The sequence below is a fragment of the Mesorhizobium sp. CNPSo 4688 genome, assembly GCF_057784295.1.
In genome coordinates this window covers 391,598-433,190 of the sequence record NZ_JBWLUY010000008.1, presented here as the reverse complement: position 1 = coordinate 433,190, position 41,593 = coordinate 391,598, and the positions used below count along the sequence as shown (strand labels likewise).

Sequence of the window (41,593 nt, the reverse complement as noted above, 5' to 3'; positions counted from 1 at the left end):
GCCGATGCCGATCGTGCCATCGAGCGGCTCGTCTTTCAGCCGGCGTTCGAGGTTGATCAGCTTGCCTTCGGCGCGGCGGCGGCCGAGCGCGCCTTTCTCGACGGTGGCGACGCCGGCCGAGTCATAGCCGCGGTATTCCAGCCGTTTCAAAGCGCCGACAATGAGCGGCGCGACCTGGTGCTGGCCGACAATCCCAACGATGCCGCACATGGCCTGCTCCTATTGTCAGCGAACCCTGGCCGAGTTGCTGCAACAGATACATTACCTCTGCTTGATCACGACCTGATCGTTCAATCGAAGGAGCAGATTAAGGTTAATCTGACGCCGAACAACGGCGCACCTGTGAAGGGAATAGTGATCTGCTACGGCTATCGGCTCAGAATGTGGCGTATGATCACCCCTGGGTGGCGACCGCGAGCCTCTTGGCCCTATGGTGCGGAAAAGGACCGAGCATCTCTTCAGAGGCTGCGTTACCTGGTTGAGAGAAGGGCCTATGTGATTTAAGGGGCGCAGTCGTAGTCCGGTGCAAAGGCAGCAGATGAAACAAACTCTTACCGGTGACGGTCGCACAGTGGGCGCCGTTATGCTCATTCAAGGATTGCTAGCGCAAATGATCGCACGGCATCCCGAACGCGACCTCATTCTCTCGGAGGTGCAGCACCTCGTGAATGAGATGAGATCGCAAGCATCCGATCCTTTTTCGGAAGGAACGTCTGACCAGTTCGTGTTTCTTACCGAGGTTGCCGAGGGCATGGCAGACACACTGGCAACTATCACCGCAACTGCCCAAGCACTCGTGGTGTCGTCGGCACCTGAAACGGAAGACCAGGCAGACGAACGAAAGCCGCGAAAGAAATCGCCTCCGAAAAGAGACCGCCAGCCGGTGCCAACTGGCAGCCTTAAATAGCCTGAGAGGGTCCCGCGTTTGACAGGCCATCGATCTGAGGTCGTAGGCCGCTAGCAAGCAGCCCATCCCAATCGATGCGCCACCTCGGTGCATCCAATGTTTCTTCTTTCACACGCCAACCGGCCGCCTCTCGCATCGAGAAAAGGCTACCAAGCCTGGCCTGGCCAACCCGAAGACGGAGCGTTCGGCCGATGCAGATCCTCTCGGGTTTTGGCCTGAACGATCCTTCGTTTAAATGCTTCGCTGAAATCAGGAGCAGCGCAAACATCTTTGGTCAGCCGGGGTGCTTGTTGCCCTCCGGTGAGGCCCGGTGCGCTTACTGTCTCCCCCGACATGAGAGCGCCGGGCCGCTGCAGATCACCGCAGCCTGTCAAAGATCGGGCATGTTCTGGTTGTACGTGGCCGAGAAATTCCAGTGCGCCACGCACTTCGCTGCTTGGTCGAGTCCAAGCGATAGCGATGATTTGGACACCCCAGCTTCGTACCAGCTGTCGACCGACGCGCGGCTTCCGAACCGAAAATCGCAGCTTAGGTCAAGCCCAGTCGATGCCAGCCTTTCCAAAACAGGAAGGAGTACTCACGAACTGGCTTGCCTGCGCCCTTCCTTGGCTGCCCTGTACTCGCCTTCCCAAGGTAAGCTTTCAAAGTCCGGCCTATACCCACGTTCGCGATAGTGAGCCGCGTCGACGTAGCTGGCTTTCTTATCTTCCATCACACATGCGCATGGAGGATTTCCCGGACACCTGTAAAGGCCTGTCGCTGTCATGGATGTTGCTTCCTTGTACTAATTGGCCTCGGTGCCCAAAAATTATCCTAACCTGTCCAGATAGAGCAGTGTTTGTGCCCGGCTACCACTAATGCGCTGACAGCAACCCAACGCCAGAGACCGAGAATTTGGAACTCCCGCCTGAACTATCGACATTCCGGTGAGCCATTTCATCGTTCGAAGACATGAAGAAGCAAAGCGCCGTGCGGAGCGACAATTGACAGGGACGGTCCGGCGGACCGCCTGATAGCCTGGTTTTGTATTGGCGGCCTGATCGCCCAGTCTTGCCGGGCCGCGCATCCGGTTCGTGTTGCACCGGCGTCAGGTCCGACGGATGGCTGGCCGCGGACGCTCTGCCGAGCATATCGCCATTCTCAGCCAACTTCGCGGTCGCGACTTTCGAGCGCCTCAAGCATGGTCGTGAACAGGCTACCCACCTCCTCTGAAATCTCTTCGGGCGGAATTCCCGCCTCTCTTGCATCTGTGGTTGCTCGTTCAGCAAGGCCTCGCGCCAAATTTGGATCAGATGACGAATGGTGCGGAAGATTGTCGTCCATCCATCTCTGCAGAAAGTTCAAGCCCCGCACGCTCACTGCGAAACCGTTCTTGGTCCTAGGCTTTGTGGTCTCAATATCGGCAATCGAACCTCCTCAGGTCACTTCAGCTGCGCGTGAGTACTCGCCTTCACGGCGGACTACCCAGGTTGCATTTGTCGGCAGACACAATCAAGACGGTTAAGTTTTCCACTACTATAATTTGTTTGCCCCAGTTTTGTTCCTACCCAATTTCAACCGCCGCCCCTATGGTCCGCTCATGGAACGACGACACACCATCCGAAGGGGCGCGGACAAATTGTGGGAAGTCTACGACGTAGACGACCAGAACGTTGTCCATATAGACGGCGTTCCCTTGGCCCATTTGCAAGACGACGAAGCCTTGGATGCCTTGGAGTTGCTGGAAGGCGGGTTCCTGGTTCCCAGTGACTTACCCATGACTGGCTGAAGCCGTTTTCGCCGATCGCTAGTAGCTACCGCCAAACGCAAAAGCTCACCTGCCGTAGCGATTGCCGAAGACAGCGAAGCACCGCTGTCCTGAATTCCGTCGCTCACGTAATTCGTTCGCATGTTTCGCTCGCATTTCGCCCGGATGCATAAATTGGTCAGCCGGCGCCCCAATGCCCGCCGGTTAGGCCCAGCGGCCGGCCGCTGCCCAGTCCCTACGCGAGCCGCTGGGCCATCCCTACAAATGCAGGACAGTCGTGGCTCCCTCGAAGAAGATAGCGCAGGGTACATGTTGGAGTAAGTGAAGCTCTCCACATTGTGATGGTTTCAAGATCGCCCGCACTGCGGACTCGGATTAAACAGCGGCGGCAATCCGGCACGACCCAAGTTTTGTTGTAATCAACCAAGACGTCTCTGACACATGTGCGATCTTTAAATGCACCAGCACACAGGGACGTACAGGCGGGGAGATCGTGCAATGGTCGGTGTTAGGGATACGCTAAAATCTGAGGCTGAACGGATCTCGATCGACAAGCACACAAGGGCTGACGAACTGCGTCGCGAGCTAACCCTGCATGACGAAGCCAGGGCAAAACTGAGAGCCGATCTCGACAACAACACCGCTGCAGGTTCGCGCGTATACACCTACAAGGCTATTGTTGAGGGGGTGGCTCAATGTCCGCGCTGTTGGATGCTCCATGGAAGACAAGAGCCCATGTTGGATCAAGGCAGCATCGAGGAAGGCAGTTCGCTCAAGTGCCGAGCGTGTGGGTTGCAGGTGTCCTCGGGATCGTGAAATCTCCGACCGGCGCCGGCAGACAGCAATCGGTTCCCAGGCGCATGGCCATGGTTTGCGAGATCGTCATTCATTTGGCCGATGCGTCGGCACGCTGGAGGACGGAAGCTGAAAATTGCTGCCGCCAGTTAACGCTGCGCCATCGATGGCTGCAGCAATCTCGGATCAAGGATTAATGCCGATTGTTGCGCGTAGACTCTTATCCGATCGTGGCAAGGACGGCCTTTCCGTTTACTTTGGTGGGTGTTCTCTTGCTCGCGCTGTTGCCTGAGCGGCTCCTCGAGATTCTCGACATGGCCTTCGCGTCCAATCATGACAAGCTCAACCATGCTGCCGCCTTCGCGGTTTTGGCGGCCCTTGGCAGCCTCGGCTGGCCCGAGCAAAAAACAAAGCTGGTTGTTTTTCTGCTTCTTATAGGTGCCGCGATCGAGATCCTTCAGGGCACGCAATTGATAGCGCGCGACAGGGATGTATTCGACTGGCTTGCCGACGGCGCGGGCATGATCTGCGGCCTGGTCGTCGCGGGCTTGATAACGAGGCTGGCTGGCGCACTGCGATAAGTGTGTGGTGGATGCCGGGTTCGCTCAGGGGTAGCAAAGCGCGGGCCACACGTCGCCAACAATTCTCAAAACTTGGCGTTTGAGACGTGTCCCGAATTGCCCACACGATGGGCGATAGACGGTGTTGCTTGCGCTAGAGCATTTCACCGTTTCACGGAAACGGCGAACCGCTCTATCTTTTTGTTTTTACGCAATTTCCGGACGCAAAACCGCACACACTTTTCCCGGAATTGCTCTAGCGAAGGCTTGAGGTGTCGGCTGCACTGGCCATCGACCGTGTTGACGACAATCTCGTCCAGCTCGATCGGCTGGTTGGACCGCATCGATTACGCCTGGCGTCTGATTACTAGCCGCAACGGACGGCGCCCGGCCAGCCCAGCGAACACACCCCATATGCGCCGCGAGTATTTCTCAGCATCATCAGAATGATCGATGAAAAGATTTAGACGGGCGGCGATAAGTGACCTTAATCTCAGCGTGAGCCAGCCATGTCACCAGCCAATTTCGGATCTGAAAGGGTAATTGAGGATCCAGAGTCGGGTTTTCAACCAGCGGCCTCCGATACATGGTCGAACGTGCCAGAATATGCGCTCGATCAGGGCGGTCCCGTTCTGCGTCCTTATCGTCGGATGGGCGCGGACTTTGCCGATACTGCCGTCTTCGATCATCTGCGAAGCATCGCCGGGCAGTATCCCGAAAAGCTCGCAGTCAGCGACGGAACCAATCGCTTTACCTACTCGGAACTTCTGTCGGCCGTTGAGGCCCTGTCCAGCCAAATCGCCACCGTTGTTCCCGACGGACAGGCAGTCGGGATCCTTCAAGCAAACTCGGCCTTCTACCCGTTGGCAATGCTGGCAAGTATGGCTGCCGGGCGACCTTCGGTACCACTGAACACCAGGGATCCCGACTCCAGAATCAATGCAATCGTGGCTGCGGCGCGGCTATCGGCTGTAATAGGCGATGGCGACATACGCCCGACGGGTCTGCCGCAAGCTGTCCGTTGGATCGATGTCGTGCCCCGCGCTATGCCGAAAATCGATCGGATACCCCAGTCCTTTTCCGTCTCCGTCGATTCGCCGGCAATCGTGCTCTATACCTCGGGCAGCACCGGGCGCCCCAAAGGCATTGTCAACAGTCAGCGCAGTCTTCTGTGGCGTGTTCAGCAATATGTCGACGCATGCCACATCGACTCAACTGACGTCTTCTTGCCCCTGACGGGGCCAGCCACGATCGCTGGATGCCGGGAGGTGCTCGCTGCGCTTCTCACAGGTGCCACTCTTCATCTTGTCGAGGTCGAAGCGATAGGCTTGCGCGCCCTTCTGGGCCGGATCCAGTCCGAAGGCGTGACGGTCACTTATCTGGTGCCGGCGCTGCTGCGCGCACTCCTGGCAAATAGGTCAGAGGATGCCTTCCGCACACTGAGGGTCGCTCGAATTGGAGGCGAGAAGGTTTCGTGGGCTGATATTGCGCTGCTGCGCCAAGCGGTCTCGAGCGACTGCCTCGTCCAGATCGGTTACTCATCAACCGAGACCACTGGCTCACAATGGTTTTTGCCGAACGACTGGCCAGAGCAAGGCGCGTCGGTGCCGGTGGGCTGGCTTCTTCCAGGAATTACATTTGCGATTGTCGATGAGGAGGGACGGCGCGTCCCGCCGGGCACGACCGGAGAGCTCGTGATAAGAAGCCCATATGTGTTGCTTGGCCATTGGGAAAACGGCGCAGTCGTGCCTGTGGCCTCGGATCCAAACAATCCCACCCTCCGCATCTTTGAAACCGGTGACCTCGTCCAGTTGGACAAGCATGGCCTGCTCCAGGTCGTCGGCCGCAAGGGACGCCAGATAAAGATCAATGGCCGACGCGTCGAACCGGCAGAGCTGGAACAGGTATTGCGCAGCGTGCCCTCTGTTCAGGACGCCGTGACTATTGTGACAGCGGCTACCGAACTCGTCGCCTTCGCAGTACCTCGTGGCCCGGCCAGTTCCAACTTTTCCGACGACCTTCGCCAGCTTGTCAGAATGACTCTGCCCCCACCTCTATGTCCCTTGAGGTTGCATGCGCTGACCGAAATTCCACGCATGCCGAACGGAAAGGTCGACATAGCGAGGCTTGCCGCGTTGGACAGTGCAAGCATCAGGACAGACCCCACTCCGCAGGTCTCGAATGCCGGACGCGAGCAGAATGTCCATCAGGTGGTGCAGCGGGCCTGGACCAAAATTCTCAATACCCGCGTCGCCGCCGGGCGTTGGGATGATGCAGGCGGCGATTCGCTGAAGCTGTTGCACTGCGTCATGGAAATCGAGGGTGTCATTGGACAGGAACTCGACCTCGAAGCCTTCACCGTCGGGATGACCTTCGACGAGATGGTAAAGGCGGTTGCTACGGCAAAGGCGGGCAACCAGCAAGCCAATGCGCGCAAGGACCACGTTCCAATTCTTTTTCTGCTCCCCGGGTCGGTCGGCTACGGCCCAAGCCTTGCCGCCTTCGCATCCTCCATGGGCAAGACGGCGCGAGTGGTCCCGGTCCGGTATCCTGCCCTGGCGATGATATTGCAGGGCGAAGACACCGTCGGCGCCATGGCTGACGCCGCACTCGCTCAAATAAACCGCGCCCAGCCTGCGGGTAACGTACGACTCCTCGGTCATTCACTCGGCGGCGTTGTTGCTTTTGAAGTCGCTTCGCGGCTGCTGGCTGTCGGAAGAACCGTGAAATTTCTGGGCATCCTTGACACCAGCCTTCTCGGCGAACGGAGCACCTATCGGGAGACGATTACCCGCACATACCATCGAATCCGAACCAATCGCATCACGGCCTACCGGATGGCTTGCCGTGCTCTTGCAAAAGTCACGGTCAGGATGGGCTACGAGGCGCAAGTCGCTCGCATGCTCGACCGGTATGCACAGGATAAGTTCAACGCGACAAGCTTCAGGGCCAAACTGGAACTTCAGGAAGTTTTGAGAGCCCGAGCCTTCTGGCAGTGGCTGCAGATGCCAAAGCCGACACTGCCGATCACGGGCACCCTATTCCGTTGCGCTCGGCCAGGAATGCCTCGAGCCATTGGCTGGGACAGCGCTTTCGCAGACCTGGATGTGATTCCCATCGTCGGCAGCCATATCGATATGGTCTCAGAACCTCATGTCGCCTCGAACCGTCCCCTCATCGAGGCGGCCGTGGCGCGGACTTATCTGCCAGAAGAGTTTCGCCAGGAGGAGGACAGGTCATCGACGTGATCTCAGGATTCGGCAAGGATACGCTGGTGCTCGATCCTCGTGCGGAGGTCGATCGCATCATTGAAATCTTGCGCCAGCAGGTCTTCGGCACCCTCCGGCGCCGAGGGGTGGTTGTCGGACTCTCCGGGGGGATCGACAGCTCCGTCGTCGCGGCCCTTAGCGTTCGCGCGTTCGGGAAAGACAAGGTCCTCGGCATATTCATGCCGGAGCTCCATTCCTCAGGGGACTCGCTAAGGCTTGGCCGCACGGTGGCAGCGCAACTCGGCATAGCCTCGATCCTTGAAGACATCACGCCGGCCTTGGAGGGGATCGGCGCCTATTCCCGCCAGGTCGACGCGATCAGGACCGTCGTTCCGGCCTATGGCGACGGCTGGAAATGCAAGCTGGTGATGGCATCCGTCCTTGAGAGCAACGGCCTCAACATAACACGCCTCACGGTCGAAGACCCCGAGGGCAATATCGACACTGTTCGTTTGTCGCCAGCAGCCTATCTGCAGATCGTCGCCGCCACCAACTACAAGCAGCGGGTGCGCAAGATGACGGAGTACTATCACGCGGACCGTCTCAACTTCGCGGTGGCCGGTACGCCAAATCGGCTGGAACATGACCAGGGCTTCTTCGTCAAACAGGGCGACGGCATTGCCGACGTGTTGCCGATCGTTCACCTCTACAAAACGCAAGTCTATCAACTGGCGGAATACCTTGGGATAGACCCCGAAGTTCGCAGCAGACCGCCGACCACGGACACTTTCTCGATGGCACAGAGTCAGGAGGAGTTCTATTTCGCGTTGCCGTACCACCTGACGGACTTGTGCCTCTATGGCGTGAACCATGGCATTTCCGCCGCCGAGGTCGCCACGGTTGCCGGCCTCACCGAAGACCAGGTCCAGAAAGTCTTCAAGGACATCGAAAGCAAGCGGCGCGCAGCGCGTTACCTTCACGCCAGACCTCTGCCGGTCACTGCAATGGACGAGGGCTGACGGGATGTGCGGCATCGCCGGTATCGTGGCGCTGAGCACTGCTGCGGCATCCCCGTCGCGTGAGGCGCTGCTGCGCATGGCGGGCTCGCTCGCTCACCGCGGCCCGGACGAACGTGGCCTCTACCGCGACAAACGCGCGGGCCTGGCCCATGCCCGCCTGTCGATCGTCGACCTGTCGAGCGGCCAGCAGCCGCTCGCCGACACCAGCGGTACAACGTGGATCGTCTTCAACGGCGAGATTTTCAACTATGTCGAGCTCAGGGAAAAGCTGGTCGCACTCGGCCATCGCTTCCGCACCCGCAGCGATACGGAGGTGGTCATTCACGCCTATCGCGCGTGGGGCGAGGCCGCCTTCGAGCGCATGAATGGGCAATGGGCAATCGCGATCTGGGATTCGCTGGCCGGTCGTCTGGTTTTGTCGCGTGATCGTTTCGGCATCTGCCCTCTGCATTTTTGCGAGCATGCCGGTCGCCTTTATTTCGCCAGCGAAGTGAAAGCCATTTTTGCGGCTGAAGCGGCTGTGCCGAGAGCCTTCGATCCAGCCGGCATCGACCAGACTTTCACGCTCTGGACGGTGGTTCCCCCGCAAGGCGTATTCCAGGGGGTCAGCGAACTCAAGCCAGGGCATGTCCGCATCTACGAGAACGGCACTGTCCGCGAGCGGGCCTTCTGGAAACCTTGCTATCCCGACGCTTCCGGCTCGCATCATGAATTTGCCGGCTCGCTCGATGATGCAGTCGACAGGGTGCGTAGCGCCCTGCAGTCCGCGACGTCACTCAGGATTGAGCAGGCAGATGTGCCGGTCGGCTGTTACTTGTCCGGCGGACTCGACAGCTCTCTTGTCGCCATGCTGGGAAGAGGCATCGCAGGAAACCGCTTCCAGACCTTCTCGCTGCGTTTTGACGACGCCGAATATGACGAGACCCGTTACCAGCGGCTGGTCGCTGGCGCGACGGGCAGCGAGCACCACGAGGTGGTGGTTTCGCGCAGCGACATTGCCGATATCTTTCCTGAGGTGATCTACCACACCGAGCGCCCAATCCTCAGGACGGCGCCGGCGCCCCTGCTCCTGCTCTCAAGGCTGGTGCGAAAGCACGGCATCAAGGTCGTGCTCACGGGTGAAGGGGCCGACGAAATGTTCGCTGGCTACGACCTGTTCCGGGAAGGCAAGGTGCGTCGTTTCTGGGGGCGCCAGCCAGAGTCGACGCGACGCGCGCGACTGCTGGAGCGGCTCTATCCGTATCTCACCCGCTCGCCGGTCCATCAGCAGGCGATGGCGCGGCAGTTTTTCGGGCGCGATATCCAGGCCTATGATGGGCCAGGCTTTGCGCACGACACGCGCTGGCGCACCACCAGCGCCGTCAAGCGATTGTTCTCGACCGATATGCGGGCCGAGACAGAACAGCGCAATACGGTGTCTGAGCTTCTGGCTCGTCTGCCCGCCGAGTTTTCGGGCTGGGCGCCCCTGGCACAAGACCAGTATCTCGAGGTTCAAACGCTGATGTCGGGCTATCTGCTTTCGTCGCAAGGGGACAGGATGCTGATGGCGAACTCCATCGAGGGGCGATTCCCGTTCCTGGACGATGACGTTGTAGAACTCGCGAATTCGCTCCCGGCAGAATACAAGCTGCGCGTCCTGGACGAAAAGCATGTGCTGAAGCGGGTGGCGAAACCCATTCTGCCGCCCGAAGTCGTGGCCCGCAAGAAGCAACCGTACCGGGCACCGAATGCTCTGTGCTTCATCGCCGATGATGCACCGGCCTATGTCCGCGAAGCGCTTTCGGAGACGGCGGTACGCGAGACAAACGTCTTCGATCCGAAGTCGGTCGCGCGCCTGCTCGGCAAGTGCCAGGCCAGGACGGTCGACGGAGATCTGTCCAACTCCGATAACATGGCGCTGGTAGGCGTGCTGTCGACCCAACTCCTTCACCAGCAGTTTATCGCCAGCCGCCCTGGCACCACGCGAAAGATTGAGCTCAGCGTCGATGTTGACCATGAGCGTCGGGAAGAGGTGTTGGCATGATGCATGGCGCGATACCGCTGTTGCACGACTATCTCAGCCACTCGGCCGCCCGGCTCAGTGAAAAGGTGGCGTTGGTCTGCGGACAGCAACGTCTGACCTATGGCGAGATCGAGGCACGCGCAAACGCTGTCGCACAACATCTGGCAGACGCCGGGGTCATACGCGGCGATCGTGTGATGATCTTTGCCGACAACACAGTCGAGACGGTCGTCAGTTTCTGGGCGGTGCTAAAGGCGAATGCCGTGGTGTGCATCGTCAACCCGCTCACCAAAAGCGACAAGCTTGACTACCTGCTCAACGATTGCCTGCCGACGGCGCTGATAACGGACAAGCACCTGCATTCGGTCTTCAGCGAGCCCGCGCGCAAATGCCCGTCACTACGCGGGGTTATCGTCTCCGGGTCCATCGATGACGCCGAGTTGATGCAGTTGCCTAATGCGGTGCGCTGGGACGTTGCGGCCGCCGGCCACGGCACGGCGCCGGTGCGGCGCTGCATTGACATCGATCTGGCCGCCATCATCTACACATCGGGGTCGACAGGCGAACCCAAGGGCGTGATGTTGACGCACAGGAACATGATGACGGCGTGCACGTCGATCGCCTCATACCTTGAGCTTGGCGAGGACGAAGTGATCCTCAATGTCCTGCCGCTGGCCTTCGATTACGGACTGTACCAGATGCTCATGGCGTTTCGCACTGGCGCCCGGCTGGTGCTTGAGCGCTCATTTGCGTTCCCGGCGCAGATCCTTGGACTGATCAAGCAAGAGCGGGTCACTGGGTTCCCCGGCGTGCCCACTATCTTCGCTGCCCTGTCGGAGCTCAAATCGCTGAAAGATCAAGATTTTTCGAGCATCCGCTATGTTACCAACACGGCGGCGGCTCTCCCGCTCAAGCACATTCTGATGCTTCAGGAGCTGTTTTCGAGCGCGCGCATCTATTCCATGTATGGCCTCACCGAATGCAAGCGCTGCACTTATCTGCCGCCGGAGGATCTCGAGCGAAAGCCGTTGAGTGTCGGGATCGCCATTCCGAACACGGAAATGTGGATCGTCGATGAGGACGATCGACGGGTCGGCCCCGGCGTCGTTGGCCAACTCGTCATCCGCGGCGCGACGGTGATGAAAGGCTATTGGGGCAAGCCGGAGGCGACCGCCAGAAAGCTCAAACCCGGCCCTCTGCCGGGCGAGCAGGTCCTGTATACCGGCGACTACTGCCGGATTGATGCGGAGGGCTACCTCTACTTCGTGAGCCGTGGCGACGAGATCATCAAATCCCGAGGCGAGAAGGTTGCGCCGAAGGAGGTGGAGAACGTGTTGATGGATATTCCGGGGGTCCGGGAAGCCGCAGTCATCGGCGTTCCTGACGACCTTCTCGGGCAGGCGGTGAAGGCGTTTGTCGTCATGGAGCAAGGAAGAACCATCGGCGAAAAACAACTGCAGAAAGAGTGCCAGAAACGACTGGAAAATTTCATGGTCCCGAAGTCGATCGTTGTTGTAGCCAGCTTGCCAATGACGGACACGGGAAAACTGAAGAAAACGGCTCTGTCATGAGCTGATTTGTGTGGGAATTTGACCTGGCTTTATGTTGTAGAACTGGAGGAATAATTCGATGTTGGCTAGCAAGGACAGAATAGAAATCTACAGGGAGCAAATTCGCGGTTTCCTGGCGTCGAATTTCTACGTGGCCGACGCTGAGGCCCTGGAGAGCGAGACGTCTCTGCTCGACCAAGGCATCGTCGACTCGACGGGAGTGCTTGAGGTCATCGGCTTCATCGAGGAAACGTTCGGAATCATCGTCGAGGACAGCGAACTGCTGCCTGAGAACCTCGATTCCATTCAGGGGATTGCGCAGTACGTCATCCGAAAAACGAACTGATTATCAAAGTTTCATGCAACGGCAACATCGGGAAGGTGGGTTTGTCGTGAGCCACGAAATCAGTGTCGCGGACGCCTACAGCAAAGGCCGCACCATCTTCATGGGGCTGGAACTGCTCGTCGCACCCGGGGCACTCGTGCCCCGACCGGAGACGGAGTTGCTGGGTACGGCCGCTCTCACTGCCTTGCGTCAGCTGAACATGGCGGCGCCTCGCATTGTCGACATGTGCTGCGGCGCCGGCAACCTGGCGTGTGCCATCGCGCACCATGCTCCCGCTTCTCGCATCTGGGCGAGCGACCTAACTGATGGATGTGTCGAGGCCGCGCGCCGCAACATCACCCATCATGGGCTGACAGACCGCGTGTCTGTGCTTCAGGGCGACTTGTTCGAGGCCTTTTCGGGCCTGGAGCTTGACGGCACGGTCGACATGATCGTCTGCAATCCGCCTTACATTTCGGAAAAGCGGCTCGAGGGCGACCGCGCACACCTGACGGACCTGGAGCCGCGTGAGGCGTTTGCGGCTGGTCCTTATGGCCTGAGCATCCACATGAGGGTGATCAAGGACGCGCCACGTTATCTGCGTCCCGCTGGTATCCTGCTCTTCGAAGTCGGTCTTGGCCAGGACCGACAAGTCATGGGTCTACTCGAACGCTCCAAGGCCTACGAGAAGATTCACGCGGTCGTGAATGAGGCCGGAGAGGGCCGAGTGGTCGTCGGTCATAAGAATCAGGCCTGATTTTTCAGCGTCGGATCCACTCACTGTCGCGATCCGACAGACTTTGATGATGTGATAGACGACCTAAGCAGGCATTCGCCCTCCCAGGCCGGTTATCCCCAGCTTGGGAGGCCAATTAGCGATATTACGGCTTAGCGTCACGATTTTGCTGCATTTCTCTCAAATTTGTCGAATGTTAGCTGGGCGTAATGTTTTCGGGAGTGGGCGGGGCAACGAGAGGCAAGAACTTGTCCAACACCTGCGGAAGCTATGACACCATGCGACATGCTGGCGTGCGAGATCGCATGTCGTGAGGGAACAGCGCGCGCAAGATTTACGCTCAGCCATGTTGGGTTGTGGGCCTGGGCTGGTTGGTATTGGCCTCTTCTCGGCAGTGATAAACGTTCTGGCACTGACCGGCTCCGTCTATATGCTGCAGGTCTATGACCGTGTGCTTCCCTCGCAGAGCGTTCCGACACTCATCGGATTCACGATCGGCATGCTGGGCCTTTATGCCATTTACGGTCTGCTCGATTTCGTACGGCTTCGCCTGTTGGTCCGCATAGGCAATCGACTCTACCGAAACCTGCAGCAAAAAGCCTTCACCATTTCACTGTCACTGCCTCTTCTTGCCGGGCAGGACGGCAACCGGGTGCAGCCGCTTCGCGACCTGGACCAACTGCGCGGCTTTCTTTCCGGCTTGGGACCGACGGTTGTCTTCGACGCCCCATGGCTACCGTTTTATATGGTGGTCATTTATCTGTTGCACCCTTCCCTTGGGCTGCTGGCAACCGCCGGCGCCGCTGCTGTCGTGCTTTTGACGGTGGCGGCGGAAATCATAGGCCGCAGACCCGCCGCTCGTGCATCTGAAACACTTATCGCGCAACGCGTTCTTGCAGATTCCGGCCGCCGCAATGCAGAGGTCGTTCAAGCGATGGGTCTCTCCGCCCGGCTCGGTCGGCGATGGAGTGAGGTCAGCCATGCGTATCTCAAGAACCAGGAACGGCTGTCCGATATTGTGGGCGCAACAGGATCGCTGTCGAAAACACTCAGAATGGCCTTGCAATCAGGTGTACTCGGATTGGGCGCCTACCTGGTGATCGGGGGCGAGGCCTCGCCAGGCGTGATTATCGCGTCTTCCATATTGCTAGGTCGCTCACTGGCGCCGGTCGATGTGGCGATTGCAAACTGGAGAGGGTTTCTGGCTGCCCGCCGAAGCTATAGCGACCTGGCGGCTGCGCTGGATGCTTTCGGCAGCCAAAAGGCCCCTATGGAGCTGCCACGGCCGCAAGCACAGCTCTCCGTTGAGGAATTGACGATAGCGCCACCAAGCGCACAGAAGCCGACCGTTCTCAATGTAAGCTTCCGCTTGTCGAGTGGCGCCGCGATGGCGGTTGTCGGCCCGAGCGGATCCGGGAAGACAACGCTCGTTCGCGGTTTGGTCGGGGCGTGGAAGCCCCTTCGAGGAACGGTGCGACTGGATGGGGCGGCGCTCGATCAGTGGGATTCCGAACTGCTCGGCGCTCATATCGGCTACCTGCCACAGGACGTCGAACTATTTGACGGATCAGTTGCCGACAACATTTCCAGGTTTGGAGGCGGGAGCGACCCTAAAGGTGTCATGGCAGCCGCCCGGGCAGCAGGCGTCGACAAGATGATCATGCGTTTGCCGGAAGGCTTTCAAACACGCATCGGAGAAGGAGGAGCGGCCCTGTCGGCTGGCCAGAGGCAGCTGATCGGGCTCGCCAGGGCATTGTATGGCGATCCGTTTCTTGTCGTTCTCGACGAACCAAATTCCAATCTGGATGTGGACGGCGACGCCGCTTTGGCAGGGGCGATCATGGCGGTACGCCAGCGCGGGGGCATCGTGATCGTCGTTGCGCATCGCCCCTCTGCCCTCGTCAACATCGATCAAGTACTCGTCATGTCCAACGGCATGGTCCACTCTTTTGGTTCGCGTGATGATGTCCTGGCAAATGTGATCCGCCCCTTCCCAAATCCGGAGAGGCCAACAGTCGTTCCGTTGCAGAAAAGTGCAGGCGGTCATGCTTGAGGAATTGCCCCGTGTCTGACGCGACCATTTCCACATATGCTGCCGGCGCAAGCCAATGGATCGGGACGGATCTAACCGAACAGCCGGATGGCATTCGAGCCAACCTGTTTCTGGGCTTGGCGACCACGCTCCTTTTGATTGTCGGCGGAGGACTTTGGCTGGGGTTGACCAAGATTGCCGGTGCCGTCATTGCGCCGGCCACTGTGGTCGTCGAAACCAACATAAAGAAAGTCCAGCATCGAACCGGCGGCACCATCGGCGGCATCTTCGCCCAGGATGGGGACCATGTGCGTGCCGGCGACGTGTTGGTCAGGCTCGACGACACGTTGACACGGTCAAACCTGCAGATCGTCAGTGAAGATCTTGACCGCGCCACCATCCGCCTGGCGCGGTTGGAAGCCGAGCGACAGGGTTTGCCGGAAATGCAGGTTCCACCCAGCCTTCGCGTGCGAATGGGCAACCCGCAGGTGGCGGCACTTGTCAATGGCGAGCGGGCTGTTTTTGAAAGCCGTGCCGCGGCATTGGCCGGCCAGAAAGCGCAGTTGAAAAGCCGTTCACTGCAACTGGGGCACCAGATCGACGGCCTCAAGGCTCAGCAGGCTGCGACGGAGAATTCTCTGGATCTGTTGGCTCACAGCCTTGCCGACGTCCAATCGCTTTACGCCAAGAAGCTGGTGTCCAAAGAGCGACTGAGCAATGTCAGTCTGGAAGAAAGCCGAACCCGCGGCGAGTCCGGACGACTTGTCGCAGCAATCGCCGAGGTGCAGGCTCACATCAGTGAAACTGACCTGCAGGTGCTTCAACTCGACGAACAGATGCGCAGCGACGTGACAAGTGAACTCCGCGAAACGGAGGCGAAGCGCACCGAGCTCGAAGAGCGCAAGATAGTGGCGGACGACGAACTCGCCAGGACAGATATCCGGTCCCCGCAGACCGGCACCATACAGGAATCCTCGATACACACGGTCGGAGGCGTTATTGGCGCTGGGGAAGTGCTCATGATGGTTGTGCCTGATACTGACAATCTCGTCGTGGATGCTCTCATTCCTCCAACCCGCATGGACGATGTTCACCCAGGACAGCGGGTTTCAATCCGCTTTCCGTCTTTTGACGTCGGAACGACCCCCGTTTGCGAAGGCTCCGTCAAGCGCATTTCTGCCGACCTGATCAAGGATCAGCAACGTCAGCTTTCCTACTTCTCGGCGCGCATCAACGTGGACAATGAGGCGACCTGCCTGACGGGAGAGAAAATACTCAAACCAGGCATGCCGGCCGAGGTCCACATAAGCACCGATGAGCGCAACGTCTGGTCATATTTGCTGAAGCCTCTTACAGACCAGTTCTCCAGAGCCTTCAAACAATAAGGCATTCCCTCAACCTGGCTGTCGCCCGGGTGAGGAGGCTATTGGACTGCCACATTTTCGAGACCGCTGCTGAACCGCACCTCGATCGTATCTCCCGGTATCACCTCGGTGTCTTCTTCGGCAGGTTGTTTGCGCCATTCTTCGCCGACCTTCCGCACGATCGTGATCTGAGCCCGAATCGTTTCGCCGGCAACTGGCAGCGGCATGGCGGACGCCCCTGTAGGCTGCAACTTCTGGCTGGCGGCATGAAGCCTCGCAGTGGTGTCCGCAAGGCGCACATCGGTATCCTTCAGCTCGGTCAGCAAACCGATCTTTCGCACGTTGTCATTGCGCTCGCGCTGTCTGCGATAGTCCTCCTGCTGGCGCCGCGCCCGCATGAGCTCGACCGATGTTTGAAGGACCCCGTTGGAAGACAGAAGTACGGAGCGCCTAACGTCGGAAAGCCTGTTGCTGGTCAGATTGCCCGCCTGGTACAATTTCGTCACCCGTGCCAGATCCTCTTCATCGGCCTTGACCCCGTCGCTCTCGACCTGCTCGCGCTTTGTCAGAACGTCGATCTGTGCAGCGGCATCCTTCGCTCCCTGATCAACATAGCTTTGTTCCTGCTGGAAGTTGTCGAGGGAAAGCTTCAGTCCTTCCGCCTCGGCTTTGGCGATTGCCGAACTGAAAGCCGCAGACAAGGGTGAGCCTTGCGGCGGCTGCATGTCGAAACTCGCCTGATCCTGGAGTTCGGCGCGAAGACGAGCACTATGGAAGTAGTCTCGCGTGTATTCTCCCCACAGCGACTCATACTCGCGTTGCAGGTCTACAGGGTCGGGGCCAGCCTGGTTTGCCCGCGAGCGTAAAAGGCTGACGCCACCTGACACCGCAACGGCCTGTCTTACCGTCATCAGCGGTCGATACGCTTGCTGACCCGGAGTGAGGACGTCACCAGTCACATAGATTGGACGATATTCCGCGACTATGGCAGTTACGTCGCCTGGCTTGATGACGATCATCTGCTCTCGCCCATCGGGCAGGCGCTGGTGAAATATCTTGGTAGGCAGGATCGTTTCCATGCGAGCCTGCAATTCCGCCGGCGTCAGGCCGCCGACTGACACCATACCGACTTCGGGAAGCGCGATGGTACCGTCCATCTGGATTACGGCACGCTGGGTCCGTTCAGGAATGGAGGAAATTCCGATCTCGACGATGTCGCCGGGAGAAAGTTTGTAGGCAGTTCGCACGTCCGCGGCGCCGGCCATATCGATGGCGCCCAGTATACCGAGCGCTACAAGAATGGTTCTACTCATGAACGCCATGGTGACAATCTCCACTAGTTGGATGTCGGCTCTGCCGGCCAATCGACTCGGGTGACGAAGTCATAGACAGGCCCGCCGGGCACGCCCCAGTTGCTGGACCAGATCACCTGCGAACCGTCAGGGGACGGCGAGGCGTGGCTCTCGCTGCGGTAGTCAAAATCAATATTTCGCGTTTGCGCTATGCGCCGAACCTCTCCGCTGCCATCGAGGCGCAGCGCGATCACCTCTCGTGCATAGGGGGCCATTTCAGGACGGCTCGAGACCTCATCAGGATAACCGCCATAGCTCAGGAACACCCAGCCTGGCTTGTCCAAGGCGCGCAGCGAAGCATGCATTGCCTCGCCATACTTCATAAGGGAAGTCACCTTGCCGTCAGACAGCCGGCGCTTGATCACCTGAAACTTGTCCGGATCGGATTTGCTGATGCCGACGTAGATTTCGCTTCCATCGTCATCGACAGTCATATCGCCATGGCCGGGCCGATGATGTTGTGTCCACCTCTGGCCCGGGGTGCCGTCGACAGAGAAAATAAAGGCCTGTTCGGTGGTGCCGTCTGCCACTTCCTGAATGCAAATGATGTTGTTGCCGAGCGGCGAAATCGAACAGTTGTCATTGACGCCAGGAAGTTGCCCAAGCGTGATATCGACGAACTTTTGCCGCAGCTTGAGGTCGTATGCAAAGACAACTTCGGCGCCGTCCTTGCGAACCGCACGCACTGCGATACGGTTGCCGTCGCGGCTTGGGTTGCCCTTGCCCGGTCCGAAGTGCAGATCGTGATAATCTTTTGAAGCAAACAGCACGTCCTCGCGATTGGTCCGCGGTGCCCAGGTCGATATTTTCTGGCCCTGAACGCAGATCATCAGCGCCGCGTCTCGAGGGTGCCATTCACATTCGGCCGATCGATTGCGCATGAAGACGGGAGCATAGGTGTGCCCGTCAAAGAAGCACATGCCGTTACAGCCGTTGGTAATCACAAGGAGGCTCTGATCCGAATTCCAGGCCTGGGCGCTTGAATAACGGTGGCTGCAATAATCATGTCCACAGGCGACGCCGTTGCCAAGCTGACCTGGCTTGGTGATGCGGGTGAAGCTTGCGCCAACTACCGGATCGATGGCTGGGCGCAGATAGTCGGGCATGTCCATCGCTGGCGTCGCAACGAACAACGTCGACGTGCTGCGCTCCTGACCTCCGGCGACATGCAGATCAAAGAATGCGACGGCGGCAAACAGGAGCAACACCAAAGAATGCCGGTCACGAAAGGTCATGTCATGTAGCTCATCTCGCGGCGCACCCGGCCTTCGCTAAGGCGCGCGCGCCACCATTCGATGGTTCGTTCCAGGCCGTCGCGCAGACTGGTCCGCGCTCGCCAACCGGTTTGGCTTTCGAACTGCGAAGAATCGGCGAGCAGTGCACGGACCTCGGAATTCTGCGGCCGCAGGCGGCCTTCGTCTCGATGGACGGGCTTTTTTGAGCCGCTCAACTCGAGTACCAGCTTCAGAACATCTGCAACCGTCGCGGCGCGTTGGCTTCCGGCATTGTACGCATGGCCGAATTCGAGATCAGCCACACCGGCAGTCAGGAATGCGGCCGCGGTGTCTTCCACAAAAGTGAGGTCACGGATCGGGCTTGTGTCGCCGACCATGATCGCTGAACATTTGTTGTCGAGCGCCTGCCGGATGATGGTCGGCACGATAGCTCGTTCGCTCTGCCGTGGACCATAGGTGTTGAATGGCCGCATCGTCACGACGGGAACGTCAAACGACCTGGCGTAGGCTTCCGCCATCATATCGGCGCCAATCTTGGAAGCCGAATACGGTGACTGCCCCTGCAGCGGGTGCGATTCCTTGATAGGCATGGTTAACGCTGTGCCATAGACTTCGCTTGTCGAGGTGTGAACCACGCGCTCCGTCTCCCATTGGCGCGCAGCTTCCAGAACATTCACCGTACCCAGGATGTTGGTCTCCACATAGGATTGCGCGGCCGCGTATGAGTAGGGAATCGCGATCAGTGCAGCCAAATGGAACACGACGGCTTGGCCACGCACGACCCTGTTAAGGAATGCGCTGTCGCGCACATCGCCCCGGACAAGCTTCAGCTGGCTTCGAATGTTGTCCGGCAAATCGTCGAGCCAGCCGTGGCTGTCGAATGAATTGTAAAGGGCCAGCGCCGTGACATCGGCTCCGTCGCGAACCAGTGCTTCGGTGAGATGCGACCCGATAAATCCATCGGCGCCGGTGACGAGAACTTTTTTGCCCTTATAGCCCATGACTGATTGTCCTCTTTCCTATGTCACACGCTGATCTTGCAGGTCATCAGAGCGCCTCATCGGCGGCGGCGGGACCCGGCCAAGAATTGCCAGAAAACCGCGTGCCATCCAGACAATGTCGGATGCGAGCGTGCGTCGGGGGTAATAGGACAGGTCGATCATGGCCTTGGCGGGAAACAGCACCTCCCGGTAGTACAGCAGCGGATCCATCGACTGAGGGTAAAAACTGGCCTCGTTCCGGAAAAGAACCTGTGATGGACCGAGCAAGCCGGGCTTGTATCCCAGAACGGCCTCCGAGCCGCTATGGAAGCAATCCACGAAGGCGAGGCTTTCCGGTCGCGGCCCAACAATTGCCATCTCGCCTCTGAGGACATTCCACAGTTGCGGCAACTCGTCGAACTTTGTCGCGGCGAGGATCCGGCCTATTCTCGTCATGCGAGTGTCCCCGGCGACAGTCAGCGCGAGACCGTGAGGATCGCATCGCACATCGAACTTGCGAAACTTATACATGCGAAAGGGCCGACCTCCTGCGCCGATGCGTGTCTGCGCAAAAAAAACTGGACGGCCGCCTTCGACTAGAAGAGCAATCGCAATCAGCAGCATCAGTGGTGCGAATAGGATGACAGCAGCACTGGCTACCGCTATGTCGATCGAGCGTCTCGCAAGCCCATGAGCTGAGCTTGGTACGAAACGCCGATGAAGGGATCGGTCCGTTGCATTCATGCGGCTGTTCCTGCCTGAGCGCCGCTGTTCACCGCCGCTGCCAGAGCTTCCACAACCGCTTCGACGACGGGCGATGTAATTTGGGGGTGAAGTGGAATTGTCAGCTCACGTTGAGCAAAGTCGTCTGTGCGCGGCAGGTGGGTCCCCGGGGAGAGCTCGCGGTAGAGCGTCATCTGGTGCACGGGCGGATAGTGAATGGTGGTCTGGATCCCCTGCGTGCGCAATTCGTCGATGACGTCTTGCCTGTTGGCGTAGCGCGGCAGAAGGATCGGCATGATGTGGTATGCGGACTTGCGCGGTTCGCTGAACGGAACTGTCACCGCCGGGCAATGTTTTGCAATGAGCCGCCGATAAAGTACGACCAGGATGCGCCTGATCTCATTCCATTCCTGCAGGTTTTGCAGCTGCACGAGTCCAATTGCCGCCCGCATCTCGTCCATGCGGTAATTGAAGCCGAGCATGGTCACGTCGTATTGCGGCGTTCGGCTGTTCAGCCGCTGGTGTGTTCCGGTGGTCATCCCGTGCCCGCGGGCCTGGCGAATCCGTTCGCGCAGTTCGGGATCTTTGGCAATGACAACCCCGCCTTCGGCGGTTGTCATGTTCTTGTTGCCATAGAAGCTGAAAGCGGCAGCGACGCCAAACGTTCCTACCTCCTTCAAGCCAGGAGCATGCGCGGCGTCTTCGATGATGTGCAATCCGCGGGCCCGGGCAAACCTCTGCCATTGTTCCCGATTGGCGAGGTACCCTGCAAAGTGAACGAGAATTATTGCCTTGGTGCGCGGTGTGCAGCGGGCTTCCGCTTCCGCAATCGACATCAACGGCACGTCGGCCGATTCGATATCGACGAAGATGGGAGTGGCGCCGACATAGAGCACCGAATTCGCGGTTGCCACGAAAGTGAGCGAGGGAACCAGAACCTCGTCACCAGGGCCGATACCAAGTCCGTGCAAAATGAGATGAAGTGCTGCTGTGCAGGAACTAACCGCCACACAGTCCTCTGCGCCATGCATGCTGGCAAAGGCCTGTTCAAAGGCTCGCACCTGCTCTCCCATGGTCAGCCAGCCACTATCGATGACTTTTGACAGAGCTGCCTTCTCCGGGACACCCAAAATTGGGGCACTGACCAAGAGCATAATGTCCTCCTAGACTATTATTTGTGATCTAAACTCGTGACTTGATTTGTCAGGCCGCTGCTGCGGCAACCTCGATCGAAGCCGATTGCTCTTCCCAGGAAATGGCTTGGGCGTTTTGGAAGTCGTCCACGCGACCAATATCGAGCCACAGGCCTTCGTGCTTGTAGGTGTGGACGACCGTGCCTTGCTGCATCATCTGCAGCATCAAATCGTCGAATCCGAATGCAATACCCGACGGAATGAATTTCAGAACATCGGGGTTCATGCAGTAGATCCCCATGCTCACGAGGTGAGAAAGCGTCGGCTTCTCGCGAAACATCTGGACTGCATTGTCGACTTCGTCGATGACGCCAAAGTCCATCTTGATCAGGCGGTTGGCGGTAGCGATCGTTACCGGATCCTTGTGCTTGCGATGTGCCGCAATGAATCGGCTGAGGCTGAGATCGGTCAGAACATCGCCGTTGAGCACAATAAAGGGTTCAGTCAGTTCATCCCTGATCAGCGAGAGTGGCCCGATGGTGCCGAGCGGCTCCATCTCTTGAGTGTATCGTATCTTCAGGTTCCATTGCGAACCATCGCCGCATACGCTGCGGATAAGATGGCCGAGATATCCGGTTGTGATATAGACGTCTTCAATGCCATTGCGCCGCAGCCACTTCAACAGCAGCTCAAGTACGGGGCGAGCACCAATCGGCATGAGGGGCTTCGGCAGGACCGATGTGAAGGGGCGAAGGCGCGTTCCCATCCCACCGCATTGAATAACCGCTTTCATCCGATCCTCCTGATTTATTACCAAGTCGATGGTGGTGTCCGGGAAGACGCGTTTGGGTCTTTTCAAACGTGAAGATCGGTTGAAATTTTTGCCGACCCCTGCGCGTCAATCCGAGCATCGTAGGAGGAACGGTAAGTGACCGTTGGCTGGATGTCGTCGTGCAATCGAATGGTAGCGATCCAACACTTCTGGTGTTCAATAGCTGTGCTGAAGGTAGGTTGGTCGGCAGGCTGAGGCCTGCCCCGGACGGCGGCTAGCAGGTGGAGTAGCCATCAATGTCTGCCAAGAGATATTCAAAAGTCCGTGACTTCCCAGGCCCCAAAACCAAGGATTTCGCGACTGCTGGAACGGTCTGCTGAACTCCAACAAGACGCTGAAAATCCCAGCGAAATTTCCTTAGTTGGGGCTGAATTAGCGAGATTTAGAATCGGGACGTTCCACAACGCCAGGTAGGGCTAATTCGACATGGTTAACCGACATCTAAAAAAAACAGGAGAGTTTTCCGCTATTTAGTATTACATTAGCAAAAGTGATAGTTAGCGATATGCGGGTTCTGCTAACATTGCTTGGGTTGGTTCGACGAGTGGTTGGCCACGCTTCTGAATGCCTTTCACCGATCGAACTCCCAATCGTAAGGGATGTTTCAAGGGTCCAATTGTCCTTGTTTCATTGGGCTCGAGTACGGGTTGGGGTAATGCAATGTATCGAATCGTCATTGCCGACGATCACGGTCTGTATCGTCGCGGCTTGCGACTGGCGCTAAGCGCCGGCATTCCGAGTATAGAGATATTTGAGGCTGCATGCTTCGATGCCGTGGTCAGCCTCTTGGCGGATCAGGCTCCCATACATCTTGCGATCCTGGATCTGAATATGCCGGGGCTGTTCAATCAGCAGGTGCTCGCCGACGTTCTGTCGACATACCCGGATACGCGCTTCGCAATCGTTTCGGGCAATGATTCACGTTCGGAGATATTGACGGCTCTGTCGATTGGCCTTCACGGCTACATCGTAAAGTCGCAAAAAGACGAAGAAGTCGTTTTGGCGGTGAGCGAAATTCTGTCAGGTCGCATCTACGTTCCGGCGCTCTTGTCGCGGACTTCTGCAGGCCAAGGGCTGCACGCGCCCCCGCCCGAGAGAGCCTCAACTCAACCGCGGACCGGGACAGGCAGTCTTAGCAAGCTGACCTTGAGGCAGAGGGATGTCCTCAAGCTGATGGCGGAAGGCTATTCAAACAAGGAGATCGCTCGCCATCTTGACATCGCCGAAGCGACCACAAAAATCCATGCTGCTGCCATAATGCGTGAGCTTGGAGTGCGAAACCGGACCGAGGCAGCCCTTGTGCTGCAGAATTGGCTTTCGAAAAACGCGAGCTAGGGTTCGATTTCATGCCGTGACAGGCGCAGCGAGTACCGCAACCCGTGGTCCAATATCTCCAGTTTGGAGGAGTGGCCGATAAGGGGTGCGCCATCGATCCCGATTATCATTGAACCAAAGCCATGGCCGATCATCTTGGCCTTCTTGCGTCGGCCCGATTCCACCCAGTGGAACACAATGTCGTTTCCCTCACCTTCTGGAGCGAAGGACCAGGTAACCTCAAGCCGGCCTCCTGGCTCGCCAAGTGCGCCGTGCTTTACGGAGTTCGTCGTCAGTTCATGAACCACCATGGCAAAGCTCTCTGCCGCACCGCTTGACAATATGATGTCAGGGCCGTCGACCACTATATCGCGTGTTCCCATGTAGAGTTGCAGTTCCCGGACAACCAGATCGTCGAGCAGCACCGAAGCGCTGGTGTGGCGTGAAAGCAGCGTATGAGTCGCTTCAAGGGCTCGAATTCGATCGATCAGGTCTTCCTTGTATTTGGCGACATTGTTCTCGGGAAAATCGACCATTTTTACCAGTGCGGTGATCACCGGGAAAAGATTGCTGAACCGATGGCGTTGTTCGAGCATTACGCGTTCCCGCTTCTTTACCGCTGCGCGCAGCAGCGTGGTCTGCCGGCGCTCTGTCAGGTCAGCTGCAACCCCGATGCGCAGCAGATGGTCATCATGTCTTTCCTCGCGCCCACGCAGAGCTATCCAGCGGATGTTACCGTCCGCTCGCCGGACGCGTATCTCGATATCGTGATTAGTAGTGGAGGCAGGTTCTGTCGTGGCTGCAAGCTTTGGCCAGTCCGCCGGGTGCACGACAGCAGCAAGATCTTGCAAGGGCCGGCTGGGGGCTGGAGGCAGGCCTAGAGTGTCCCAGAATTTGTCGGAACCTGTGACAGTTCCATCGGTGAGGTCGATTTGCCAAGTGCCCAAGCGGCCAGCAGAAAGCGCGAGAGAAAGCCGCTCCTTCTGCGCCCGGATCGCCTCGCGCGCCGTTCGTCGCTCCGAGATATCGTCGACAACCACGAACATACCCCCCGAAAGGACGCCGTCAGGCCGGGATGAAGACAGGACTACTCGAGCCCAGAATGTCGTATCGTCCTTCCTCAACAAACGGACCTCAACACCGGAAGGGGTCGTGGCCTTGCCCTGACCTTCAATCAATATCAACATCGAATCCCGGTCGTCGGGATGAACAAGGCTCACAAGCCGCAATTGGGCGAGTTCCGCTTCAGTATAACCCGTCAGCTCACACAGCCGTCTGTTGGATTGCAGTAGCTCACCGTTCTCATTGGCGTTGGCAAAGCCCATGGCCGCACGTTCGAATGCCCACCGAAAGCGGCCTTCGGTCGCCTCGACAGCAGCGAGCCTGGACTCGGCGACCTCCACCGCCTTTCGCAAGTCTTGTCGGAGCCGGTGAAAGACAAAGGCTATCACGCCACCCGACACCAGAAGGTAGATTGCCCGCAGCCAGTCTTCATTGGAAATCCGACCGCCAAGGACGTTCTGGGCCCACAGGCCGGCGCCGGCGATCGCCAGCGTCGCAGCGATCGCGGCTCGACGACCTTCAAGATACACGATGACAATTATAGCCGGAATAGTTTCAATAAAACTTGGTCCGCGACTACTATGAATTATGCCAGTTATTTCAAATATAATTGTGGCAACAAGCACCAATATTGAAGCCACGTGAGCTAAAGGTGTACCCAGCAAGCCGAAACCCAACCTACGCAAGCGCGATCCCATAAACCAGTCTACATCTTTCGGACTAGTCCGTCGAGGCTAGGAGGCGACCGCCTAACTAGTACCACTGCCGGATTGCCACACCCAAACACCAGATTACTATCCGTTCGACAAAGGAAAAACGCAGGAGATATCGAAGAGTTTCCGTCGGGTAGAAACACTGGGCTTGGGGTAGGAACAATGTCTCTGATTGATAGGCGCAACGACACCGTTGCGGGCGGGCGGTACGTTGTCTTGGGGAATAAATATGGTTGCGTAACCCGTACGACGCAGCGCACTCCAGATAGGCTGGCCGATGTCGGCGACTCGAAGCGCCGCGGCATGGAATCCGTCACCGGCATGCTTGACCGCATCGGCTGTGGGTATCTCGTCCTGAATCGCGAAAAGAAGGTGGTTGAATGGAACGCCGCCGCACAGGACACGTTCGAACGCCAGGATGAAGCGGCTGGTACAGCCGCCGAGCTTTCGGCCGCACTAAGGCGCCTGGTTGCGAATGTTCCGGCTAACTTTCTGCCAGGCTCGCTGTCATGGGTGGTGATCCGCAGCGCCGGCGACCGGCCGGTGGTACTCAATGAAGGGGGGGTCGTTACTCCTGATGGAACGAGCATCGTGGCATTGTTGGACCGCGAGAACAGATCGTCGGCCAATCCTCAGACATTGCAAAAGATGTTCGGCCTGACGAGTGCGGAGACCCAGCTCGCAATGCGCTTGGCCCAAGGGGATGCGCCCTTGGAAATCGCCCGCAGTTGGCGGCTTAGCCGGACCACGATCAGGTCTCAACTGGCGTCGCTCTTCGCCAAGACCGACACAAAACGCCAGGGCGAACTGGTGGCTCTCCTGGGGCGTATTTCCGTATTGCCGTGAGGGTTGCCGTCTCGATCGCGAGGCGGCGTCACTCGGAATTCTGGCCGCTGTGGAGCTGCCCTTGCGCAGCTCCCAGCCTGCCACGGCGCCACGGTCGGCCAGCTCGACGAGCTCAATCTTGAGGGGGAAAATTTCGACATGGTCGGACAGAATTCCGAGGGCCGCAGGGTGGGCAATGGTCAACGCGACAGGTCCGGTCCGGCGGAGGCAAAATCTGGACCGGCCCCATCGGACCGCGCGATCCTGCAACTGTCGCGGAAAGGACCGATCGTCGTCACCGGCGCAGCGGGCTTCATCGGATTTCATGTCGCTTGGCGGCTTTTGCGCTCCGGTGCGGAAGTCGTAGGGGTGGACAATTTCACGCCCTATTACGATCCAAGATTGAAGGAAGCGCGATTTGCGCGCCTGTGCGCCGAGCCGGGGTTTACTCCGATGCGTCTGGATTTGGCGGATCGGTTACCTGTGCAGTCGCTGTTCTACGACTTTCGACCATCGCATTTTGTTCACCTGGCTGCCCAGGCGGGCGTGCGTCATTCGCTGGTCGATCCGCATGCCTATGTACAGTCCAACATCGTGGCGTTTCTCAATGTCCTGGAAGGCTGCCGGCACGCCGGCGTCAAACACCTGGTCTACGCCTCGTCGAGTTCCGTCTACGGCGCCAATCAAACCATACCGTTTTCCGAACACCACGGCGCCAACCACCCCCTCAGCTTCTATGCCGCGACCAAACGTGCAAATGAAGCCATGGCGCATTCGTACAGCCATCTGTTCGGCTTGCCCACGACAGGATTGCGGTTCTTCACCGTCTATGGGCCGTGGGGAAGGCCCGACATGGCGGTCTACGCGTTCACTCATGCAATCGCCCAAGGGAAAACGATCGCAGTGGCCAACGCCGGTCGTGTGTGGCGAGATTTCACCTACATAGACGACATCGTCGAGGGAGTGGTTCGAGTGCTAGCCGCCCCGCCGCGTGCCGAACCGAATTGGGATGGTTGCGCAGCGGATCCGGCTACGAGCTCGGCGCCATATCGTGTGTACAATATCGGCAATGATCGGCCCGAGGAGATCAACCGGCTGATTGCAATCATCGAGACTGCCCTTGGTCGTCAGGCTCTTCGCACAGATGTGCCCTTGCCTCCCGGCGACGTCCTGGAGACTCGCGCCGATGTCAGCGATCTTCGCAGCGCCGTAAACTTCGGTCCCTCTACGGCCCTCGAGGACGGTGTTCAGCGTTTTGTCGAATGGTATCGACACTTTCATGGAGGCGATACTTTGGCCTCGGCAGAACAACAAAACCTCATGCCTGTGTAAACCATTGACCGCGGGTCCCACCCCGCCCAGCTCATCCCCTCCCATGCCCCTTTCAAGACGTGACCTGTTGCCGGCTGCTTCGCGCAGAGCTTCTTCTATGTCGGCGCGACGCGGCTATCGGTTCGAGCGCTCGCCGATCCAATCGGGGAGATGCGATCCATCCCAGACAGCAATGCGCGGATGAGCGGTTTGCGTATCGGGCTCTCGATGAAACGCCAGATCACGAACGAGGCAAGGAGGGCAGTCGCCACTACGAGAAAGAACGCGGCGTTCTTGCCGACCAGCGGGGTTAGGGCGTTGAGCGAGATGTAACCGATATATTGGTGCAAAAGATAAAGCGGATAGGTCAATCCGCCGAGCATCAGGACAATTTTTGAAGGCGCAACCACGGAGCGGATCAGTATCGCGCCTGCGAAAATCCCAAAGACCAGACCATTGGCGACAAAGAGAGCAAGATAGGGAATGGACGCACCGTAATGCTCCTGCATCCAGCCCTGATCGAATCTGATCGTCTGGCAAGACAGCAGGAATGCCATCGCAAGAAGGATCAGCGCCATCGGCGAACGACCTTTTGCAACGATCTGCTGGGACAAAATACCGAAGGCAAAAAAAGGCGCGTAGCCGGTGATAAGGAGAATTCGTATCGCCGAGCTCCCGAGGAAAAACTCATTGGCTGCCGACACTGCCAGCCAGATCGCGACGATGGCTAATTTCCAGCGTTGGAACGCACCGGCAAGGATGAGCAGTGCAATCCAACCATAGAACACGATCTCGAGCATGATCGACCAGTAGACGCCGTCCATGGATGGCCTGCGAAATGCTCGGGCAAACATGGAAAGATTGGCTGCATAGGTCGAAACATTAGTCGGAAAACGAGGGTCGTTGGCGACTGAGAGAACGACAAATGTCACGGTCATGCAGACGAGGAATCCAGGGTAAAGCCGCACGAAGCGCGCGACGGCGAACTCCTGCCAGGTTCGACCTTCGGCCGACCAGGCGATGACGAACCCACTGATCAGAAAAAACAGACTGACGCCGAGATAGCCGTAGATGGCAAATGGCGCAGCGGCTGCATATTCGACGTCGACATCGCCGGCGATAGGCCCGCGGAAAAGATAGTGAAAGGCCACAACCGCCAGCGCCGCAACCAATCGCAACAGGTCTAACGATGCCAGGCGCGATGAATTGGTGTTTCTCGCCTGTTCCATTGCCATCTCCCAGGTCGCCTCATGCCTTTGGGGGCTGATCGGCCGCCTGATCTGTCATGGCCGCAGCGCCATAGAAGCCAAGCGCGCATCGAATAGTGATTGCCGCATCGAGGCGCATCATCGTGCGTTTGGATGAGGTCAGCCTTCCACGACCTCAACCCGAGAAGGATTCACAAATATCGAGAGCGCCCGGAGTCCGGGATAGTTCGCGTGCCGTTTGCGTCGCTCTCAATTCGAGCGACCGCGAACGCTTTGGCACCGCAGTTCCAAGCCGTCAGGTCAGCGCAAGAACCAGTACCGTTGGTGACTTGCGAACGGGCGCGCCTTGAGTGACATCAAGGCAAAGATCAGCCCGGGAATGATCTTTAGCCGCTTGCGGATATAAATCGCCATCGCCACGTTCCAGACCACAAGGGCAAGCGCGAGCCCCACTGCCGCACCCAGTGAACCGTAGATTTCAATGCCCGCCGCACAGCCTATGACGCCAATCGCAGCGCCGACCATCATGGTTATGGCCGCGGGCCATTCATTTCCGGTCATGGTCAAGAGGTTCAACTGGGGTCCGCATAGCGCGACGAAGACATATCCAAGCATCAGCACACGAGCGATAGGCGCTCCTGTGCCGAAATCCTCGCCAAACCAACTCAAAAGAGGTCGAACAATCACAAGCAGCGGGATCGCCATCGCTATGGCGGCACCTGCCGACAGCAAGGTCGCTCGCGAAAACAGCGCCTGTAGGGCCTTGCGGTCGCCTCGGGCATAAAGGGTAGCCGCTGTAGGCGAAAACATCGTGGAGACCGCAACCAGCGAAAGACTGACAAGCAGCGCTACGTTGAGACCGAGGGCGAAAATGCCTGCGTCACGGATATGGCCTGTCCAGCCCAGCACCATGACGCCGGCCCTGTTGATGAAGACATCGAGCCCGGCCATGAGCATAATAGGCGGAACCACCGCCCACCAGTCTTTCGATGCATCGGCAGGTTCAGCGTGCCGCAAACCGGGAGGCTGGAACCTTGTGGCCATTATGAATACCAGTCCGACCGTCACGCCCGAACTTGTCAGCACTGCTTGCATCACCAATGGCGCATTCAAGGTCCACGCGCCGGACAAGGCAGCAACTCCAAGCAACGTCAACAACAACCCGTCGCGCACAATGCGTTCAGGCAAAAGGGCTGAGACGCCGCCCCCGAATGCACGAACAAGTGCAGCCCCCAATGCGGAGGCGGTGACCAAAGGCACGGCGGCCATGCCGAGAAGCTGGCTGATCTCAAGTTCCTTGTTGGAAGGACCAGAAAAGCAAACGATTATTGCGGCGCCGGTGATACCGAACAGCGTCGCCACCCCCAGCGATCGTTGCACAGCAAACCGGATTACACCGTGCGCCAGGTCGAGCCGACCCTGGGCACGATAGGCGGATACGAAGCGCAACAAGGATACGTTGAAGCCGAGCGTTGCGAGATAGCCAAGAACCGAAGTCCAGGACAGGACATAGGAATAGATGCCATAACTGGTGGAGCCGACGATGCGCGCAATCAGCAACTGCGCCAAGCTGGTCAGCCCTGCACCAACCACGTAGATCATAAGAGCAAAGATGGCTGCATAGCCTAGGTTACGGCTCAGATCTTCCTTGTTCGGCAAGACGACATGCGTCACGGCAGGTGCAACATGTCGTGCAGTTTTCGTATCGCCACATTCATCATTCTGACCATAAGCTTCGAGCATTGGCTGGGCGGCTTCGCCATGGGACGCCGGTCTGACGCACTTGTGCTGGATCTTTGAGAGGATCTTGCGTCCGACACGCCGCACGCCTTCCAACGACGATTGGTCGTTGAGTGTTTCAACGGGAACGACATTCCTTTCGGTGCCCACCAGAATGTCATTGATGTCCTGAAACGCCCCGAATGCTCGCATGCTCGTTTCAAGATCCGCATCGAGAAGTCGCTCCGCCGGCGCCTCCTGCTTCATCCGTTCGCACAAGCGCGTCTCCACGATGGAACGCGGGAGAACAACTCTGAGAGTGAAATCAGCCACCGGTGTGAGCTTGAGTGCCCGTGCAATTGCAATATTATCGGCGGCGTCATTGAAAATGGCCAGAGATGCAACCGCCTGAACATACCCTTGCTCAAATATTATTATTTCTTCAGACTGCTCCGCTTCATCCCAGGAATGAGAAATTTTCAATATATGTTGCCAAATCCAAGCCCGCCATATCAGTTTTTTTGGTGGAATAATTCTTACCATGGAAATCGAGATCGCAAGATATTTCGCCAAGCCTCTTGGGGAAACCAGTATTCTAAAGGCCGAAAATATTGCCGCTCCGACCCTGAAAAGAAACAGAAAGAGTCCAAGGTCGACGCTACCTCCCCTCCTCCGGCGCTGACGACTGTGGACAACCCTGGTGCGGTAGCCCTGTCCACGCAAGTGCGCTGCAAGCGCTCCAGCAAAGGCTGCCTTGCCTGATCCGGGCGGTCCGAAGAGCTCGATGATCATTTTCCGCAACCGTCCTTTGTCATGCCCCCACGAGCAGCAGGTCGCCGCTGTCCCCAAAGCGATACGCTGCGTGCTGTTTGAGGTTGACCTGCGTGAGCACGGTTCCGACGGGAACAGATCCGGGCTCCTCGGGCTGCAGCAATTCCAGGACACCGCGTGCGACATTGCGCGGTGTCTTTGCCCAGCGCACCGCAAACAGAACGGAATCCGCCCAACCCGCCAGCAGCCGGGATTCGGGTCCCCCCAGGCCCGGTGGTCCGTTCAGGACGACGAGGCTGTAGACTGAGCCCAGCCTATCCATAAATTGTCGCGGTGCGTCCATCGTGAATAGCAACTTCAGGAGGTCATCCGAGAGCGCCGGCGCAGCCATGAAATCGACGCCGATCTCAGGCATGCTCGAAATTACACCCTCCAGATCACAGCGCCCCTTCGCATAGTCTCCAAAGGATCTGTGCGGTTTCAAAATACTAAACTCGCTCACGAAATCGTTCGTAAGCCGCGCATCGTGTCGATCCAAATCGATGAAAAGGACACGGCCGCCCAGGCGCGTTGCCGCGAGAGCCAGGCTCCATGCGAGCTCGGTCTTCCCATCGCTTTGGTCACTGGACGTAACAAGGACAACCTGAGACGAGCGGCCCCTTGCCTGAAGCGGTGCCGCATTGACCAGCACGGACATTGCAGCCCGGCTGTACATTGATTGCTGCTGCCCAAGAACCAGCTGTTGCAGGCGCCTGGCACTTGGTCCTGAGACCTTCGGGAGCAATCCCAGGCAGGGAAAGCCGAGGGCTGCTTCAGTCTCCGCCTCCCCGCGCAAAGTCTGATCGAGACGATTGCCGAGAAGGACAAGGATGCCGCCAATGAGACCAAACACGACCATGCCCGGTGGAATAAGGTAGATCGGTGAGAGGCTCTTGGGGTTCGTCGGCGGCCATGCCGCCGAAGTTATCGAAACTCCCGACGAAGGGTTTGCAATGCGCCGGTTCAGATCCTGTTGTCTGGTCAGGAGCTCATTGTAGCGCTGCGTCAGGATGGTAACCTTTGGTTCGAGTGCGCGCATCCCTGAAAGTCGGCCCGCAGTGTCGGCTACTACGGCTTCGAGGACATTCTTGCGCGTCTCTAGCGCCGCGATCTGGGCACGGTACGTACTCGCCTCCGCAGCGATACGTGCGATACCCTGTTCGATCTCACGGTTAATCGCACCTGCGGGATCGTTTCCTGCCGTATTGTCTGCCGGATGAGCCAGAAGGTCGGCGAGCGCCGGCGATCCAATGACGTCCGCAAGCGCGGCCGGCGAGGCGCCCGACTTCTGCAGGTCCTGGATTTGTTGAAGGCGGGCCTCTGTCGTGGAGAGATCGGCCTTCGACAAGGCAAGCTGTTGGTTGAGATCGGCAGTTTCCCTGGCGGCGTTGTCGGCAGCACCCTGATCGACAGTGCCATGACTTAGCCGATATTCCTCCAGACTGTCGGTGGCTTCCGCCAGATCACTTTGGACCGTGGGCAGAGCGGCGATGATGGACGCGAGCTCTGCCTTGTCGGCGGTCTGACTGTTTCGTGCGAGGTCATCGACATAAACTTGGGCGAATGTATTGGCCACCAAGGCCGCCCGCACAGGATCATTATCCGCAAACCCGACGGTGATGACGCGCGATCGCAGTTCCTGGCCAACCCTTAGCCCACGCCGTAGCGTTTTCAGTTCTGCGGCATCCGCAGCTTGCGGGCTCGCGTCACTGCCATGCGGTAAGATTCCATCCAAGAAATTGGCTGCAAAAGAGCGCTTTTCCGTTGGCGCGTCAGGAGCCGATCCCTGCGCGGCAGCACCACCGACATCAGCCTGTTGATCCGCCTCCGCCTTTCGCAGTGCCGCAACAACACGGCGCAGGTGTCCCTGCGATAGGAGCATGGTCAAATGGTTGTCGATGCTGGTATCCAACATGTCCTGAGCACCGGCGCCGTCAGGCGCAGTCCTCATCGGGCCATCGACGATGAGCTGTGTGGTCGCTTCGAACACGGCCGGGCGGGAAATGCCAACAAGGCCTGCCATGGCGCCGCCAAGAACGACCATGGCAAGCAGGAACCATTTCCGCCTCGCGATGGTAACGATCAGTTGGCCGAAAGGCGTCTGGGCGTCGTTCGGTTCACGCAACGGCCGCCGCATGTGTGGATTGGTCTCACGCACTGCTACCCGCATCTCTGTGGTGCGCGGAAGCTGAATGCGACTGACTATTGAACCTTCCATCTCAGACTCCCGTCAATTCAGGCACGCGAGGCAGGGCCGTTGCTGCCGCCGATGGGCGATCGGCGTCGTTGCGCCATGCAAGGAACATCAACGTCGCCCACAGATCATGAGAATGATCCCGTTTTCCATCGAGGTGATCGCGCCAGCACGTCTGTACTTTTGCTGCGTCGAAAAGGCCGTCTCCGGAGTGGCGCATATCGGCAAGAAGATCGCTCGCCCAGCCGCGCAACGGCCCTCTCAGCCAGAGGGCTATCGGAACGTCGAAGCCCTGCTTCGGCCGGTTTATCAGCCGCTGAGGAACGTAGCGGCGCAGCAACTGGCGAAGGAGCCACTTGCCTTGTCCGTGGCGGACCATTGCATTCGCCGGCATCCGCCAGGCGAATTCGACAACGCGGTGGTCAAGAAGTGGGCACCGGCCCTCAAGGCTGTTGGCCATGCTGGCCCGGTCAAGTTTCACCAGGATGTCGCCGGGCAGATAGTCAGCCATATCGTTGTACAGAAGCCGAGACAGCAGGTCATCAAGCTGAGGCGCGCGCCGAAGTGATGTGCGTGGCCCGGGGCGGCATAGATTTGCTGTCGATGACCCTGTCAGCCGCTGATATAGCTCCTCCTGATCAGCCGCGGAAAGGAGGCGAGCCAGCCGATCCAGACGATCGCTGCGCAACGCGTGCCGAGTAAGCCCTGAAAGCGGCAGCTTGCTGAAAATATTGTGACGGGTTGCGCGAGCCATCAGCGCAATGGCCGCCGCAAGGGTCTCGCGCAGCGGCGAGGGCATACCATGCTGTCGATTGGCCCGCGCCGCCATAAGGTGGCGGGCGTAGCCGGCAAAACACTCGTCGCCACCGTCGCCCGTCAACGCGACCGTAACGTGCTGGCGAGCGAGCCGCGCCACCAGCAGCGTCGGTATTTGCGATTCATCGGCGAACGGCTCATCCCAAGTCTGAGGCAGTTCTGGAATGATGTCACGCGCCGAGGCCGGCGAAAGGTGGAGTTCAGTATGGTCTGTGCCCAGATGCCGCGCAACCGCGGCGGCATGGGGAGCCTCATCAAATCCGCGCTCTCCGAACGCTATGGTGAATGTGCGTACGGACTTTTGCGATTGAGCCTGCATCAGGGCTACAACGGTTGAGCTGTCAATACCGCCGGACAGAAAGGCGCCGAGCGGCACATCCGCATTCATGCGCTCCCTGACGGCAAGCCGCAGTAGCCCATCGAGTTCACTCGTCAGTTCTTCGTCGCTGCCGACCATAGGGGCCTGTCGGCCCTTTGTGGCCACTTCGGCCAGTGACCACCAAGCTCGCACACGATGTCGGACGGAGCCGGTGCGACGCGCCTTGGCGAAGTCTTCGGCCGTCAAGGACAGGACCGAACCAGGGGGTAGTTTGAACACCCCTCGCCAGATGCAATTGTGATCCGGCACCCATCCTCGCGACAGCATGGCCCTGGCAGCATTGAGATTAAGTTCCGGATTGAAACCCGGGAAACACCTGATGGCTTTCAACTCGGAGCCAAAAACAAGTGCATGGCGTGTCGGGGCGACATAGATTGGTTTTTTGCCCATTCGGTCGCGAGCCAGGTGAAGGGTCCTGGTCTGTAGATCCCACAGTCCAAACGCGAACATGCCGGCAAAACGCTTGAGTGAGGCATCAAGCCCCCAATTTTCGATCGCGCAGAGTATAACCTCTGTATCGCATGCTCCGCGGAACTGATGGCCTGCGCTCTCGAGTTCCCGGCGCAGATCGCGGAAATTGTATATTTCACCGTTGAAAGTAATGACATATCGGCCACTCGCCGAACGCATCGGCTGATATCCTGCCTCGGACAAGTCGACGATGGCCAACCGATTGTGGCCGAAGGCGATACCGGCTTCACCGTCGCTCCAGAAGCCTTCGCCATCAGGGCCACGGTGACGAAGGGCAGCCGTCATTTGCGATATTGCCCGCAGCGGCCTCGTATTGGCTGCATCAGGGGCGAGTAGGATTCCGGCTATCCCGCACATGCTATCGTCTCATGGCCATGGATGGACGCGAAATCACTTTGGGCGTTGCAGCCACAAGGCAAAGCGTCAGCGAAAACCACACGATGGGATGGCGGATGATAAGGTGTGGAAATCCGAAAATGACGATCGACACCAGCAGTGCCAGCAGGGCGTCGCGCTGCGCACGCCACGCCGAGATCGCCGCACAGCCAACGATCCACAGCAGAGCCAGAACCGCAACCAAACCGCCTTGAGTGTACAGATCGAGAGGCGTGCTGTGAGCCTCGAAAGGTAGGTCGCCAAATTCCGTCGTATAGATAATGGACCTATCGGCATGCGGGCCGGGACCAAGGCCAAGTGACGCAGACTCCAGGCCCTTTTGAAGCGCATCGTCCCACAAGTTGATGCGAAGCGAAGCGGTTTCGGCGGTCGCCTCGCCGCCCTCCCCTTTGGTGAGGCTCTTGGCGAAGTTCTCAACGGTGGTTGTTTCGGCAAGCACATAGGGCGAAACCGAAATCGCCAGCGGCAGCAAGCCAACCATCAACAGCAGAACGACTTGCCGCGCAATGCCGACCTTTTTACCGGTCGTGAGCCATGTGCGAACGCGTAGCCCGATGAATATCAGGCCGGTCAGCACGATGGTTAAAAGATAGGTATCGCTCTTTGTCAGCCGTCCAACATAGATCGTCAGGACAAGGCTGGCGAGCGCGTATAGCCGTGCCAACGGATTGCTTGTCGTGATCGCCAGATGCAAGGCCAAAGGACCAAACATCGCGCAGTAGAGTGCCAACTGGTTTGGATTGTCGGACCAGCCGGTAAAGCGATCCCAGAACCAGGGATTGACCCCAGATTGGTGGATGAAGCCAAAACCAAGCCCGAGTTGAAAGACAAAGCACGCATTGGCTATCGCGATCACCCACCAGGATGTGCGGCGCAGATGGCGGTCTACATTGGGATCGGCCGCGAGCAGGCAGGTGACCGAGGCCAGCAGCATATAGGCAATCATGTCGTGAACCGGTGCCGCCAGATACCGCACGATCGTCAGCAAGCCGACGATCAGACCCACCCCAAGAGCGAATGTCAGGACCAGCCAGAAGGTCGCGAGAATTGAGAGGGCCGGCGTAGCCTTCAAATGACCGCCGGCCAGTACGCGCCCGATCGACAGCATGATCCAGAGCGCCAGGAACAATTCGCTGTATCCGAAGGGCGCCCCCGGAATCTCAAGCTGCGACGCGTAGGCCATCGCAATGCCGCCGGCCAGCAACGGTTCCCGGATCATCGGCGCGCTCCGCCCAGTCCACGGGTTGCGACATCGCCTTCAAGCAGTATCTGAGCCGCCGGTCGGGCGACTCCGCCGAAGGATCTGGCGCCAAGGACCTGATTGTAGAGGTCGCAATACTGATCGATCACCATCGGCAGCGCGAAATGCGTCTTGACGAATTCGATGGACCGATGACCCATGGTCCTTCCGCTGCCGCGGTCGGACAAGATTTCTATTATTCTTGACGCAAGACCATCTGCATCATGGGCTGGGACCAGATATCCATTCCAACCGTCTTCGACCACCTCATTGCAACCAGGCATATTAGAGGCGACGATCGGCAATCCCGCCAGTCCCGCCTCAAGCAGGACACGCGGAACTCCTTCTCGATATTGCGTTGGAAAGGCGAACAGATCGGCCATGCCAAGGAGGGCGGCAACGTCCTGTCGTGGACCCAAGGCGATGACTTGAGGGGAATACCGATCGATGTCCGATTTGGCGACGGCAAACGGACCCTCGGATTCCCATGGGCCGACCAGCACAAAACGCGCATCGGGCCTCTTGGCCAGGACGCGGGGGACAGCCTCAAGCAGTGTCGGGATGCCTTTTTGACGAGTGAGCCGGCCGACAAAAATTACAACTTCAGCGGACTGGAGCCCAAGCTCTTGGCGCAATTTCTCTGGCGACGATGTGAGATGGGTTGCGGCAGCGAATGCATCAACATCGATTCCAGAACTGCGGATCACTCTTCCGCTGCCGCGTCCGATCAGTCGGTAGCGCTCAAAGAAAGCGTGATCGTCCCGATTTTGGAATACTGTCGCAGCCGTCCAGAATGACGAAAGCCACTGCAGTGCGCAAAAGACTGGACGAAGGGCCAGAGCCCTTGGCTCCAGAGATGAAAACGTCCAGCCCAGCCCATTGATTGTACGGACGACCGGAACCGTCCCGCGCACCGCCAGTGGTGTTAATAGATTGGGCTTCGTGTCAAAGCTTTGGACAATATCCGGACGGAGCTCCGAAATCAGTTTTCGAATCGTTTTGATGGCGCCGCTACTGCCGCTGGAAAACCGGTCGAAGCCATAACAACGATGCGTAATGCCATGCCGCGAGAACGCGGACTCATCGCCGGTGGAGACTGCAGTGACCCGAAAGCCCCTTTCGCGCATCGACAGCAGGAACGGAATTCTAAAGGCGTGATCTTCGCCCCCCACACACACGAGATGCGGGTTCATTCCGCGTCTCCTGACCGTGCGCATAACTCCGATCGCGCGCACTGGCCGGCTTTTGGTCCTGCTTTCATTGTCCTTGGTTCCGCTGCCTGGAACTTGTAATGCCAAGCTCCACGGTACGGTCAGGCTTGCCGACTGTCCTCGTCCGTTTGAATGAGCGAGTTCCACTCGTGCGCGCAGGGTCTCCGGTTTGGACCGAAATGATGCGCGTCGTCTCCCGGCAAGCGCCTGAAGGCGCGCTTATGGTGGCCTTCCCTCGCCGGCGGTTTGGCCTGGTTCGTTTACCCACCGGCCATCTCCCCGATGAAGCGACCGGGTCGCAAGACACCGTGACCTGGCTCAACACCAGTACAGAAGTTCGCAGGCAGACACATGTCGCGCAGAAAGCGGTTCCTTTTCCGCCGCCTGTCGACTGCCTTCAGTAAGACGAATTGCCGGATATTAAGATCCGAAGGTTTCGACCCATCGCATGAGAGATGATCGACTCAAGAAAGCATCCCAGAAAAACCGGGTTTCTTCCAAAAAATTTCAGGTTGAACGCCGATGTTTGAGCTCTCAGTAACCACACCAGTAATCAGTGATTGTCAGCGAGTATCGGTTTTGATTTGGTACCGACAACGCCGCTGATTAGGCAAGGCAAGCGTGGTGTTGGGCCTCTTTGGCTTGAGGTTGCCGAGGTGCTCAAGGCCCAGATCAATGTTTCTATCAACGCATTTCCGTATTTGATTTGGCGCTAATGTAGACTCTCGGCTAGGCAGGGGGTGGGGCGCTACCAGTCAGAAGAGAGAACCTTCGCATGGCTACGATGCACTACGCCTACGGCGCCCCTGCCGCAGCTGCTGCAGCCTACGGCTTCAACCTAGTCGATCTCCAGTACGCCTCATCGGTCAACGCCCTGCCGGATGGCTCCAAGGCCTTGATTTGGCTGGATGAAAGCAACGGCGTAACCGCCTCCTTCATAGACAAGGTGACGCCTCTCCTCAACAATCCGAAGGTTTTTGGATTTTATCTGACCGATGAACCTGATCCCACTGGTAAATATCATACCCAGGTCAGCGCTGCGAATCTGAAGGCCGAATCAGACTGGATTCACTCCCATTTCCCGGGGGCCAAGACTTTCATCACTCTGATGGACATGGGGTCATTCACAAATTCCGACTACACCAACACCTATAATCCGGCCAACACCGGCATCGACTACTACGGAATAGATCCCTATCCGGTGCGCTCGACCGTGGTGGACTTCAACTACATCGATCGAGCCGTAGCAGCCGCGCTGAAAGCGGGCATACCATTGAGTGCAATCGTTCCGGTGTATCAGGCGTTCGGCGGCGGTGGCTGGGCGACCAATACGGGCGGTTCGTATGTGATGCCTACGACCGCCCAAGAGCAGACCATGTTGGACCATTGGGCAAAGCTCGTTCCTTCACCTGCCTTTGACATGGTCTACAAATGGTCTTCGCAGAACGGCGAGACATCGCTCGGCAACACGCCGTCAATGCAGGCTTTTTTCCAGGATCACAACAGCCATACCGGGACAACGACCCCGCCGCCAACCACGCCAACCACCCCAACCACTCCTCCCCCTGTCGATCCTACTCCGACCACGGACAAAGTCGTCGGTACCAGCGGCGCCGATGTTCTTCAGGCAGTCGGCGCGCACACGATGACCGGTTATGGCGGCAACGACACATATTATGTTGACAGCGCTAGTGATCGGGTTGTCGAGGCTTCCGGCGGCGGGACAGACAAGGTGCTCACCTCAGTGAGTTATGCGCTTTCCGCCGGCTCATCGATCGAGCATCTCGCCACCACCAATGTGGCCGGCACAGCGGCAATCAACCTGACCGGCAACGAATTCGGCCAGACGCTCGAGGGCAATGCCGGCAACAACATTTTTAAAGGCGGCGGTGGAGCCGACACCATGATTGGCCACGCCGGGAACGACGATTACTGGGTAGACAATGCCGGCGACAAGGTGATCGAGACCGCTGGCCAGGGTCAGGACAGGATATGGACCTCTGTAAGCCATTTTCTCTCGGCCGGCTCGTCGATTGAAGTCCTTGGCACCACGAACGAGTCCGCCACCACGGCAATCAACCTCTCCGGCAACGAGTTCGCCCAGACCATCCAGGGCAATGCCGGCAACAACATCATCAACGGCGGCCGTAGCTCCGACACATTGACCGGCTTTGGCGGCAAGGATGTTTTCGTCTTCAGCTCCTTGCTCGGCGCCAGCAATGTCGACAGGATCACTGACTTCAACCCGTCGCAGGACAAGATCTACCTTGATGATGCTATCTTCAAAGGACTGAAGACTGGAACGCTCGCCAGTGCTGCTTTCCATGGCGGGACGGCAGCACACGACAGTACCGACCATATTGTCTACAACAGCACGACCGGAGCGCTCTATTTCGACAGTGACGGAGCTGGTGGCGCCGCTCAAACGCAATTCGCCACGCTTGCTCCACATCTCGCGATCACGTCAAGTTCATTCGTGGTGGTCTGAGAACGTCAACTGCCCTCGCGCCTGCTTTCGTGATGAACGAAGCAGCGCGAGGGCAATTGCGCGGGGCTTCCTGCCGGGCGTATGGTTCATGAGGAACCCACGCGCCTGAGACGTTGTCTCTATAGGCAGAGGCCACTGCAGGCAGGGGCCTCGGCGCTGACTATGCGCAACCTACAAAGCCGACCATCATCGGCGAAATCCCGAGATGGAACAACCCGTTACAGACTATAGCGCACCGACTACGCCGTTGGGCCTTGCTGTCTGACCATGCCTTCACCTTGCGAGATCGGCGGATCTCGCCGAGCTGGCGTTCCCAACCCTTGGACCTGCTCCGGGGGCGTCAACCGTTTCGCGCGCTCACCAGAAGCAACTGAGCCCCGTTCGCGATCGGTGCACGGCCGATATGTCCGCGTCAGGCCTGCCTCGTCCGGGGCAGTTGAATCCCGATGCAATCGCCCGCAATTCCCCTCTGAGACTGAAGTCACATACGCCCGTCATCTTCCGGGATTAATGGAAGGTATCTGCAGTTTGGGGCGTGACCATGCCTATAGCTAACGATCTGCTCGACGTGGCGCTCCAGTTTGAGTGCCCGGTCTGCAAACATCCAATCATTCGAAATGGCTCATGGTTTAAGTCGATTTCTCGCTTCACCTGTGACGGCTGCGGGGCTGGGCTTCGGCTAGGTTATTTCGACAAACTGGCTCTGTTCGACAGGCATAAGCATTTGGTCCACTCGCGCTGGCGATCAGCGGGATCGATTGAATAGTTGAATCGTCGGATACCGCGATCCGGATCTGAGGCGATGTCTGTCGCCTACACGCACCGGCTGGCCAGAATGGATAGCGATCGGACAGCAGTAGACCAACCCGTCGATTTACTCATCCGGGGCAGGATGGTGTGTCGGCAAGTCCGCCCACGCGCGTAGCGAGAAATGC

The 41,593-nt window shown here is 58.4% G+C and carries 28 protein-coding genes and 1 pseudogene; 14 read left to right on the top strand and 15 right to left on the bottom strand.

What is annotated here, in order from left to right:
- Positions 1-210: pseudogene (locus AC04SH_RS18065) on the bottom strand (glutamine--fructose-6-phosphate transaminase (isomerizing)); the annotation flags it as partial.
- 328 nt (positions 211-538) lie between these two features.
- Between AC04SH_RS18065 and AC04SH_RS18060 the strand changes: the two are divergent.
- Positions 539-907, top strand: coding sequence for a hypothetical protein (locus AC04SH_RS18060; protein ID WP_488576036.1), 369 nt, complete (start codon positions 539-541; stop codon positions 905-907).
- Positions 908-2,047: 1,140 nt separating this feature from the next.
- On the opposite strand, the gene AC04SH_RS18055 is transcribed toward AC04SH_RS18060, so the two are convergent.
- Positions 2,048-2,230 (bottom strand): hypothetical protein, encoded by a 183-nt coding sequence (locus AC04SH_RS18055; protein WP_477232961.1) that lies wholly within the window; start codon positions 2,228-2,230, stop codon positions 2,048-2,050.
- 1,422 nt (positions 2,231-3,652) lie between these two features.
- Here AC04SH_RS18055 and AC04SH_RS18050 point away from each other — a divergent pair.
- From AC04SH_RS18050 to AC04SH_RS18010, 9 genes are all read left to right on the top strand, one after another.
- Positions 3,653-4,030, top strand: a complete 378-nt coding sequence (locus AC04SH_RS18050; RefSeq protein WP_477232962.1) for a VanZ family protein — start codon at positions 3,653-3,655, stop codon at positions 4,028-4,030.
- Positions 4,031-4,518: 488 nt separating this feature from the next.
- The gene (locus AC04SH_RS18045) at positions 4,519-7,257 is read left to right on the top strand and encodes an AMP-binding protein (protein WP_488576035.1); all 2,739 of its coding nucleotides are present in this window, start codon (positions 4,519-4,521) and stop codon (positions 7,255-7,257) included.
- Positions 7,254-8,237, top strand: a complete 984-nt coding sequence (gene nadE, locus AC04SH_RS18040) for an NAD(+) synthase (protein WP_488576034.1) — start codon at positions 7,254-7,256, stop codon at positions 8,235-8,237. Before AC04SH_RS18045 ends, nadE begins: the two co-directional genes overlap by 4 nt.
- 4 nt (positions 8,238-8,241) lie before the next feature.
- Complete coding sequence (asnB, locus tag AC04SH_RS18035) at positions 8,242-10,260, top strand: asparagine synthase (glutamine-hydrolyzing) (protein ID WP_488576033.1); 2,019 nt, start codon at positions 8,242-8,244, stop codon at positions 10,258-10,260.
- Positions 10,257-11,810, top strand: coding sequence for a class I adenylate-forming enzyme family protein (locus AC04SH_RS18030; RefSeq protein WP_488576032.1), 1,554 nt, complete (start codon positions 10,257-10,259; stop codon positions 11,808-11,810). The genes asnB (AC04SH_RS18035) and AC04SH_RS18030 overlap by 4 nt, the downstream gene beginning before the upstream one ends.
- 58 nt (positions 11,811-11,868) lie before the next feature.
- Complete coding sequence (locus tag AC04SH_RS18025) at positions 11,869-12,135, top strand: acyl carrier protein (RefSeq protein WP_112559405.1); 267 nt, start codon at positions 11,869-11,871, stop codon at positions 12,133-12,135.
- A 46-nt stretch (positions 12,136-12,181) separates the two neighbouring features.
- Positions 12,182-12,871 (top strand): N5-glutamine methyltransferase family protein, encoded by a 690-nt coding sequence (locus AC04SH_RS18020; protein WP_488576031.1) that lies wholly within the window; start codon positions 12,182-12,184, stop codon positions 12,869-12,871.
- A gap of 325 nt (positions 12,872-13,196) precedes the next feature.
- Entirely contained in the window at positions 13,197-14,903 is a 1,707-nt protein-coding gene (locus AC04SH_RS18015; RefSeq protein ID WP_488576047.1) for a type I secretion system permease/ATPase, read from the top strand.
- 11 nt (positions 14,904-14,914) lie between these two features.
- Positions 14,915-16,267 (top strand): HlyD family type I secretion periplasmic adaptor subunit, encoded by a 1,353-nt coding sequence (locus AC04SH_RS18010; protein ID WP_488576030.1) that lies wholly within the window; start codon positions 14,915-14,917, stop codon positions 16,265-16,267.
- Between the two features lie 38 nt (positions 16,268-16,305).
- Here AC04SH_RS18010 and AC04SH_RS18005 read toward each other — a convergent pair whose 3' ends face one another.
- From AC04SH_RS18005 to AC04SH_RS17980, 6 genes are read right to left on the bottom strand one after another with little or no spacing between them, the layout of a single operon-like run.
- The gene (locus tag AC04SH_RS18005) at positions 16,306-17,568 is read right to left on the bottom strand and encodes a polysaccharide biosynthesis/export family protein (protein WP_488576029.1); all 1,263 of its coding nucleotides are present in this window, start codon (positions 17,566-17,568) and stop codon (positions 16,306-16,308) included.
- A gap of 14 nt (positions 17,569-17,582) precedes the next feature.
- Positions 17,583-18,833 carry a hypothetical protein gene (locus AC04SH_RS18000; protein ID WP_488576028.1) on the bottom strand — a complete coding sequence of 417 codons (1,251 nt, stop codon included), beginning with the start codon at positions 18,831-18,833 and terminating at the stop codon, positions 17,583-17,585.
- Positions 18,830-19,834: an SDR family NAD(P)-dependent oxidoreductase gene (locus AC04SH_RS17995; protein WP_477232970.1), complete on the bottom strand. Its 1,005-nt coding sequence runs from the start codon at positions 19,832-19,834 to the stop codon at positions 18,830-18,832. Before AC04SH_RS17995 ends, AC04SH_RS18000 begins: the two co-directional genes overlap by 4 nt.
- Positions 19,835-19,852: 18 nt before the next feature.
- Positions 19,853-20,557, bottom strand: coding sequence for a sugar transferase (locus tag AC04SH_RS17990; RefSeq protein ID WP_488576027.1), 705 nt, complete (start codon positions 20,555-20,557; stop codon positions 19,853-19,855).
- On the bottom strand, positions 20,554-21,690 hold the full coding sequence (locus tag AC04SH_RS17985; RefSeq protein ID WP_488576026.1) for a DegT/DnrJ/EryC1/StrS family aminotransferase: 1,137 nt from the start codon (positions 21,688-21,690) through the stop codon (positions 20,554-20,556). Before AC04SH_RS17985 ends, AC04SH_RS17990 begins: the two co-directional genes overlap by 4 nt.
- Positions 21,691-21,739: 49 nt before the next feature.
- A complete protein-coding gene (locus AC04SH_RS17980; RefSeq protein WP_112559397.1) occupies positions 21,740-22,462 on the bottom strand; it encodes a nucleotidyltransferase family protein in 723 nt (240 codons plus the stop codon).
- 699 nt (positions 22,463-23,161) lie between these two features.
- Between AC04SH_RS17980 and AC04SH_RS17975 the strand changes: the two genes are divergently transcribed.
- Positions 23,162-23,836 carry a LuxR C-terminal-related transcriptional regulator gene (locus AC04SH_RS17975; RefSeq protein WP_352586384.1) on the top strand — a complete coding sequence of 225 codons (675 nt, stop codon included), beginning with the start codon at positions 23,162-23,164 and terminating at the stop codon, positions 23,834-23,836.
- Here the strand turns inward: AC04SH_RS17975 and AC04SH_RS17970 are convergent.
- Entirely contained in the window at positions 23,833-25,407 is a 1,575-nt protein-coding gene (locus AC04SH_RS17970) for a PAS domain S-box protein (RefSeq protein WP_488576025.1), read from the bottom strand. The two genes, AC04SH_RS17975 and AC04SH_RS17970, sit on opposite strands and share 4 nt — an antisense overlap.
- Before the next feature lie 486 nt (positions 25,408-25,893).
- Between AC04SH_RS17970 and AC04SH_RS17965 the strand changes: the two genes are divergently transcribed.
- Both AC04SH_RS17965 and AC04SH_RS17960 read left to right on the top strand, forming a co-directional pair.
- Positions 25,894-26,436, top strand: a complete 543-nt coding sequence (locus AC04SH_RS17965; RefSeq protein ID WP_488576024.1) for a helix-turn-helix transcriptional regulator — start codon at positions 25,894-25,896, stop codon at positions 26,434-26,436.
- 243 nt (positions 26,437-26,679) lie between these two features.
- Positions 26,680-27,747 carry an NAD-dependent epimerase/dehydratase family protein gene (locus tag AC04SH_RS17960; protein WP_488576046.1) on the top strand — a complete coding sequence of 356 codons (1,068 nt, stop codon included), beginning with the start codon at positions 26,680-26,682 and terminating at the stop codon, positions 27,745-27,747.
- 95 nt (positions 27,748-27,842) lie between these two features.
- Here AC04SH_RS17960 and AC04SH_RS17955 read toward each other — a convergent pair whose 3' ends face one another.
- The 6 genes from AC04SH_RS17955 to AC04SH_RS17930 form a co-directional block, all read right to left on the bottom strand.
- On the bottom strand, positions 27,843-28,955 hold the full coding sequence (locus AC04SH_RS17955; RefSeq protein ID WP_477232975.1) for an acyltransferase family protein: 1,113 nt from the start codon (positions 28,953-28,955) through the stop codon (positions 27,843-27,845).
- A gap of 279 nt (positions 28,956-29,234) precedes the next feature.
- Complete coding sequence (locus AC04SH_RS17950; protein WP_488576023.1) at positions 29,235-31,445, bottom strand: lipopolysaccharide biosynthesis protein; 2,211 nt, start codon at positions 31,443-31,445, stop codon at positions 29,235-29,237.
- 19 nt (positions 31,446-31,464) lie between these two features.
- On the bottom strand, positions 31,465-33,681 hold the full coding sequence (locus tag AC04SH_RS17945) for a GumC family protein (RefSeq protein WP_488576022.1): 2,217 nt from the start codon (positions 33,679-33,681) through the stop codon (positions 31,465-31,467).
- A gap of 1 nt (position 33,682) precedes the next feature.
- Complete coding sequence (asnB, locus tag AC04SH_RS17940) at positions 33,683-35,680, bottom strand: asparagine synthase (glutamine-hydrolyzing) (protein ID WP_488576021.1); 1,998 nt, start codon at positions 35,678-35,680, stop codon at positions 33,683-33,685.
- Between the two features lies 1 nt (position 35,681).
- Positions 35,682-36,938, bottom strand: coding sequence for an O-antigen ligase family protein (locus AC04SH_RS17935; RefSeq protein WP_488576020.1), 1,257 nt, complete (start codon positions 36,936-36,938; stop codon positions 35,682-35,684).
- The gene (locus AC04SH_RS17930; protein ID WP_477232980.1) at positions 36,935-38,152 is read right to left on the bottom strand and encodes a glycosyltransferase; all 1,218 of its coding nucleotides are present in this window, start codon (positions 38,150-38,152) and stop codon (positions 36,935-36,937) included. The genes AC04SH_RS17935 and AC04SH_RS17930 overlap by 4 nt, the downstream gene beginning before the upstream one ends.
- A gap of 793 nt (positions 38,153-38,945) precedes the next feature.
- Here AC04SH_RS17930 and AC04SH_RS17925 point away from each other — a divergent pair.
- A complete protein-coding gene (locus AC04SH_RS17925) occupies positions 38,946-40,658 on the top strand; it encodes a calcium-binding protein (RefSeq protein ID WP_488576019.1) in 1,713 nt (570 codons plus the stop codon).
- Positions 40,659-41,593 lie beyond the last annotated feature (935 nt).

What these genes read in the sequence shown, in the direction of transcription:
- AC04SH_RS17965 (WP_488576024.1), top strand. Translation starts at nt 25,894, where the DNA reads ATGGAATCCGTCACCGGCATGCTTGACCGCATCGGCTGTGGGTATCTC.
- AC04SH_RS17980 (WP_112559397.1), bottom strand. Translation starts at nt 22,462, where the DNA reads ATGAAAGCGGTTATTCAATGCGGTGGGATGGGAACGCGCCTTCGCCCC.
- asnB (WP_488576033.1), top strand. Translation starts at nt 8,242, where the DNA reads ATGTGCGGCATCGCCGGTATCGTGGCGCTGAGCACTGCTGCGGCATCC.
- AC04SH_RS18025 (WP_112559405.1), top strand. Translation starts at nt 11,869, where the DNA reads ATGTTGGCTAGCAAGGACAGAATAGAAATCTACAGGGAGCAAATTCGC.
- AC04SH_RS17950 (WP_488576023.1), bottom strand. Translation starts at nt 31,445, where the DNA reads ATGATCATCGAGCTCTTCGGACCGCCCGGATCAGGCAAGGCAGCCTTT.
- AC04SH_RS17945 (WP_488576022.1), bottom strand. Translation starts at nt 33,681, where the DNA reads ATGGAAGGTTCAATAGTCAGTCGCATTCAGCTTCCGCGCACCACAGAG.
- AC04SH_RS17995 (WP_477232970.1), bottom strand. Translation starts at nt 19,834, where the DNA reads ATGGGCTATAAGGGCAAAAAAGTTCTCGTCACCGGCGCCGATGGATTT.
- AC04SH_RS17930 (WP_477232980.1), bottom strand. Translation starts at nt 38,152, where the DNA reads ATGAACCCGCATCTCGTGTGTGTGGGGGGCGAAGATCACGCCTTTAGA.
- AC04SH_RS18055 (WP_477232961.1), bottom strand. Translation starts at nt 2,230, where the DNA reads ATGGACGACAATCTTCCGCACCATTCGTCATCTGATCCAAATTTGGCG.
- AC04SH_RS17975 (WP_352586384.1), top strand. Translation starts at nt 23,162, where the DNA reads ATGTATCGAATCGTCATTGCCGACGATCACGGTCTGTATCGTCGCGGC.
- AC04SH_RS17985 (WP_488576026.1), bottom strand. Translation starts at nt 21,690, where the DNA reads ATGCTCTTGGTCAGTGCCCCAATTTTGGGTGTCCCGGAGAAGGCAGCT.
- AC04SH_RS18060 (WP_488576036.1), top strand. Translation starts at nt 539, where the DNA reads ATGAAACAAACTCTTACCGGTGACGGTCGCACAGTGGGCGCCGTTATG.
- AC04SH_RS18000 (WP_488576028.1), bottom strand. Translation starts at nt 18,833, where the DNA reads ATGACCTTTCGTGACCGGCATTCTTTGGTGTTGCTCCTGTTTGCCGCC.
- AC04SH_RS18005 (WP_488576029.1), bottom strand. Translation starts at nt 17,568, where the DNA reads ATGGCGTTCATGAGTAGAACCATTCTTGTAGCGCTCGGTATACTGGGC.
- AC04SH_RS18015 (WP_488576047.1), top strand. Translation starts at nt 13,197, where the DNA reads ATGTTGGGTTGTGGGCCTGGGCTGGTTGGTATTGGCCTCTTCTCGGCA.
- asnB (WP_488576021.1), bottom strand. Translation starts at nt 35,680, where the DNA reads ATGTGCGGGATAGCCGGAATCCTACTCGCCCCTGATGCAGCCAATACG.
- AC04SH_RS17925 (WP_488576019.1), top strand. Translation starts at nt 38,946, where the DNA reads ATGGCTACGATGCACTACGCCTACGGCGCCCCTGCCGCAGCTGCTGCA.
- AC04SH_RS17955 (WP_477232975.1), bottom strand. Translation starts at nt 28,955, where the DNA reads ATGGAACAGGCGAGAAACACCAATTCATCGCGCCTGGCATCGTTAGAC.
- AC04SH_RS17935 (WP_488576020.1), bottom strand. Translation starts at nt 36,938, where the DNA reads ATGATCCGGGAACCGTTGCTGGCCGGCGGCATTGCGATGGCCTACGCG.
- AC04SH_RS18045 (WP_488576035.1), top strand. Translation starts at nt 4,519, where the DNA reads ATGTCACCAGCCAATTTCGGATCTGAAAGGGTAATTGAGGATCCAGAG.
- AC04SH_RS18030 (WP_488576032.1), top strand. Translation starts at nt 10,257, where the DNA reads ATGATGCATGGCGCGATACCGCTGTTGCACGACTATCTCAGCCACTCG.
- AC04SH_RS17990 (WP_488576027.1), bottom strand. Translation starts at nt 20,557, where the DNA reads ATGAATGCAACGGACCGATCCCTTCATCGGCGTTTCGTACCAAGCTCA.